Annotated in this window: 52 protein-coding genes and 1 other RNA gene (1 of these 53 only partly in view); 23 read left to right on the forward strand and 30 right to left on the reverse strand. The window is 56.6% G+C overall.

All coding sequences use genetic code 11. From position 1 onward, the window contains the following. Window positions 1-283: 283 nt before the first annotated feature. From DDZ13_RS02525 to DDZ13_RS02535, 3 genes are all read right to left on the reverse strand, one after another. Entirely contained in the window at window positions 284-2689 is a 2406-nt protein-coding gene (locus DDZ13_RS02525) for a hypothetical protein (RefSeq protein WP_110129861.1), read from the reverse strand. Between the two features lie 258 nt (window positions 2690-2947). After that, a complete protein-coding gene (locus tag DDZ13_RS02530) occupies window positions 2948-3181 on the reverse strand; it encodes an alpha-L-fucosidase (RefSeq protein WP_110129862.1) in 234 nt (77 codons plus the stop codon). Window positions 3182-3205: 24 nt separating this feature from the next. Further along, a complete protein-coding gene (locus DDZ13_RS02535) occupies window positions 3206-5884 on the reverse strand; it encodes a DUF6288 domain-containing protein (protein WP_110129863.1) in 2679 nt (892 codons plus the stop codon). Window positions 5885-6130: 246 nt separating this feature from the next. Here DDZ13_RS02535 and DDZ13_RS02540 point away from each other — a divergent pair, with 246 nt between their 5' ends. After that, window positions 6131-7195, forward strand: a complete 1065-nt coding sequence (locus tag DDZ13_RS02540; protein ID WP_158279754.1) for a substrate-binding domain-containing protein — start codon at window positions 6131-6133, stop codon at window positions 7193-7195. 194 nt (window positions 7196-7389) lie between these two features. On the opposite strand, the gene ssrA is transcribed toward DDZ13_RS02540, so the two are convergent. The 5 genes from ssrA to DDZ13_RS02565 all read right to left on the reverse strand — a co-directional run bounded on the left by ssrA (window position 7390) and on the right by DDZ13_RS02565 (window position 11756). Continuing rightward, window positions 7390-7736: a transfer-messenger RNA gene (gene ssrA, locus DDZ13_RS02545) on the reverse strand. 134 nt (window positions 7737-7870) lie between these two features. Continuing rightward, entirely contained in the window at window positions 7871-8350 is a 480-nt protein-coding gene (locus tag DDZ13_RS02550; protein WP_110129865.1) for a type II secretion system protein, read from the reverse strand. A gap of 143 nt (window positions 8351-8493) precedes the next feature. Then, on the reverse strand, window positions 8494-9453 hold the full coding sequence (locus DDZ13_RS02555; RefSeq protein ID WP_110129866.1) for a hypothetical protein: 960 nt from the start codon (window positions 9451-9453) through the stop codon (window positions 8494-8496). A 161-nt stretch (window positions 9454-9614) separates the two neighbouring features. Beyond that, entirely contained in the window at window positions 9615-10598 is a 984-nt protein-coding gene (locus DDZ13_RS02560; RefSeq protein ID WP_110129867.1) for a malate dehydrogenase, read from the reverse strand. 105 nt (window positions 10599-10703) lie between these two features. Beyond that, window positions 10704-11756, reverse strand: a complete 1053-nt coding sequence (locus DDZ13_RS02565; protein ID WP_110129868.1) for a 3-deoxy-7-phosphoheptulonate synthase — start codon at window positions 11754-11756, stop codon at window positions 10704-10706. Between the two features lie 96 nt (window positions 11757-11852). Here DDZ13_RS02565 and ygfZ point away from each other — a divergent pair, with 96 nt between their 5' ends. From ygfZ to DDZ13_RS02605, 8 genes are all read left to right on the forward strand, one after another. After that, window positions 11853-12725, forward strand: a complete 873-nt coding sequence (ygfZ, locus tag DDZ13_RS02570; RefSeq protein ID WP_110129869.1) for a CAF17-like 4Fe-4S cluster assembly/insertion protein YgfZ — start codon at window positions 11853-11855, stop codon at window positions 12723-12725. Between the two features lies 1 nt (window position 12726). After that, entirely contained in the window at window positions 12727-12927 is a 201-nt protein-coding gene (locus DDZ13_RS02575; RefSeq protein WP_110129870.1) for a hypothetical protein, read from the forward strand. 154 nt (window positions 12928-13081) lie between these two features. Next, on the forward strand, window positions 13082-13357 hold the full coding sequence (locus tag DDZ13_RS02580; RefSeq protein WP_110129871.1) for an HU family DNA-binding protein: 276 nt from the start codon (window positions 13082-13084) through the stop codon (window positions 13355-13357). Between the two features lie 149 nt (window positions 13358-13506). After that, window positions 13507-14934 carry a 3-isopropylmalate dehydratase large subunit gene (gene leuC, locus DDZ13_RS02585; protein ID WP_110129872.1) on the forward strand — a complete coding sequence of 476 codons (1428 nt, stop codon included), beginning with the start codon at window positions 13507-13509 and terminating at the stop codon, window positions 14932-14934. A gap of 32 nt (window positions 14935-14966) precedes the next feature. Beyond that, window positions 14967-15569, forward strand: a complete 603-nt coding sequence (gene leuD, locus DDZ13_RS02590) for a 3-isopropylmalate dehydratase small subunit (protein WP_110129873.1) — start codon at window positions 14967-14969, stop codon at window positions 15567-15569. 66 nt (window positions 15570-15635) lie between these two features. Continuing rightward, window positions 15636-15794 (forward strand): YqaE/Pmp3 family membrane protein, encoded by a 159-nt coding sequence (locus tag DDZ13_RS02595; RefSeq protein ID WP_110129874.1) that lies wholly within the window; start codon window positions 15636-15638, stop codon window positions 15792-15794. Window positions 15795-15876: 82 nt separating this feature from the next. Next, the gene (locus DDZ13_RS02600) at window positions 15877-16452 is read left to right on the forward strand and encodes a MotA/TolQ/ExbB proton channel family protein (protein ID WP_146209209.1); all 576 of its coding nucleotides are present in this window, start codon (window positions 15877-15879) and stop codon (window positions 16450-16452) included. A 7-nt stretch (window positions 16453-16459) separates the two neighbouring features. Beyond that, window positions 16460-16864: an ExbD/TolR family protein gene (locus DDZ13_RS02605; protein WP_110129876.1), complete on the forward strand. Its 405-nt coding sequence runs from the start codon at window positions 16460-16462 to the stop codon at window positions 16862-16864. Between the two features lie 152 nt (window positions 16865-17016). Here DDZ13_RS02605 and DDZ13_RS02610 read toward each other — a convergent pair whose 3' ends face one another. Continuing rightward, window positions 17017-17430, reverse strand: a complete 414-nt coding sequence (locus tag DDZ13_RS02610; RefSeq protein ID WP_110129877.1) for a DoxX family protein — start codon at window positions 17428-17430, stop codon at window positions 17017-17019. 31 nt (window positions 17431-17461) lie between these two features. Beyond that, complete coding sequence (locus tag DDZ13_RS02615) at window positions 17462-18187, reverse strand: sugar isomerase domain-containing protein (RefSeq protein ID WP_110129878.1); 726 nt, start codon at window positions 18185-18187, stop codon at window positions 17462-17464. 146 nt (window positions 18188-18333) lie between these two features. Between DDZ13_RS02615 and DDZ13_RS02620 the strand changes: the two genes are divergently transcribed. Next, window positions 18334-19764 (forward strand): nitronate monooxygenase, encoded by a 1431-nt coding sequence (locus DDZ13_RS02620; protein WP_110129879.1) that lies wholly within the window; start codon window positions 18334-18336, stop codon window positions 19762-19764. Here the strand turns inward: DDZ13_RS02620 and DDZ13_RS02625 are convergent. From DDZ13_RS02625 to DDZ13_RS02635, 3 genes are all read right to left on the reverse strand, one after another. After that, window positions 19730-20683: an AEC family transporter gene (locus tag DDZ13_RS02625; protein WP_110129880.1), complete on the reverse strand. Its 954-nt coding sequence runs from the start codon at window positions 20681-20683 to the stop codon at window positions 19730-19732. The two genes, DDZ13_RS02620 and DDZ13_RS02625, sit on opposite strands and share 35 nt — an antisense overlap. Before the next feature lie 220 nt (window positions 20684-20903). Further along, window positions 20904-22457, reverse strand: coding sequence for a pyridoxal-phosphate dependent enzyme (locus DDZ13_RS02630; RefSeq protein WP_233246062.1), 1554 nt, complete (start codon window positions 22455-22457; stop codon window positions 20904-20906). Window positions 22458-22660: 203 nt separating this feature from the next. After that, window positions 22661-23323 (reverse strand): PEP-CTERM sorting domain-containing protein, encoded by a 663-nt coding sequence (locus tag DDZ13_RS02635; RefSeq protein WP_110129881.1) that lies wholly within the window; start codon window positions 23321-23323, stop codon window positions 22661-22663. Window positions 23324-23630: 307 nt separating this feature from the next. On the opposite strand from DDZ13_RS02635, the gene DDZ13_RS02640 reads away from it, so the two are divergent. Further along, a complete protein-coding gene (locus DDZ13_RS02640) occupies window positions 23631-23819 on the forward strand; it encodes a DEAD/DEAH box helicase family protein (protein ID WP_146209210.1) in 189 nt (62 codons plus the stop codon). Here the strand turns inward: DDZ13_RS02640 and DDZ13_RS02645 are convergent. Beyond that, window positions 23816-24082 carry a hypothetical protein gene (locus DDZ13_RS02645; protein WP_110129883.1) on the reverse strand — a complete coding sequence of 89 codons (267 nt, stop codon included), beginning with the start codon at window positions 24080-24082 and terminating at the stop codon, window positions 23816-23818. The genes DDZ13_RS02640 and DDZ13_RS02645 overlap by 4 nt on opposite strands. Before the next feature lie 41 nt (window positions 24083-24123). On the opposite strand from DDZ13_RS02645, the gene DDZ13_RS02650 reads away from it, so the two are divergent. The 3 genes from DDZ13_RS02650 (at window position 24124) to DDZ13_RS02660 (ending at window position 27748) form a co-directional block, all read left to right on the forward strand. Then, window positions 24124-26751, forward strand: a complete 2628-nt coding sequence (locus tag DDZ13_RS02650) for an ATP-dependent RNA helicase (protein WP_110130262.1) — start codon at window positions 24124-24126, stop codon at window positions 26749-26751. 152 nt (window positions 26752-26903) lie between these two features. Further along, window positions 26904-27185: a hypothetical protein gene (locus DDZ13_RS02655; protein WP_110129884.1), complete on the forward strand. Its 282-nt coding sequence runs from the start codon at window positions 26904-26906 to the stop codon at window positions 27183-27185. A 20-nt stretch (window positions 27186-27205) separates the two neighbouring features. Then, window positions 27206-27748 (forward strand): hypothetical protein, encoded by a 543-nt coding sequence (locus tag DDZ13_RS02660; protein ID WP_146209211.1) that lies wholly within the window; start codon window positions 27206-27208, stop codon window positions 27746-27748. A gap of 153 nt (window positions 27749-27901) precedes the next feature. On the opposite strand, the gene DDZ13_RS02665 is transcribed toward DDZ13_RS02660, so the two are convergent. The 3 genes from DDZ13_RS02665 to DDZ13_RS02680 all read right to left on the reverse strand — a co-directional run bounded on the left by DDZ13_RS02665 (window position 27902) and on the right by DDZ13_RS02680 (window position 32922). Continuing rightward, window positions 27902-28936: a DUF481 domain-containing protein gene (locus DDZ13_RS02665; RefSeq protein WP_110129886.1), complete on the reverse strand. Its 1035-nt coding sequence runs from the start codon at window positions 28934-28936 to the stop codon at window positions 27902-27904. Window positions 28937-29006: 70 nt separating this feature from the next. Beyond that, window positions 29007-30788 carry a biosynthetic-type acetolactate synthase large subunit gene (gene ilvB / locus DDZ13_RS02670; protein ID WP_110129887.1) on the reverse strand — a complete coding sequence of 594 codons (1782 nt, stop codon included), beginning with the start codon at window positions 30786-30788 and terminating at the stop codon, window positions 29007-29009. Window positions 30789-31086: 298 nt separating this feature from the next. Then, window positions 31087-32922: a heparinase II/III domain-containing protein gene (locus tag DDZ13_RS02680; RefSeq protein ID WP_158279755.1), complete on the reverse strand. Its 1836-nt coding sequence runs from the start codon at window positions 32920-32922 to the stop codon at window positions 31087-31089. A 233-nt stretch (window positions 32923-33155) separates the two neighbouring features. Between DDZ13_RS02680 and DDZ13_RS02685 the strand changes: the two genes are divergently transcribed. After that, entirely contained in the window at window positions 33156-34040 is an 885-nt protein-coding gene (locus tag DDZ13_RS02685; protein WP_110130263.1) for a metallophosphoesterase family protein, read from the forward strand. A 127-nt stretch (window positions 34041-34167) separates the two neighbouring features. On the opposite strand, the gene DDZ13_RS02690 is transcribed toward DDZ13_RS02685, so the two are convergent. The 9 genes from DDZ13_RS02690 to DDZ13_RS02730 all read right to left on the reverse strand — a co-directional run bounded on the left by DDZ13_RS02690 (window position 34168) and on the right by DDZ13_RS02730 (window position 46122). Then, entirely contained in the window at window positions 34168-34722 is a 555-nt protein-coding gene (locus tag DDZ13_RS02690; RefSeq protein ID WP_110129890.1) for an REP-associated tyrosine transposase, read from the reverse strand. Window positions 34723-34831: 109 nt separating this feature from the next. Next, window positions 34832-35794 (reverse strand): alpha/beta hydrolase, encoded by a 963-nt coding sequence (locus tag DDZ13_RS02695; RefSeq protein WP_110129891.1) that lies wholly within the window; start codon window positions 35792-35794, stop codon window positions 34832-34834. 337 nt (window positions 35795-36131) lie between these two features. Beyond that, window positions 36132-36977 (reverse strand): PEP-CTERM sorting domain-containing protein, encoded by an 846-nt coding sequence (locus DDZ13_RS02700; RefSeq protein WP_110129892.1) that lies wholly within the window; start codon window positions 36975-36977, stop codon window positions 36132-36134. 619 nt (window positions 36978-37596) lie between these two features. Continuing rightward, a complete protein-coding gene (locus DDZ13_RS02705) occupies window positions 37597-39168 on the reverse strand; it encodes an arylsulfatase (RefSeq protein WP_110129893.1) in 1572 nt (523 codons plus the stop codon). A 190-nt stretch (window positions 39169-39358) separates the two neighbouring features. Further along, entirely contained in the window at window positions 39359-40747 is a 1389-nt protein-coding gene (locus tag DDZ13_RS02710; protein WP_158279756.1) for an alpha-L-fucosidase, read from the reverse strand. A 43-nt stretch (window positions 40748-40790) separates the two neighbouring features. Then, the gene (locus DDZ13_RS02715; protein WP_110129895.1) at window positions 40791-42251 is read right to left on the reverse strand and encodes a sulfatase; all 1461 of its coding nucleotides are present in this window, start codon (window positions 42249-42251) and stop codon (window positions 40791-40793) included. Between the two features lie 3 nt (window positions 42252-42254). Further along, complete coding sequence (locus DDZ13_RS02720; protein ID WP_110129896.1) at window positions 42255-43709, reverse strand: arylsulfatase; 1455 nt, start codon at window positions 43707-43709, stop codon at window positions 42255-42257. Between the two features lie 9 nt (window positions 43710-43718). Continuing rightward, window positions 43719-45119, reverse strand: a complete 1401-nt coding sequence (locus tag DDZ13_RS02725; protein ID WP_110129897.1) for a sulfatase family protein — start codon at window positions 45117-45119, stop codon at window positions 43719-43721. A 61-nt stretch (window positions 45120-45180) separates the two neighbouring features. Further along, window positions 45181-46122, reverse strand: a complete 942-nt coding sequence (locus tag DDZ13_RS02730) for a DUF6807 domain-containing protein (protein ID WP_110129898.1) — start codon at window positions 46120-46122, stop codon at window positions 45181-45183. Between the two features lie 123 nt (window positions 46123-46245). On the opposite strand from DDZ13_RS02730, the gene DDZ13_RS02735 reads away from it, so the two are divergent. Both DDZ13_RS02735 and DDZ13_RS02740 read left to right on the forward strand, forming a co-directional pair. Continuing rightward, entirely contained in the window at window positions 46246-47037 is a 792-nt protein-coding gene (locus tag DDZ13_RS02735) for a TIGR00282 family metallophosphoesterase (RefSeq protein WP_110129899.1), read from the forward strand. Between the two features lie 67 nt (window positions 47038-47104). Continuing rightward, on the forward strand, window positions 47105-47533 hold the full coding sequence (locus tag DDZ13_RS02740; protein ID WP_110129900.1) for a hypothetical protein: 429 nt from the start codon (window positions 47105-47107) through the stop codon (window positions 47531-47533). A gap of 9 nt (window positions 47534-47542) precedes the next feature. On the opposite strand, the gene DDZ13_RS02745 is transcribed toward DDZ13_RS02740, so the two are convergent. After that, window positions 47543-49069: a sodium:solute symporter family transporter gene (locus DDZ13_RS02745; protein ID WP_110129901.1), complete on the reverse strand. Its 1527-nt coding sequence runs from the start codon at window positions 49067-49069 to the stop codon at window positions 47543-47545. Between the two features lie 109 nt (window positions 49070-49178). On the opposite strand from DDZ13_RS02745, the gene DDZ13_RS02750 reads away from it, so the two are divergent. From DDZ13_RS02750 to DDZ13_RS02760, 3 genes are read left to right on the forward strand one after another with little or no spacing between them, the layout of a single operon-like run. Then, complete coding sequence (locus DDZ13_RS02750) at window positions 49179-49562, forward strand: response regulator (RefSeq protein ID WP_110129902.1); 384 nt, start codon at window positions 49179-49181, stop codon at window positions 49560-49562. Window positions 49563-49571: 9 nt separating this feature from the next. Continuing rightward, complete coding sequence (locus DDZ13_RS02755) at window positions 49572-49757, forward strand: hypothetical protein (RefSeq protein ID WP_110129903.1); 186 nt, start codon at window positions 49572-49574, stop codon at window positions 49755-49757. Next, complete coding sequence (locus DDZ13_RS02760) at window positions 49754-51463, forward strand: GspE/PulE family protein (RefSeq protein WP_110129904.1); 1710 nt, start codon at window positions 49754-49756, stop codon at window positions 51461-51463. Before DDZ13_RS02755 ends, DDZ13_RS02760 begins: the two co-directional genes overlap by 4 nt. A 329-nt stretch (window positions 51464-51792) precedes the next feature. Here the strand turns inward: DDZ13_RS02760 and DDZ13_RS02765 are convergent, their stop codons facing one another. Together DDZ13_RS02765 and bcp are read right to left on the reverse strand one after the other, a co-directional pair. Continuing rightward, window positions 51793-52530, reverse strand: a complete 738-nt coding sequence (locus tag DDZ13_RS02765) for a response regulator transcription factor (protein WP_110129905.1) — start codon at window positions 52528-52530, stop codon at window positions 51793-51795. Window position 52531: 1 nt separating this feature from the next. Beyond that, window positions 52532-53008, reverse strand: coding sequence for a thioredoxin-dependent thiol peroxidase (gene bcp, locus DDZ13_RS02770; protein ID WP_110129906.1), 477 nt, complete (start codon window positions 53006-53008; stop codon window positions 52532-52534). Between the two features lie 133 nt (window positions 53009-53141). On the opposite strand from bcp, the gene hisG reads away from it, so the two are divergent. The 3 genes from hisG (at window position 53142) to DDZ13_RS02785 (ending at window position 56128) form a co-directional block, all read left to right on the forward strand. Continuing rightward, the gene (hisG, locus tag DDZ13_RS02775) at window positions 53142-54023 is read left to right on the forward strand and encodes an ATP phosphoribosyltransferase (protein ID WP_110129907.1); all 882 of its coding nucleotides are present in this window, start codon (window positions 53142-53144) and stop codon (window positions 54021-54023) included. Next, window positions 54024-54920, forward strand: coding sequence for a carbon-nitrogen hydrolase (locus tag DDZ13_RS02780; protein WP_110129908.1), 897 nt, complete (start codon window positions 54024-54026; stop codon window positions 54918-54920). A 161-nt stretch (window positions 54921-55081) separates the two neighbouring features. Next, on the forward strand, window positions 55082-56128 hold the full coding sequence (locus tag DDZ13_RS02785) for an agmatine deiminase family protein (RefSeq protein ID WP_158279757.1): 1047 nt from the start codon (window positions 55082-55084) through the stop codon (window positions 56126-56128). A 17-nt stretch (window positions 56129-56145) separates the two neighbouring features. Here DDZ13_RS02785 and DDZ13_RS02790 read toward each other — a convergent pair whose 3' ends face one another. After that, window positions 56146-56811, reverse strand: the 3' portion of a protein-coding gene (locus tag DDZ13_RS02790; protein ID WP_110129910.1) for a hypothetical protein. 372 nt of this gene lie beyond the right edge of the window; only the last 666 of its 1038 coding nucleotides appear in the window; the start codon falls outside the window, past its right edge — the gene reads right to left on this strand; it ends in the stop codon at window positions 56146-56148.

A 56811-nucleotide genomic window follows, 5' to 3' on the forward strand; every position in this document is an offset into this window, starting at 1 on the left:
GCCCCGCAGCAAGGACACTCCTTCGGCTCCTCGCGCAAACGAACCCGCAACTCGTAAACATCAGCCTTGCTAGAGACCTCGATCACTTCGTATCCTGCTAGACCTATCTTGTTAATCATCGGGGACATGGTAGCTTAATTGCTCCATGTCCCCAATCTTTGATGGAGAGCGTGAAAAACAGGTCAGGGGGATCTGTGATCGGTAATTGCCGGTGGTGCCCGGAACGCAAAATTTAAAGAAGCGACCGATTGTAATTTATCCCAGGGCCTACGAGTAGCCGTTTTCAGGGAGTGACCTCTAATTCGGCGTGGCTCCCCATGTAACCGTAGCCGTAGCTGCAGTGGATGCGGTCGCCGGGTTGGGCGCCCAGGTCCGAGAGCCGGATGCGGCCGACGTGAATATCCGAGTCCGGGTCCTTCTCGACCAGCGTAACCATCGCCGCCTTCGGGCCTTTTAAGGTAAGGGTGATTGGCTCTTCCTTGCTGATGTCGAAATTGACTGGGGCGCGCAACCCGACGAGGATGGAGTCACCTTCCTGGATCAGTTTAAGCTCTGTTTCCGCCCGCGCCATGTAGGCGAGACTCAGGTTGAAGGCGGTGTTGAAGGCAACCCAGCCTTCAGTGTAACCTTTATTTCCGACTTCCGGATGGTAGGGGTAGTGGAAAGTCTTGGGTGAACCGTCGAGGACAAAGCGGGCTTCCTCCAACTGGCCGATCCCGCCACGGTAAAAGGTGTACCATCCGTGTTCGACGCCTTCCACCTCGCGGGGCGCATCATAGGAGAAGTGACGACCGGTGGGGTTGCGCCCGAAGCAGTTGTCCAGATGGCTCCAGGCCAACTCATGTAATCGTTCGCGGACTTCCGGGGCGGTGACATAGGTAGAAGCCGCCAGTGCGATCGCGGGAAAGCCGACCACGTTACCTGGTTCGTTCCACTTGTGCCTGTGAGAATAATCCATGGGTGTCCAATCTCCGTCATCGGTGTATTTACGGAAGTCCCACATGTTTTCCGAACGGCGCACCATAATGCGGGCCCACTCGTTGATCTTTTCACGCAGTCCATCCGGAGCCTTGCCCGGATGCAGTTGCAGGCAAGCGGCGAGTCCTGTGATGGTGACGTGCTCGCTCATCCGCTGACCCTTTGTCGTCTGCGGGGCTTCCCAGTCCAGTTCGTCGATGATCCATCGGGTCTGGGCGAAAGCGGCCTCTAGATATTTGTCCGCATTGGGAAGTCCGTCGCGGACGGCCACCTCGTGCATGAGCAGATTGGGTAGGACGCTAAAGCCGGGAGGAAGTTCGCCTTTGGTGCTGCCGACCACAGTTTTCAGGGCGAACAAGTTGTGATCGGAGGAGGCATCGTAGGGGTATTTGATATCGATGTCGGACTGTCCCCATTTTGCTTCAACAAACTGGCGAACGGCATCGTAGTTCTGCTGAGGAAGCCATTGTTTCATGGTTGGCCAGGCGTAGAGGAAAAAGGCCAGATCTGACTTCATGCATTCGTGTTTAACGTCTTGGGTCAGGATGACATCCGCACCCCAGTGAATCATTTTGACGATATCCGGTGCACTTTCGTCATAAGGTTCAAGCGCTCCCCAGAGACCAGGCTTCGGCTCGTCGTAGGTGATCTGTTGCGGCAGATGCTCGTAGGCGGCCGGGTTGGAAAGATACTGGGGGACCAGCGTGTAGAGTGTCCAGGAGAAGTGGTGGTCATCGCGCCAGCCGAAGGAACCCCGGCACCTCCGTTTGTAGTTGCCCACGTAGTGACGGGTGTCGACCATGAAGTCGATGGCTGCCGGATAGCTGATCCGCTCGAACTGCCAGAGCCCGATGGTAAAGGGGACGGAGGTTTCGCTACCCGCCGTGACTACAAATTCCCCGGAGCTTGCCGGGTTGAATGCCGTGAAGTCGCCAATGTGCCCCTCAATCGTGCCCGTGTATAAAGCGTTGCCTCCTTTGGCGGGCTTGATTTGGAAAGCCGTGCCGTCGTCCAGGGTGGGGGCGGTGAAGCGCTTGAGCTCTCCGAAATTGAAGCCGCTTTGATTCAGATAGATGCGCGGGATGTCGCCATCCTTCGAATGAACTATGGGCTTGGGTGCCTTCGGCATTTTGACTCCGGTCCCCAATTCAGGGAGCTCCTTGCCCAAAGGCCAGAGGGTGATCTCGCGGATGCGGGCGATCTTATCCGGGGTTTGGGTGACGACGAGGCGGATGGAATCAGTGACGATCGCTTCGCCGGGATCAAAGGGAACCGCGAGCGCGGTCTCCTTGTTGCCGAAGATCTCGGTGCCCTGTATCAATGTCCAATCACCGCTCGGGTTTTTGTGTTCCAGGTAAAAGTCTTTGAACGCTGATTCATTCCTGTATCCGCTGTAGATGTGGGCCGCGCCAATTGTTTGTATTGAGGGTAACTGCAGCTCGAGGCGGATCTTTCCGTCTGCATCCGGGCCGCCGAGCCAACGGGAGTCGTCCGAACTGATGCCGTCGGTCACACTCGAGGCTTTGCTGTTCTTAAGTTCGGAAACTGCCTTGGCAGTCAGTGGCCCGAGAGGTTTGATCTCTTCTGCCGACGCTGGATGGATCAAAGTTCCCAGCAGAAAAAGAAACAGTGCCGACAAGCGGATGACTGGACGCTGCAATGAACGGTAAGGGGTGAATGGCCGGAGATAGATGCCGGTTCTTGGCTTCATCGAGTCAGTCATAGTTCTTAAAGTCTCACTCAAAGCACAGCACATGTCAGTCTAATTGGCTTGTCGGATGAGAACAAAAACTTAACTCTCATTACCATACTAATTGCCTGCATTTTCCTATCCATGCGCTATCGGGACTAGCTCAATCTGAACGCGCCCTAGGACTTTCGGTTGCGAAAGGCTTGAGATAAGTGGGTTGATCGTAGAATAAGACCCAAAATCAGCTTGCCCGATTCTGTTTGTTGCAGATGGAAGACTCTACGGGCCAACATGGTTTAAGCCCAGTAAGCTGTCGATTTCTTTCAGGCGGGTGACGCTGTCTTCCAGAATACGTCCTGAACGATCGGGAGCGACGTTCAGCAGATAGTTGGTTTTGCGGCTGTTGCATAAACGCAGCATGTCCACCACCTCAGGAGCATCCTTGGGTTGCCACTTCCTATCGGGCGTCCAGAACCAAACGGGGGTCAATTTGTCGCAGACCTCGGCAGCAATAGCGTTGTCCTCGGGGGGTAGGGCTTACTCTACTTTGACGTAGGTTTTATATTTCGCCTTGAAACCCGGATCAGGTTCTGAGTCGAAGCCAAGTTCGAAGAGCAGGAAGTCCCGACCTCCAAGGCTGATGACTTCGTAATGATAGGCCTTGTCGTCATAGGTGCTGAAGGCCATGTTACCTGAATAGCGCATGGGGAATTCATAGGCCCGCTTAGTCAAACTAACCGGTTCAACCTGACCCTTGGCATCGACCTTGAATCCGTAATTGACGCCTCTACTCTTAAATTCGGTCGGCACCTTGTTTTGTGTCAGGCGCTTTTTTAAAAAGTTCTCGGCCTCTGCTCTATTCTCGAATTGATCGTGGTCCACAAGGCACCAGGCTCCCACAAAGGCAGGATTGGGTTGGAATCGGCCGCTGTAGATAAAGCGGTCGGAATCGCGCCCGCTCACTTTCCACTCGGAGGTGACCTTGGGCAGGGAGTTCAGGAATCCCCTGCCTTCGTCCGAGAATCCTATCACTTGCCCGACCATTTTACGTTTGTAGCCTCCGCCCTGTCCGATCACATTGCGCCCGTTCTCACTCATCATGTCATCGGGTAGGATTTTATAGACCTTCTTCATGATGTTCAGCCCATACTCCTGGATCTCCGGATCGGCTTTATCTAAGTTTTGAGTAATTTGGCGGGCACTTGAAATCATAGAAAATGAAGTCGACTCGGAAATCGCCCGGGCGATTGGGGGGAAGAGTTCCTTGTAACTCTCCGGGTCACTGAGCAAAGGTATGCTGGCACTGATGGCTCCACCATGGCCGCTATCATTAATTATTTTGAGGAGCACATCCTTGTAGTTGCGCAGTTCATCAATATCCAAGTGCCTGAGGAGTCCGAGGGCCCAACCCCTGACGTATTCAGATCGGTGCGGCTCGCGGATGATCTTCTCAACTTGCGCCCACATCTCAGGGGTCACCATGCCGGGGTCCATGTTGGATTTTGACCAGGTGCCCAACAAATCATGCAGCGCCATTACGCCCATATGCTGTAAGCGAGGATCGGAGGAGAGGAGGAGACCACGAACGATATCGTTTTTCCTTAGTCGAACCACCGCCTGCTTGGCTTCGAAACGGTGGGTTATCTCCGGGTGATGCAGGTAGGTGACGAGATCCCGGTCGGAAACTTTATCGCTGCGAAGAATCTCATAGACAGGATCGCCGATGTGCTTTTCCAGCTTTTCCTTATGCACATCGCCTCGCGTCCAGGGACCGCCCGGGACGGGGTAGGGCGAACTGAAGGCGTCGTCGGCCGGAGTGCCCCAAGGACGTAATGGAAGTTGATACGACTTGGCATAGGGGCTGGGTGCTCCGTAGAGGAAGAGCTTTTTCCGCGGCAGAGTATAATTGAGGGCAAAGAAGGTGCCCCATGCGATGTTGTGCTCGCCCACGGCTCTATCATAGTTGTCATCCTTACCTCCGGCAATGCCGATGCCTCCGTCATGACGCCGCGACAGTTCAAGGGCCCAACGTCGCGCATCCATGTATTGTCGGTATTGATCCGGACGTTCATCAGCCAGCAGTGCCATGGCGGTCGACTTCCAGATCTCCCCAATGCCCCCACCGGTGTGACCAATGTGGTAAACATTGATCCCATAGTAATCCTTAATCGCGCTCACATGGGCTGCTTGCGCATAAATCGAGTTGTCTCCGTCGGGCGTCAATCGTCTTGCCGCAGCCATCGCCATGGCCAGTCCCCCTGTCTTTCCGTTGCAATCTCTGAAGCCGGGCTTCGAGGTGAAGTCGCCATAAGGCACACTTCCACGCCCGGAATAGCGGTAGAAATGACGCAGGCTGCTCTGTAGGGTGAATTCATCGACATTCACCCCGCAGGCCTTGGCCAGAAGCAAAAAAGTCAGGCAATGGACGCCCGAGGCATTCACATGGCCTCCGTTTTGATAAAGAAAATTTCCCGAAGCGCGCCCGGCCCAGGCCCCATTGTAGATATGGTCCCTGAGGTGATCGGCACCTTTTTGGATGGTGGGGAGTACTGACTGGTCTCCAGTGCGAAGGTAGTATTCGCAGAAGGCCATGCCCGACATGCCGATGGACCAGTTGATGCCGCCAACGCTGGCGCCGTTTTGTATCCATTCACGAACTACAGCGAGATCTTTTTCCTCGCCGGTCGAAAGCAAAAAAAGCATGCCGCTCCAATCGTTTTTCCCGTGCTCGGCGATACGGTCAGCCAGGTTGCGCACAATCTTATCCGACTTCGGGCAATTGAGCGGCCAGGTTGGACTGTAGCTGCCGAGAACTGGAATCGTTACGGTCACATCACCCTGGCCCTGTATATCGAGCGTGATTCGACCATCACTGGCTTCGGCATTGGTGATCAGTTGTCCCAGCACAATGCGCGGATCGTAATCGTCTTTCAGTCGGACGCCATTAATGCTTTTAATGACCTGGCCTTTTTGTAGCTGGCCTGTTTTCGCAGCAGGGGAACCGGCTTCGACATTGTTGATCTTCATTACAAAGCCCTGCTCCAAGTCGATGCCGATACCTACGGGCCCGAAGTTCTGGATCGTCCAACCCTTCGGGTCGTTGGCCTTCGGTGCCGGGTTGAAAGCGATGTTCGTTTGCGCGCTCAAGTCGGCCGTACCCATTAACGAGGCAGGAATAATCAGTGTAAGCAGGCGGATGTAATCTGGAATTGTCATTGGTGAAAGTTGCTTTGCGAGCCTGGAGGCAGGCTAATCTTCGATTTCAATCTGACGGTAGCCTAAGGATGGTCTTGTTCTCTTACCTCACAACTTGCTCGACGCTTCTTCCACATGATCGAGCTTCCAGTATCGGTAGTCTTCAAATATCCTCTGGCCACGAACATGGCGAATGTATGTATCAACCACCCCGAAACTAGAATATTTACATTGTTTAACTGTAACTATTTTATCTAAGTTATGGTCATGAAAAAGCAGCCGATCAAAACTGCTTCCGAACAAGTGGCGGATCTGTTGCACGAGCAAATCATGCGACGAACATGGACCGAGACGATGCCGGGAGTGCAATGTCTGGTTAAAGAGCTTCAAGTCGGCTTTCAAACTGTGAAATCCGCCCTCGGCCAACTGGAAAACGAAGGCCTGCTGGTCCCTCAGGGGCAGGGCAAACGACGCAGGATCGTCTTGCCGGATGCCGACCGCCCGCTGGAGACTTTCCGCATTCGAATCCTCCCCTATGCAAAAGAGGACCGTAAATCGCCCGACAATGCCGAAATCCTGATCCGCTTGCTGGAGGCCGGGGTCAACATCGCCTATGCGGAGAAATCGATGCAGGATTTCGGCATGCGGGTCGACCGGGTGGCTCGATATGTAAAGAGCCATCCCGCGGATGCCTGGATCACCTCTGCCGCCTCGCGGGAGATCAACCAGTGGTTTTCGGAACAAGCTTTCCCGGCACTTGCCATTAATGGAAGAACGAGTGGCCTGTCGATCGCATCCGCGCATAATGTATTCATTCCTTCCCTGAGAGAGGCCATCAAGGTGCTCATTGCCCGGGGCCACAAACGGATCGTCATGTTTGCCCGCAGGGAGCGTCGCAAGCCCGTTCCCTCAAAGCCGGAGCAAGCCTTTCTGGATGAACTGAAGGCGGCGGGAATTCAAACCGGAGAGTACAATCTCCCCGAATGGGTCGAAACCCGAGAGGGACTGCATCGCCTACTCAATGAATTGTTTCGCCTCAGTTCACCGACGGCACTCATCTTTCAGGAAACTGCCATCTTCACTGCGGCCCGGGCGCACATTTCCAAACTTGGATATCATGCACCCCACGATATCTCGCTTTTGGTCGGCGAATCTGATCCAAGCTTCGCCTGGTGCGATCCCGCCCCCGCACATTTCCATTTGGATTACGATCCTCTGGTGCGCCGGGCGGTCCGTTGGGCAAGGAACGTAGCCAGCGGGAAAAATGACCTGCGACAAGTGGGGTTCAAGGCAAAATTTTTCGAGGGCGGCACGATCGGGCCGGTCCGTTAAAATGGGATTCATCAGCGCCCCCTCTATGACAAGAAGTTGGTCGCGCAGTCGTGTCCCTGCTGCGCAGTTCCGTTGTGCTGGCAGAGACTGACGACGTTCGTGCGGCGTAGGGAACGCCTGTACATGTTGGATCCGGCTCCTTCTCAATACGCCGGGACAGGCTTCGATCGTCGAAACAAGTTTCGGACGAAGCTTGGTGGAGGTGGCGGGAGTCGAACCCGCGTCCCCTGTGCTTTCACAAGCGGCATCTACATGCTTAGCTTCGTGTTTATTGTCGTCATGGCATCGCGACCAAGCGCGCTATGCCACTTCCAGGTTTTCTAAAATACGGTGGGCAATCGAAAACCAATTTACCCACTATACCTGCTAGTCGTCGCTTCCAGTCCATAGCAGGCGTCTGGGTGGAAACGTGGTGCAACTTAGGCAGCCATAGCGAATTGTTCTTCGCCAATTAATTTTTGAGATGGATTGATACGGAGCCTCCATCATCTCCGACATGCAACCGCCAGCTAGGACACAGGGTCGAATCCGGAACACCCCCTCAAAAGTGAAAGTGAGAGTCAGCGTGAAAGTGGGCTGGCCACTTCCGGAAAAGAACCTGTTGCTGGCGCAACGGTCTTTTCAAAGAACACCCATATAAGGTTACACCAAGTTCGGTAAAAGCAAGCCGGATCGCTATGCATTCTCAGCATCCGGTGTGGTGGGCGGAATGTATCTGAAGAGATATATGAGGCCGCTTCCGTTGTAGGCGACGCGGACATCACCGGTCGCAATGTTGCCGTCATCCAGAATGCTGTCGAGGCGCACGGCCTGCTCGGCGGTAAAGTTTAGATTGTAAAGATAGACGTAAGTGTAGCTGGCAGAATTCACATAAAACCAGCTGTGGGAGCCGTTTTTCCAGACCGGTGGGAGATAGTCACCGATATCGCCCGGCATATTGGTGTAGGTCATGAAGTCGGGGTAGCCGCCTTCGGCCGTACTGTAAAATTCGACGGCTTCGGTGAAGACCCGAACATCGTTGGCAGTCGCAGTCGCTTCAGTGCGTTCACGGGCCATTCGGATCCCCGGCATGCCCAGCAGCGCAAGAATACCGATAGTTGTGACAACAACCATCAGCTCAACTATGGTAAAACCTGCCTTGCGCTGCGTTTTCATTGATCTTTACGAACCTAGGGTATACTGCCCATTAAAATTTTTTTGTCAATCACAGGTTATGGGCTGAAATGACGTAGATTAATGATAGCCAGGCACTTGTTGTAAAATCTGGCATCATTATAGCTAAGGCACCCGATTTGAATTTAGAAATTTATAAGTTGCTCGTAATAAGCTTTTTGTGTTTTTAAGTCGTAGACGGCAACATCGTCTTGCTTGCCTCTGGCGATCATGCCGGAATTGACGGTGATGCTGATCTGGTCCTGCCAGTCCTGAAATTGTTCCATGCTGACTTGGCCCTGCGGGACAGCCGGTTCGCTGGATTCGGCCTCTGGGGTTGGGATGTAGGCCTTATAGCGGCTGAGGATTTCCGGAGTGGTCACGCGCTGTACATCCATTCCGTTTTGACCGGCCCAGGTTTTGAAGTCTTCTGCCTTGATATCGAACTCATAAACGCGGACCTGGTTGGAGCGATAGAAGGATACATTGGATGCGTAGTTGGGCAACCAGCTCACGCGGGCCACATTCTCCCCGTAATCCGGGCCGCTGCTGGCGTAGAAGTAGATGGCAATCGGCAAGAGGAGCACCAGGACGATGAATGCGTAGAGGGCGCGGACATCACGTCTGGTCTTGGGCTTGAAGGACTCCAGGGCGTCTTCATAAAAGCGCAGGGTGATATTGGCCCGGGCTTTGTCGGCACCCTCGGATGCGACCAGGCTTTGGTAGGAAACCAAGCGCCAACGCTTTTGCAGTTTAGCGTAGAGTTCGAGGGCCTCTTTCTCAAACCGCTTCTCTTCTTCGTAGGTGACGTCAATCCTCAGGACGCTGACGTAGCCCTCTTGTGTCACCCAGTTCCAGGCCTCGCCCTCACTCTTAAAGTAGCCGCCGAGTTGAAAGCGATCCATGTTCCAGCGGCGGTGGCCGGCATAGATCACCTCAATATCCTCATCGAACGGACCGTTGTAGAAATCGAGCCGAACCTGATTGTCTTCGAGACCAGTCTCTTTCTGGTAGGTTGACAGTTTTTCCTTCGATGTGAAGGCGCCCATCGCATGCAGCGATCCATCATCTTCCACACGGATCAGGATATGTAAGTATGGCAGCATAAATTGGGCTTAACCGTCAGTGGTGGAAATGACGTTCTCTATTATGGAGTCTAATAATCTCCCGTTATTGTAAAGCCCTTACTGAAAAAGCAGTCGGCACAAAAAAGCCCAGCCATGCGGCCGGGCTTTGTTTGAGAGGCATTCGTCAATACCTGTAAGCTTTAGATCAGGTCTTTGACAGCATCGCGTTCCTCCGCGAGTTCTTTCACCGAAGCGTCGAATTTCTCACGGCTGAAGTCGTTGAGCTCGACGTCCTGAACGATCTCGATCTCGCTGCCGTTGCTACGGCAGGGGAAGGAAATGATCAGGCCCTCGGGGGTGTCGTAGCTGCCGTCGGAGCAGAGGCACATGCTAAAGGTGTCACCTGCCGGCGTCGGTGTGGTGAGCCTGCGCACGGAATCGACGATGCCATTGGCGGCGGAGGCGGCAGAGGAGGCCCCGCGCGCCTTGATGATTGCCGCGCCACGCTTCTGCACGGTAGGGATGAAGGTCTCCTTCAGCCAGCTCTCGTCTCCGATGACATCGGCAGCTGACTTGCCGCCGATCTGAGCGGAGTAGAAGTCCGGATACTGCGTGGCGGAGTGGTTGCCCCAGATGGTCATATTGGTGACTTCGGTCACATCGACGCCGGCCTTTTGGGCGAGCTGCGTCTTGGCCCGATTTTCGTCCAGCATGGTCATGGCGAAGAAGCGGTCATTGGGCACGCCTTCGGCATTGTTCATGGCGATCAGGCAGTTGGTGTTGCAGGGATTGCCCACGACGAGCACACGTACATCGGAGGCGGCGTTGGCCGCGATCGCCTTGCCTTGTCCGGTGAAGACCTTGCCGTTGATCCCAAGGAGGTCGGCGCGTTCCATACCGTCTTTGCGGGGAACAGATCCAACCAGAAGTGCCCAGTTAACGTCCTTGAAGCCCTCGTCGAGGTCTGTGGTTGCCACAACGTCCTTGAGCAGGGGGAAGGCGCAATCGTCGAGCTCCATGCAGACGCCTTTCAGGGCGTCCAGCGCGGGCGGAATCTCGATCAGATTTAAGGCGACCGGTTGGTCGGGGCCAAACATGGCACCGGACGCGATGCGGAAGAGTAGGGCATAGCCGATGTTGCCGGCTGCGCCGGTGACGGCGACGCGGATAGGTTCTTTGCTCATGATAGAATTCGTATTTGGTTGAGTCGTTGAGTTGTGCGTAGGCTTTTTCGAAGGTAAAGTCGCTTTTACAAGGATGGATGATTAAAACCTACCGTTATAGGGCAGTTAAGAAAACAAAGGTGCGAGGTCGGCATGGGCTTTAAGCAGCATCGCCTCGGTGGTGGCCCAGTCAATGCAGGCATCGGTAATGGAGACACCATACTCGAGATCTTCGACCGGCTGCGGGAAGGTCTGGCTGCCGTGGTTTAAATTACTTTCCACCATGGCACCAATCACACTCGGATCGGTCAGGCTCTGGCGGACGATTTCTTCAAAGATCGCGGGTTGCTTGCTCGGATCTTTTCCACTGTTGGCATGGTTGCAGTCGGTCATGATAGCGGGTGTCAGCCCGGCTGCTTCGAGCTGTTCCCGGGCTTGTGCGACATCGTCGGCCCCGTAGTTCGGTCCTTTCGAGCCGCCGCGCAGGACGATGTGGCAGCTGGGATTGCCGCTCGTGGTGAGTGCATTGGCGCGTCCTTCGTTGTCGACGCCGAGGAAAGTCTGAGGCTGGCTCGCCGCTTTGATGGCATTGATCGCGACATCCAGTCCGCCGTCGGTTCCGTTTTTGAAGCCCAGCGGCATGGAAAGGCCGGAAGCCATCTGGCGGTGGGTCTGGCTTTCGGTGGTGCGTGCGCCGATCGCCGACCAGCAGACCAGATCGGCAATATATTGGGGCGTGATCGGATCGAGCAGTTCGGTGGCCGTGGGCACGCCCATCTCAATCACTTCGCGGAGGAAGCGGCGGGCGATGCGTAGTCCTTCCGGGATGTCGCTGGTGCCGTCGAGCTTTGGGTCCATGATCAAACCTTTCCAGCCGACCGTGGTGCGGGGTTTCTCAAAGTAGACGCGCATAACAGGAAGGATGCGGTCGCTCACTTTTTTAGAGAGCTCGGCCAGCTTGCGCGCATATTCACGCCCAGCCTCCAGGTCATGGATGGAGCAGGGGCCGACGACGACAAGCAGCCGGCGGTCATCACCGAAAATAATCCGGTTGATGGCTTCCCGGCTGTCCGCGACGAATTGCTCGGCAGCTTCAGATTTGGTGATCTCGCCGCACAGCTCCAGTGGAGACGGTAGCAAGGTCTTGGAAGTAATATTGATATCCGTGACGTTTTTCACAAGGCGTGGAGGTGTAAAGTAGCGCTTCGTGGGGAACAAGTCCCAATTCTGAATTGCTGGTTGAAAGTTCCGCCAAGCTTCGCATTGCTGTATGGCATGGTCTTATATGCATATCCCTACGAATTGGCTGCGCACCTGATTGTGAGCGACGAGGATGCGGCGGATTTCCTCCAGAGCCAGTTCAGCAATGACCTCCGCCCTTTCTCGCCGGGGCAGTGTACCTACGGACTTTGGTTGGACGTAAAGGGTAAGATCTTGGCGGATAGCTGGGTGCTTTGTGAAGATGAGGAACGGTTCCGGATTTTCAGTGAACACTGCGATGAGCAATCCATCCGCGAAAAGCTCGAACATCACATTATCGCGGATGACGTCGAAATCGAGTCGGGTGAAAAAATGGCAGCGCTGGCCGCGGTGGGAGAAGAGGAAGGCGACCTGGTCGCACCATTGGATGATGTTCTCTTCTCATTTCCCGGCAGGCGCTCAAATCGTCCGTCTTACGAGTTGTTGTTTTCCGATGCGGCAGCACGCAGCAAGTGGGTGGAGCAAAACGCTTGTGAAATCGTATCAAAAGAATGGATACAAAAAGAGCGAATGGAGTCCGGTCTTGCATCTGTAGGGTTCGAGGTGTTGTCGGGCGACTTGCCGGGCGAGGCGGGGTTGGTCGATAGTGCGGTCTCCCTGACCAAGGGGTGTTTCCTCGGGCAGGAAGTGGTTGCCCGCATGCACAATGTCGGCCGCCCGCAACGGGGATTGTACACGATTGCCGGTTTCGGGGCTCCGCCTGAGGCGCCATGCCCGGCCGCGAATGCCGAGGGCAAGGCGCTTGGAGAGCTGCGTACGATCGTTCCCGCGGCATCCGGATGGACCGGCGTTGCCATGCTCAAATCACGATTTGTGGAATGCGGTATGGAGCTTGCGCTGGGTGAAGGTCGAGCAACTGTCGAGGCGAACTACGTAAGCAGAAGCTAGCATGGATAGTCCCGATGAGAAGAAACTGGATCAGGTTGCCTCGCTTTTTTTGCGTTTGGGAGCGGATCGTTCCCAGGCGGATTTGATGGCCCGGCAACTGTTGAAACGGGCAAAACAAATTGCCGACGAGCGTGAAATTACAGAATTGGAGGCCTTGGAAAACCTTTTAAAACAGGTGATTGAGGCGCGTCAGGGCTCGTAATCCCTTTAAAATAAAGGGTTTAGGCGGGGCGCCTGCTCTGAAACCCTAAAAATAAGGGGTTTGAGCGGATTTGTAGTTGACGGAAATTGCTCTCGAGGCAGATAGTTGTTCCGGCTAATTCGCCAAATAACCTCAATAAAACAATACTATACATATGAATAAAGCAGAACTTGTTGCAGAAGTCCAAAAGTCCCTCGGTTCCGATACCTCAAAAGCCGCCGCAGAGCGTGCTGTTGAAGCTGTTCTCGAAGGCGTGAAGAAGGGCGTCAAGAAGGATAAGAGCGTTCAGCTTATCGGTTTCGGCACATTCTCCGTGACGAAACGCGCTGCCCGCCAAGGCATCAACCCACAGACCGGTGAGAAGATCCAAATCAAGGCTTCCAAGGCTGTGAAGTTCAAGGCTGGTGCCGGCCTGAAGGCAGCACTCTAAGCGCTACCCCACGCTAAGTGTTATCAGTTTCAAAACCCGCAGCTTCGGCTGCGGGTTTTTTGTTTTTTTGGCCTTTGCAGTTGCCAGATGGCATGAACCTATCCTTATTGAGACGCTTTTGAGAATAAAACCTTCTTCAGGAACGTAATATGGGACAAAGTTTATTTGAAAAAGTATGGAACGCGCATGCTGTCCGTGAGCTTGGCAACGGTCAGACACAACTGCTCATTGGCACGCACCTTATCCACGAGGTGACGAGTCCGCAGGCTTTTGGCATGCTTCGCGACCGGGGGCTACCGGTCAAATATCCGGAGCGGACCTTTGCGACGGTCGACCACATTGTGCCGACCAACGAAGCGGTTGAGCCATACAGTGATGCCCTGGCCCAGGGCATGATCGAGGAGCTCCGGAAGAATTGTGCGGAGAACAAGGTGAAGTTTTTCGATACCAATACCGGGAAGCAGGGGATTGTTCACATCGTCGGTCCGGAGCAGGGGATTACGCAGCCCGGTACCACGATCGCCTGCGGCGACTCCCATACCTCCACGCACGGCGCGTTTGGAGCCATTGCCTTTGGTATCGGTACCAGTCAGGTGCGGGATGTTTTGGCAACGCAAACCATTGCCCTGAACAAACTTAAGGTTCGTCGCATCAACGTGGACGGCGAGCTGCGCCCCGGCGTCTATTCCAAGGACGTGATCCTTCATATTATTCGCCTGCTCGGCACGCAGGGTGGCACCGGCTTTGCTTACGAATACGGCGGTTCCACTTTCGACAACTTCACTATGGAAGAGCGGATGACCGTCTGCAATATGTCGATTGAAGGCGGTGCGCGCGTTGGCTATGTCAATCCGGACGAGACCACTTTTGAATATCTCAAGGGTCGTCCTTATTCGCCACAGGGGGATGCTTGGGACGCGGCGGTTGAGAACTGGAAGTCCTTCGCTTCCGATCCCGATTGCCACTACGACGATGTGGTGAACATCAACGCTGCGGATATCGAGCCGACCGTGACTTGGGGGATCACCCCCGGACAGGGCGTGGGAATTAACGAAAATATTCCCGCCTCAAGCGACGGGGAAACCCAGTCGGACCGGGAGTCCATTTCCGAAGCTCTTGAACACATGAAGTTTGAGGGTGGTAGCCCGGTAAAGGGGAAGAAAATCGACGTGGCCTTCCTCGGTTCCTGCACGAACGGACGCCTGTCCGACTTGAAGGAAGTGGCGCAGTATATCAAGGGCCGCAAAGTTGCGGACAATGTTCAGGCGATTGTCGTGCCCGGTTCGCAAGTCGTTTCGCAAATCGCGGTCGAGCTCGGCCTCGACAAGATTTACAAAGAGGCTGGCTTCGAGTGGCGTGGCGCCGGTTGCTCCATGTGTCTGGCCATGAACCCGGACAAGTTGGTCGGTGATCAGCTCTGCGCCAGTTCCTCGAACCGTAACTTCAAGGGTCGTCAGGGCTCTCCAACCGGCCGCACCATGCTCATGAGTCCGCTCATGGTAGCTGCCGCCGCCATTACCGGTGAAATTTCCGACGCGCGCGAGGTCTTCGGCGTGGGTGAGCCGGTAAACGCTTAATTAATATCTTTAACTTCAAACAAGGATTCATCATGGCTTCCGAACCAATTAAACAAGTCGCCGGCACGGGTGTTTACGTGCCGGGTGACGATATCGATACCGACCGCATCATCCCCGCCCGCTTCATGAAGTGCATCACCTTCGACGGTCTAGGCGACTACCTCTTCTATGACGTGCGCAAGACCGAGGACGGCGAAGACAAGAAGCACAACCTGAACGACCCGCGCTTCGCCGGGGCTTCAATCATCGTAAGCGGCAACAATTTCGGCTGCGGCAGCTCCCGCGAGCACGCACCCCAGTCGATCATGCGCGCCGGCTTCAAGGCGGTGATCGCCGGCAGCTTCGCGGAGATTTTCTACGGCAACTCCACGAACCTCGGCATCGTTTGTGTGACAGCGACCAGCCTGGACCGTGAAGTCCTGGCCAAGGCGATCGAAGCCAATCCCGAGCTTGAAATCACCATCGATGTGAATGAGCACAAGATCTGGTTCGGTGATCAGTATATCACCTGCGATATGCGTCCGGGCGCGCGCGACAGCCTGTTGCGCGGTACTTACGACCCGCTGGATGAGTTGCTTGAGGGAGCGGATGCGGTTGGCGAGACGGCAGACAAGTTGCCCTACATGCGGGCGTGACAATGCGCGGTAAATGGTTAGCTTATGATTGCCTGAATCGGCGATCTCTAACGAACTCAGCATACCATGGACAATAAAATCGTTCTCATCATCCTCGCGATCATTCTTCCACCTGTGGCAGTCGCTCTAAAATGCGGTGCAGGAAAATCGCTGCTCATCAACATTATCCTCACAATCTTCTTTTACGTTCCCGGCCTGATTCACGCACTGATTCTTGTGCTCTAGCCAGGGAACAGACTTCCTGAAACTTTGACAAAAGGCGCAGCGACGGTTGCGCCTTTTTTCTTTTCTTTCCAATCTCTCCGTCATGGATCTCTTTGCTAATACCGGGATTTTTATCTACCCGCTCGCGGTTTGTTCATTTATCGCGGTCTTTATTACAGCAGAGCGGCTTATTGCTCTGCGTAACTCGCAGATCATCCCGCGGGCCACAGTCGATGCCTTCGTCGCAGGTGAGGTCGAAAAAATAGAGCCGGACCAGCGTTCTGTTGTTGGCCGAATCGTGGGCTTCTATCGTGAGCGCGGGCCCGACCCCGAGGGGTTGAAAGCCTTTGCCCGGTTGGAAGTGAGTCGGATGGAACGGGGGGTCTTTCTTCTGGAGGTTGTGATCGGGGCCGCGCCGCTCCTCGGTTTGCTCGGTACGGTTACCGGCTTGACCCAGGTTTTTGGGGGCTTCTCCGCCGAAACGGGACTCCCCGAGCCGGAAGCGTTCATCACCGGTATCGCTCTTGCCTTGAATACGACGATCCTCGGTTTGGCGATCGCCATTCCTGTGCTGGCTGCCCATTCTTATCTGCTGCGCCGTGTCGAAGCTCTGGCGGCACGCATTAGCGTGGGTGTCGAATGCCTGATCGAACATCGAACATCGAACGCTGAACGCTGAACGTCGAATGTCTGAGCTGCATCTCATTCGCCGCCGGCGACGCACGCCATCGATCAACATCGTTCCCCTGGTCGATGTCCTCACCGTGCTGCTTTTCTTTTTTCTCGTGACCATGCAATTCAAGCAGGTGAGTTCGCTGAACATCACCGTGCCCAAGATCGAAACCGCCGGTGAAAATGAAATCGCCGAGCAGATTGTCATTGCCGTGAGTCCGGAGGGAAAATTTTACCTAAACGATCGAGCCCTCGAGAAAGAGAAACTAAAGGAAGCCATTAAGTTGGCCGGGGAGTTGACGCCTGAAATGCCGGTCCTTCTCATTGCTGACGAAGATACGCCGCTCAAAAACGTAACCGAGGTGATGGATATTTGCCGCTCGAACCAACTGAACAAGATTCGTCTGCAGTCGAGGTAGGTGGAGCCGGATATGGGATGCGGGATCTGGGATCTGGGATGGGGGATGCGTCTATACTAATGCCGGATTTATTTGCATCGTGCGTGGTAGAAATGGCCCTTGAGGTATCCGCAAGCGGAGCCTCGACGGGGTAAAATCTTTACAAATTGTGCTTACCGCTTGCCGACAACATAGCGGCCCGGGCCGGTGAAGAAGAGCGCGATAAACACGACCATCAGTTCCAGCGGCCAGCCTGCGGTTTTGGCAAAGTCGCCGAAGCCGGTCACATCGCCGATTTTTGTGGTAAACGCGACGAACATGACGCCGGCAAGCGCGGCACAGACGAGGCGGTGGAATTTGCCTAGAGCGAGCAGGATGCCGCCACCCAGCTCGGTGGCCATGGCGGCGAAACCGAAAGCGACGGAAACAATGCCTTCCGGCAGGAAGGGCAGGCCGAATTGCGCCAGGCCTTCCCAGCCACCGGGGCCGCCTAGCAATTTCGGAATGCCGTGGAGGATGAACATCGCGCCGATGCCGATACGAAGGATGAGGAGGCCGAGGTCTTTGGAGTAAGCAGGTGTTTTCATAGAGGTTATTTAGTCGGGATTGTCGCGAGAATCAAATCGGGCGGCGAATGCGGTGGCGGTACTTTTGGGCGAGCGCTTCGTTATGTTCCGCGCCGCCGTCGGCGTTTTGGCTGACGTAGGTCGGCGGCGTGACCCCCATCCCGATCAAGTTTTCAATGATCTCCATCGTGAGCAGATTGAGGATGAGTGCGCCGCTCATCGTCGAGGTGGGGCCCACTTTGTGAGCGAATCCCGGCGCCTCGATCGCGGCATCGCCGGGAGTGCCGCAGTTGTCCAGGACATGGTCGCCGAGTTCATAAAGTTTTTTCCCGGAGGGATGGCGTGATGTCGAGGCCTTCGACATTTCGAGTGAGGTTAGGACGATGACCCGGAGTCCGTGGGCTTGGGCTTCCATGGCCACTTCAATCGGACTGGCGTTGCGGCCGGAATTGGAAATGACGAGGACCCAGTCGCCGGGCCGGACCGCGTATTGATAGGCATACCTTTGAAAGAGGCGCTTGCCGTATCCGACAATTTGCTCCGGCCAGCCGTCGGCGGGGTCGTGAATACTGCTTACGGGAACAAGCCCCCCGGCGCGGCGTTCGATCTCGGCGGCCAGGATCTGTGAGTGTCCGCTGCCAAAGGTGTGCAGAATCCCGTCGGCCGCGATGGACTCGGCAATTTGCTGACCGGCTGCTTTCAGGGTCGATTCGTTTTTTGCCAGAACATTGGCCTGAAGCTGCAGGCTGGTTTTATAAAAATCCTCGGAAAGAGACATGTCTCGAGGCTGGCTCTTTTCCGTTCCGCGGCAAGGCCTACCCGTCAGTTTCCGGATTTAATGGGACATAGTATGATCCGTAATAACACGACCTGCCGGTCGATTAGCATCGAAAATTTCAAGTTTGTTTATCATTAAATAAACTTATGGAAGATCGTTTTAAAGCACCGACTGCATCTCATTGGCCCAGCATCATTCAAGGTGGCATGGGGGCGGGCGTCTCGGACTGGCGCCTGGCGCGTGCGGTCGCGAAGGCCGGGCAGATGGGAGTCATTTCCGGCACGGCGCTCGATACGATTCTGATCCGCCGCTTGCAGGACGGAGATCCCGACGGGGCAATGCGACGCGCGCTGGGCGCGTTTCCCTATCGTGAGATGGCGGAGCGGATACTCAATGAATGGTACACGGAGGGTGGAAAAGCGCCGGATGCTCCTTACCGCTTGAAACCGCTCCCCGAAGTGGAGATGGGCCGGCTTGACGAGGAACTGATGATCGTGGCGAATTTCGCCGAGGTGTACTTGGCGAAGGAGGGGCACGATGGCTGGGTCGGTATCAATCTGCTTGAGAAGATCCAGCTTCCCACGCTGCCGTCCCTCTTCGGCGCGATGCTGGCGGGCGTGGACGTCGTCATTATGGGCGGCGGGATTCCGTTGGCGATCCCGGGGGTGCTCGATGAAATGGCGCAATTGCGGCCGGTTGCATTAAAACTGCATGTCGTGGGAGCCGATCGTTCACACGAGCACAAGGTCGAGTTTCATCCCGGCACCCACGTGCCCGCCTCGCAGGATCGGCTCAAACGTCCCTGCTTTTTTCCGGTGGTCTCTTCCGAAACCCTGGCAAAGACGCTGGTGCGCAAAGCCAGCGGCCGTGTCGACGGCCTGATCGTCGAGCACTATTCGGCGGGGGGACACAACGCACCACCGCGGCGAGACGGGGCTTATTCCGACCGGGATGTCTGTTCACTGGAGAAGATAGCCGCCCTGTCCCTGCCCTTCTGGCTGGCGGGTGGTTGTGCCTCGCCCGAGAGTTTGCAGGCGGCCCGATCCACGGGAGCGGAGGGCGTCCAGGTCGGCTCGGCCTTCGCTTGTTCCAAAGAGTCAGGCATCGCCACGTCGATCAAAAACGAGATTATCGAGCAGTACCGTAGTGGCAGAATCAAAGTGATCACAGACTTCCGCGCCTCGCCGACCGATTATCCTTTCAAACGTTTGGAACTCAAAGCCAACAAGGGCGCGGATGCCTGCCGCGTCTGTGATTTGGGCTACCTTCGGCATATCTTCGAAAAGGAGGATGGTACGCTCGGCTACCGCTGTCCTGCCGCTCCGAAAAAGAACTATGTGCTGAAAGGCGGCCGGCCGGAGGACTGTGAAGGGCGGCGTTGTCTTTGTAACGGTCTGCTTGCCACCATCGGCCTGGGGCAGATCCGCCGTGGGCGTTCGGTCCTGCCACTGGTCACCATCGGTGACGACCTGAGTTTTCTCGATAGACTCGGAGGCGGTGCTTCCGCGCTCCCGACGGCCGGGGACGTGATCGAATACCTGCTCAGTTCACCGGAATCAGGGCGAGCCCCAAACTGATCCAGATTGGAATGGTGATAAGGCTGACCACTGTGGTGCTGAGTACGACCTTGAATGCGACCTCCGGGGATCCGTCAAAATGCCGGGCGAGAACAATCGGAAAGACGGCACAGGGCATCGCGGCCTGAATGATCAAAACCCGTTTGAGTTCGACCGGCAGCGGAAAGAGAAAGGCGAACAGAATGAAGATGACGGGAAAGACCCCGAGTCGTAGCGCGCAAGCGGCGACCGGAACACGAATGCCTTCCCGAAGTTTGGCGCCTTTGGCCAAGTCGGCGAAGGTGGCCCCGATTAAAATGAGTCCCAGCGGGATGGCGCATTGACCAAACAGGTCGATGGTTTCCAAAACAAAATTGGGGACATGTTGGTCGGCCCGCATGAGATTGAGCGGGGCGCCGATCAAGATGGCGATGACCGGTCCGCTTAAGATGCGCCGCCAAATCGATTTTGGGTCGTTCGCCGAGAGTATAAAGCCGACCCCGAGGGCCCACATGGCGAATTCGACGCCCAGATTGTGGACAAGCAGGACTCCGGTGGTTTCCCGGTCGAAGAGCAGGGCGATGATCGGTATCGGGAAGTAGCCGTAATTATACATCCCGGAACTGAAGGCAAAGGTCCGGCATTCGCGCTGGTTGCCCAGATTGATTCGACGTGCGACGAGCATGCTTATGCCGAAGCCCGCGACGATCGTGGTCATGCCGATCAACGGAGGCAGGATGAGGTTGGACGGGTGCCTCAGGGCATCATTGCCCAGGATGAAGGAGAGGATCATCGCCGGGTAGAGGAGATTGACGACCACCCGCATCAGGCTGTGGTCGGCCTCTTCGCTCAGCCACCCGAGTCGTCTGACGAGGAAGCCGCTGCCGATAATGAGAAAGATCGGCAGCATGGCGGTGAAGACGAGTGAGGTGGTGTCCATCGGTGATGATCTTTATGACAGGAAGCACAAGATGAACAGAATGAAAATTGGCTTTTAAGCTGTGTTGGTGGGGACGGTTGGGAACCACCCCGCCGCCGTGCGGCACTCCTCCTTGGCAAGGAGGGGAGTTTTAAGAGTAGTTTGCTGCGCGGCACCCCTCCTTCTCAAGGAGGGGAGTTTGTCTGCAAGCTCTTCCCCCGGAAAAGGGTAGGTCACCGGCTCAGACCATGCGGTCGAGAGTGTCCTTGCTGACAATTTTATAGTCGCGGTAGGCGTCGGCCTTATCGAGGTGGTCGGTGAATTCGTCGTGTTCCTGTCGGCTGCTGAATTCGAAGCCCAGCAGGGCGCGGCCCACGCGCTCGCCGGAGTAAACGTAGTTGAAGTAACAGAGGTTGGCGTGCGGGCTCACCTCGCGAAGGAAGTCGGCCAGAGCCCCCGGGCGTTCGTGGAATTCAAGGGTGATAAATCTCGGATAGGCGAAAAGTTTCGGATCGTAGTGAATCATCCGGAAGTTGACATCGATATCCGAGGTCACTTCGGAAATCTCATAGCCTCCGTCGCGCAGTGCTTTTTTCAACCCGTCGAATTCCAAGGGATTGAGGTCAAATCCGATGACCGGGGCGGCTTCATGCTGATCAATTTTGCCGTATTGGAAATCGACGATGTTGACGGTGTCCGGCAATGCGTTGAGCAGGCTGTACATGGCACCGCTCTTTTCCGGAATGCCGATCTTGAGGTAGCGGCGGTGCAACGCGCCGACCGCCGCGCGCCGTGCCACTGAAGCGAGTTGTTCAAAATCCATGTTGGCGCCGCAGAGGATGGTAAGCGCCCGCTTCCCCTTGAGCTTATCCTTTGTTTTGAGAGCGGCGGCCATGCCCATCGCGCCGGAGGGTTCCGGCACGCAACGAAGCTGCTCCCAGTGGAACTGGATGGCGGCGGCGACTTCGTCGTTGCTGACGGTCATCCATTCATCGATGACCTCCGCGCAGATCTCGCGTGTCAGCGTGCCGGCCTTCCGGACGGCGGTGCCGTCGCAAAAGATATCCAGCTTGTCCAGAGCCACCGGTTTTCCGGCTTGGACCGCCGCCGCCATCGAGGCCTGACCCTCGCCCTCGACCCCGATAATTTTGATATCGGGGTAGTGCACCTTCAGCCAGGCGGCGGTCGCTCCCGCCATGCCGCCCCCGCCGACTTGGAGGAAGGCCACATCGAAGGGGCCATGCCCGGACATGACGATCTCGTCGGCGAGGGTGCCCTGGCCGGCCATGACGGCCAGATCGTCGTAGGCGTGAATATAGCTGAGCCCGTCTTGCTTGGCGGCCTGGTGGGCGGCTTTGCTGGCGGCATCGTAGGTGTCACCAAGCAGGCGGATCTCGACGGACTCGCCCCCGTGACGCCGGACGGCCAGCTGTTTCATGCGGGGGGTCGACAGCGGCATGAAAATCGTGGCCTTGGTATCCAGCTTGCAGGCGGCCAGGGCCACGCCCTGGGCATGGTTACCCGCCGATGCCGTCACCACCCCGCGCTTGAGTTCGTCGGCACTGAGCTGCGCCATCTTGTTGTAGGCCCCGCGCCATTTATAGGCATGGATCGGGGAGAGGTCCTCGCGTTTGACCCACAGATCGATGTCGTTCTCCAAGCGGATCGACTGCAGGGGCGTCGCGTCGCCGACTTCGTAAACCCGCCGACGGGCAAAAAGGATCTCCTGCTGAAGCTGCTGCAATCGGGTCTCACCATCCATGTCACGATGCGAACGCTTTTTCGCCGGGGGCACAACACAGAAGCGATGTGTTTTTGGGGTGTCGTTGCGCTTGTTGCTTTGTGGCGTGCCCGCTTGTCGGGGGCCGGCTGGGATGACGTCGGAGGTTCGATCGGGACGGGGCGCCCGCGAGCGGACACGCCACGAGACTGAACCCAAAAAAACGCCCAGAGAGGCGAACTCCTCGGCGTTTGGAAAGTTTTTGCTCGCGGGTCCGCTTAACGGCGTCGCACCATAATCCAAGTCAGGCCGAGGCACCCGGCGAGGAGGGCGAACGCGGAGGGTTCGGGGACGGCCTGCAATTCGACGTTATCGAGGTAGAGTTCGTTGCCCGGACTTCCGCCAGTCGTAAAGAATTGAAGCCTAAAAGTTGTGGTGGTGGCCTGGTTCGCCAAGCTACTGAGATCAGTGCTGAAGGATCCCCAAGAGCCAGTGTCTGAAATTGTATAGCTATCAATAGCCGTGGCATAGCTGTCTACGGACCAAAAAAGGTCAATTTCGATGTCTGCACCTCCGGAGTTCTTTTGAAAGTCAAAAGAGAAAGAAGTGAAGTCCAATGAAGAACTAGGGGTCACACTAAATTCAGCCGCGTCAGTATCACCCGCTACGTCATCATCACCCTGGTCATTGATATTTCCCATATAAAAAACATAGGCAGGCGCAAGTTGGCCGACGCTTCCATCGATTCCAGGTTGAAGGCTCACTCCTGCAGTTTCTCCTGAAATTCCTGGAAATGTGATATCGCTGGCCGTCGAATTCGTATCTGCATCGCTTGATGCGAACGAGTTGGAACTAAAGGTATATTCAGCGACAATAGTTTGAGCTTGCCCACTAGCTGCTGCAAGCAGGGAAATTATGGTTAGTGTCAGGTCGTATCTCATAGGCTTTCGTGTGGAATGAGAATTAGTTGAGCTTTGTTAAGAACTTTTTAAGCTCTCATAGTATGTAAAATTTTTTTTTCGCCAACGCAATGGTTTTCCGAGCTGTATCCCAGATTAAATTACCAATCTATAACAACTTGTGATTTTTTGAGTCATTCGAGTTACAGTTTCCGAGAGACCTGCCTCGTAAAAAGATGCGATATTTTTGTTGTAGTTCGCCGCACCAAGAGTGTTCCTGCGTCTGTGGAGTACGGATGATGCTTGGCGGAAATCCACGGCGATGATGTCAATGTGCAACAATTCTATCTTGCCGACGTCGTCCCCCGACCGGGCCGGGATTGAGGGCGAGGTGGTAGTTTTGCAACCACCTCGTCTGGCCGCTCGGCTCTTGGCCAAGCGGGTCGCAGTGGAACGTGGTGTGCAACTGGGGGAAGAGGTCGGCTACCAAATTCGTTTTGAGAACCGCAAGCGAAGGTACAAGGTTCAAGCGTATTAATTCTCTGCCACCTCAATGTGGACAAAGAGGCGGTCCAACGCGGTTCCGCTGACTGTAGCCGTGACGGTGACCATTCCATTTGCTGGCGGATCCTGGGTAAAGCTCACGGTGCTGCCTGCACTCTCATAGCCGTCGGCATGGAAGCTCACCAGATCTTTTGACCAGCGGTAGGACGCAGTGAGATTGGACGCAGGGGTGTCGTTCAGGGTTGTTTCGCTGCGCTCTAACGGCTTGTTGTCTATAGTGGGCCGATTGCAATGCATAAGTCATTGACCGAAACACAGCCGCTTTCCATCTCTTGTGGGTGCTCGAGCAGAATCCACCACTTCCGATCTACGAAGTCGCCGACCCACTGGTCGAGGGCTTGCGGGCGCACGGTCGCCTCGTTCTGAGTGCCCCGACTGGCTCGGGCAAATCCACCCAAGTGCCGCAGATCCTGATCGACCGGGCCGGGATTGAGGGCGAGGTGGTGGTTTTGCAACCGCGTCGTCTGGCCGCTCGGCTCTTGGCCAAGCGGGTCGCAGCGGAGCGCGGGGTGCAACTGGGGGAAGAGGTCGGTTACCAAATCCGTTTTGAGAACCGGGTGAGCGCGCGGACCCGCATCCGCTTTGTGACGGAAGCGATCCTGCTTCGACAGATTTTGCAGGATCCCTCGCTGAAGGGCGTGGGCGCGGTGGTCTTCGATGAATTTCACGAGCGGCATCTGACCAGTGACCTGAGTCTGGCCTGCGCCCTGCAAAGCGTGCAGCGGCAGCGGCCCGATCTGAAACTGGTGGTGATGTCGGCCACGCTCGACATCGAGCAGATGGAGGATTTTTTGCAGCCCTGCGCGCGGATTGAGGCCGGTGGCCGACTCTATCCCGTCGAGGTCGATTACGCCGGGGCTTCGCTCGGTCGTGAGGCCGCCCCCGTCTGGGAGCGGGCCGCGCGGGCCTTCAAGCAGTTGCAACGGGACGGCCTGCGCGGCGATGCGCTGGTTTTCATGCCGGGTGCCTTTGAGATCCGGAAGACGATTGCCGCGATCGAGGCCCTGCCGGAGTCGCGCGGTTTCGAGGTGCTGCCGCTGTACGGGGAGCTGCCGCCCGAGGCGCAAGACCGGGCCGTGCGTACGGGCGACGGGCCGAAGGTGATCGTTTCGACCAACGTGGCCGAGACCTCGATCACGATCGAGGGCGTGCGCGCGGTGATCGACGGCGGTTTGGCGCGGATCGCCCGCTACGATGCGCGGCGGGGGATAAACTCGATCCTGATTGAGCAGATCAGTCAGGCCTCGGCCGAGCAACGCAAGGGACGGGCCGGGCGCACGGGGCCGGGGCGTTGTATCCGGCTCTGGAGTGAAGCCGAGCACGAGGCGCGGCCCGGCCACGAGACCCCGGAAGTGAAGCGAGTGGATCTGGCCGAAACACTGCTCATGCTGTCGGTCGCTGGGGTGACGGATGTGGATGCCTTCCCCTGGTTTGAATCGCCGGAGACGACCGCGCTGCAACGGGGGAAGCACCTTTTGCACGACCTTGGCGCGGTGGATTCAATGGGTGCTGTCACGGACATGGGGCGCAGGATGTCGGTCTTTCCCCTGCATCCCCGCTATGCCCGGATGCTGATCGAAGCCGAACGTCTGGGTGTGTTGCCGGACGCGGCGCTGGTGGCCGGAATCAGTCAGGGGCGGCCGTTTTACCGCGCGTCCCGCGAGGATCTGGTTCGCCGCGAGCAGATCCGTCAGGTCGAGGACCAGGTCGACGAGCGCTCGGACTATTTCCTTTTGCTGCGCGCCTTTGAGTTGGCCCGGGCTGCAAAGTTCAAGCCGCCCGCCTGCAGCGAACTGGGCATCCACGGCGTGGCGGCCCGCCAGGCGGGGGAGAGCGCCCGGCAAATCCTGCAGCTGGCTCCGCGGGAGGGACGCGCCCGGTCTTCTTCGCGAGAGCACGAAGAAGAAGGTTGCCCACCCGCACGGCCCGGACAGAGCCCGGCCCTCCCCAAAGAGGGAAAGACCGCTTCGGCGGCCGAGGATGCCCTGTGCCGCTGCCTATTTCTGGCTTTTGCCGACCACCTCTGCTTGCGCATTGACAAGGGGACCCGGCGCTGCAAGATGGTGCACGGGCGAAGCGGTGAGTTGAGACGCGAAAGCTTGGTGGAAAGTCCTCTCTTTGTCGCGGCCGAACTGGAGGAGCGTGAGCTGCGCGGGGAGGTCACGGTTCTCCTGGGCCTGGCGACCGCGGTCGAGCCGGAGTGGTTGAGCGAGTATTTTCCCGAGGACATGTCGGAGGGCTGTTTGACCGAATATGATCCTTCGACCCGCCGCGTGAGCACGAAGCGGCAGACGCGTTTCCGCGATCTCGTCCTCGAGGAAAAGGAGGGGGGTGAGGTGGATCCCGGACAAGCGGCGGGCCTTCTGGCGGAAGAAGTGGTGTCCGGTCGTTTGAATTTGAAAAAATGGAATGCCGGCGTGGAGCACTGGATCCAGCGGGTCAATTTCGTGGCCCGGCATTGCCCCGAAACCGAGGTGGCGCCCATCGATGAGGAAGCGCGGCAGCTGCTGATCGAACAGATCTGCCACGGAGCCAGCAGTTACAAGGAGATTAAGGACCGCGAGGTACTGCCCACGGTCAAGGAGTGGATCCTTCCCGAGCAGCATTATTACATTGAGACCTACGCCCCGGAAAATATCGGGCTGCCCCGACGCAACCGCCCTGTCAAATTGCGTTACGAGTCGGATGGGCGGGCTTTCATCGCGTCGAAGCTGCAGGATTTTTACGATGTGAAGGGGGAAACCCTGCGTATCGCCAACGGCAGGGTGCCTCTAGTGATCGAACTTCTGGCCCCGAACGGACGGCCCGCCCATGTGACGGACGATCTCGATGGCTTCTGGGACGGCGCCTACCAGCAAGTGCGCAAGGATCTCGCAGGGCGTTATCCGAAACACGAGTGGCGCTAGGCAGGTAGGGCAGGGCCTCAGCTCGCTTAGGCCGCAAGGTCTGGTCGATGACATTGGCAGCTGGCGGCGTCGAGCAAGCTCGAGCCCTACTTTGGCCCGGTGATTCGGCCGAAAGCTTGCCAAGCGTAAGGAATCAGGTCTCCCTGTCAGGAATGTTGCGTATTTTGAAAGGCGTGCTGCGCTGGTGTTTTACCTGGCTTTATTTCGTCCTGCTGACCTGTTTCGTCGGGGCCGTGCTGGGGGTGTTGTCCCATGTCGTGCTCGGGCCCCTCTTTGTGGATGAACCCGATTTTACTTACCTTTCCGCCTTTGGTTTTATGAACGGTTTGAAATACGGCGGTGTTTGGGCCGGTGGTTTGGCCATCGTGCTTTGCGTCATGCGGGCGCGGAAGGAGTATTTGGTGAATCATGAGGAGGGAGGCGAAAGGCGATGAGGGCGGGCAACAACCGAATCATGGTTTACTTTACCGGCTTCCTGATGGGCCTGATCCTGGTCTCGCTTATTATGAGCCGGCGAGCCGCGCGCGATCAGGCCAAAGTGGACCCTTGGCTGGAGCACAATGCCGCCATGCTGGATGCCGGAGCCGAGCCCCTGCCGAAGAAGGTGCCCGGATCGATCCAAAAGGGTCTCATTATTGATTACGGTGAGTTGCCCGCCGAGGGAGAACCCGTCCATCGGGTCTGGTTACTTCGATTCGAGGGAAGTTACCCGAATGTTCGGATCGTCGAGGACATCGCCAGCGGCGAGCTGCGCTACATGGCCGCCGACCAGATCAAGCTCCGCCTCGCTAAGGATGTCGATGTAACGGAGCTCAAACCGATGCTCGACGAACTTGGGCTGCGCTTACGGATGTTTAACCGCAAAGAGAAGATTGCGGTGCTTGGCGTTTTACACACGGGAATCAGTGCGGTGCCGGACACGATTCAGGCGATTGAGCCCTGGTCGGATTTGATCGAGCGCGTCGAACCGGATTGGATTTTATTCAAGGGAGAATAAGGGTAGTGCGCGTTCGACGAACGCGCACTCTTACAAGCGGAGAAGTTTTGCCGGTAGGTCTAGTGTTATGGTTAATGAATCGAACCGGCGAACGGCGGCCTCGGCGAGGCCGCCCTACCAAAGGAATCGTGACAGCTGGTAGGAGACTGCGCCCTACCGCCAGGAGTAAATCATCCGGGTGTAGTAGCTGGTATCGAGCTTTTCTTCCGCAGCCGGCTGGCTTTCGTATTCGTTCTTGATGCCCATGCGAAGCTTCCAGTTGTCGCTGTTGCCGATGGGGATTTCAATGCCGCTGTCGTGGACGACCCGATAATTACTGAAATCATCGATTGCGGGCACGAAAGTAAGATCGTTTTCCATGACGAACATGTCCTTGTACTCATAGCTGTGGGCCAGCCCGAAGTCGATGGTCGGGCTGGACTCGTCCTCGGTGTCATCGGTGTAGGCCGTGTAGCGGTAACCGAGACCGGAGCGGGCGACCAGGCTTTGCTTGTCCTTGTTGATCAGCCGGTAGGAAAGACCACCCGCTGAGGTCGAGCGGAATTTGACGTTGTCGATCCGGTCGGTCTCAAGCTCGGTGCGGGCGTACCAGCCGAGCACCTTGCTGAAGAACGATTCGTAAGAGGCACCCCCGGCCGCGCGGTCTTCCGTCTTGAGGTCTTCCTCCTCGGCTTGCTCGTATTCCGCGTAAAAGGCGAGGGTGTCGTTTGGCCCCTTCAGCTTGGCTTCAAGCCGGGTGCCGAGGCTGAACTTGTCCGTGTTGCCGTCTTTGCCGGTCATATCCAGACTGGCGTCATAGCGCCACTCGCGCTTGTTGCGGGCAACTTCCGGATCTTCGGCTCCCGGAGTCCAGGATGCGGCAACTTTGGAGGTGTTGGTCGTGAGTACGCCGTCCTCGGAGGTGATCTTCAACTGACCATTACCGGAGGACTGGACCGGGCCGGCCATCAGTGTGCCGCTCTGCAGGCGAACCACCCGCGGCTCGTCCGTGCTGAAGGATGCCACCTGCTCCTGAGAGATTTTCAGCGAACCGGCATAGTTGGTATCGAGGTGGATGGTTCCTTTGTCGATCAAAGTGATGGTGCCGACGAGCCTGGCTCCATCGGTGGTGATCACTTCATCGGCGGAAGAGCTGTGGGCGAACAAGAGCGCAACAAGCGCAAGGATGTTTCCGTATTTCAACTTCATATGACTGCAATTTCTTCAAATAAAAGCGAGCTCCCCGAGAGGGGAGCCCGCTTGTGAAAAATTTCAACCCTTACTCGGATTTAATCAGGATTTCTTTGGCGGAAAGCCCCTGTTTGATCATGGGGAGCACGTGCTCGGTATGCGGAACGATGACTTCAAGGACGTAGGGTCCGTCGAATTCGATCATTTCACGAATGGCGTCACGCAGGTCCTCACGCTTGACGACGCGACGGCCCGCGACACCGAAACCTTCCGAGATTTTGACGAAGTCCGGGTAGATCGCATCCAGATTGTCGGGACTGCCGATGTCGTCCTTGTCGCAAAGGATCGTCTGGCCGCGGACACTCTCATACATGAGGTCTTCCCATTGAACCACCATGCCGAGATGCTGGTTGTTCAGAATGATGGTCTTGGCATGGATGTTTTCAATTTTCGCGGTGGCGAGTTCCTGCACGTTCATGAGGAAACAGCCATCCCCGTCGATATTGATGACAAGCTTGTCCGGGTGGGCGACCTTTGCCCCGATCGCGGCCGGCAGGCCGAAGCCCATGGTGCCGAGGCCCAGCGAACTGATATAGGTGCGCGGTTCGCGGAATTTGTAGAACTGGGCCGTCCACATCTGGTGCTGCCCGACGCCGGTTGTGATGATGGCCTCTCCGTTGGTTTCTTCGTAGAGAGTCTCAATCGCTTCCTGCTGGGTGATGTGTCCGCTCTTGTCGTAGGAGAAAGGGTGCTCTTCCTTCCAGCCGTTGATGGTAGTAAACCATTCTGACAGGTCCGGTTTTTTGAAGTCCTTCCTGGCGAGCTCGCTCAAGCGGCTGAGCGCATACTTGATGTCCGAATGGATCGGGTGCTGCACGCGCTTGTTCTTGTTGTGTTCGGAGACATCGATGTCGATGTGGACGATTTCCGCGTCCGGTGCGAACTTGTCGACCTTGCCAGTGATGCGGTCGTCGAAACGCGCGCCGGCGCAGATCAGCAGGTCGCTGTCACAGACGGCCCAGTTGCCGGCCACCGTGCCGTGCATGCCGAACCAATAAAGTGACTGCGGGTGCTGGGCATCGAATGCCCCGATCCCCATCAGGGTGGAGGCCACCGGCAGACCCGTGAGTTCCGCGAACTCACGCAGTTCGAGGTGAGCCTCGGCGGAGATGATACCGCCACCGGTGTAGAGAACCGGGCGCTTGGCGCCTTCAATCAATCTGAGGACTTCGCTCAGCTCTTCGTCGCTCGCTTCCGGGTGGGTCACGTCCCCCTGGTAACCGGGCAGGTCTATTGAAGCCGGAAAGGTGGGGGCGTAGACGGCCTGTTGGACGTCCTTGGGAATGTCGATCACGACCGGACCGGGGCGGCCGGTTTGTGCGATGTGGAAGGCCTCTTTCACCACCCGCGGCAGGTCATCCTTGTCCAGGACAAGGTAGCTGTGCTTCACTATGGGAAGCGTCATGCCGTAAAAGTCGGTTTCCTGGAAAGCGGCCTTGCCGATAAACTGCTGGTACACTTGCCCGGTGATCGCGACCAGGGGAACGCTGTCCATGAAGGCGTCCGCGATACAGGTGACGAGGTTGGTCGCGCCCGGACCGGAGGTCGCCATGCAAACGCTGGCTTTGCCCGTGGAGCGGGCGTGCCCGTGGGCCATGAAGCCGCCGCCCTGTTCAAAGCGTGGCAGGATGGTCCGGATCTTTTCGCTCTTGGTCAGAGCCTGGTGAAGTTCCATCGAGGCGCCGCCCGGATAGGCATACACCACATCGACTCCCTCGCGCTCAAGTGAGGCGACGAGGACGTCGGCACCCTTCATTTCTGGGCCGATTTCATCCTGCTCGGGGAATTCGATAGCTTTATCTGATTTCATGGTTCTGTGGTGTTATGCGTTGTTTGGATGCTCCGGCTGATAATCTGCCATCGCGAAAAGCGTCGTAAAAAGACAGCAAAGCAGGCCCGAATCAAGCTTGGAAAGTCAGAGGTTTTTCGGGGAAAGAGGGAAAAGGAAAGAGGAGGCAGTTGTCGGTGGGCAGTGGGTCAGCGGATACGCCATACTGGAGTGGTTGTGGTGTGCTCGCTTGTCGAGCGCTCTCTCGAAGTAGAAGTGGTGGAGGATGTCGAGCAGGGGTGGGGCGTCCGACAAGCGGACACGCCACGTCCGCTACCGATCAAAGGTCATTCGGTTTAAATTGCACCTCAATCGTCACGGCGCCCGAGTCCGGCGCGAGTGCGTCGACGATCAGCAGCGACGTGCCCGGATTGGCGGCATTAAAGCCGTCGTCCGGCGGATCTGCGGGGATCACCTTGAGCCGTCCGTCGCTCTGCGAATCCAGGGTCACCTGCATGCGCTTGCCGTCCTGCCGCAGGGTGGCCTGCGCTCCGTCGATCGCGACATCGGCCCGAGTTGCCATGGTCCACCGCACCTTTGCCCCGGGCTCCAGACCCTGGAGATTATCCGTGAGTGTCATGTTGTGACCGGTGATTTCGAAATGTCGCCAGACTTTCTCCGCCTGACCCTTAAAAACGGGGGAAAGGTCGATTTTCGCGGTGCTCTCGTCGATATAGGTAAACCTGGCCCGACCGTCCACCCGGTGTAATTGATCGTTGATGGTCAGTGTGTTGTGGCTCCGGTTGTTCAGCCGGAAAACATCCCAGCGATTGCCGTTCTGGCTGTTGTCCCAGAGTTGGATGCCCTTGCTTTCCAGATCATGATAGCCTTGGTGCCCGAGATCCACCGCCCAGCGCACACCATCGGCCTCCAGCACAAAGGACCCGGCGTCGAGATGCGCGTGCGATTCACTGCCTTTGCCCGCTTTGCAGGCAAGATAGAAGGCATCCGGATCGGACCACGAGCTTCGGAAGACAGCGACGGGGGTATGCCCCTCGCCCAGCCAGGCACGGGGAAGTGAGGCGGGCGCGGCATCGGTCGCTTTGTCCGGCCACCAGATGAGGGGGAGGATGCCGGGCCCCCGGGATCCTTCCCGGCTCAGGCGGCTTTGCAGTAATCCGCGCTGCTGGTAGAGCAGTTCCGGTTCCCCGAGCTCCCGGGCAAACCAAAACATGGCTGCCTGCAGGCTGGGGCCTTCCCGGCCGTCGCTGAAGTTGAAGAAGCGGCCGGTGGGGCCGGTCAATTGCACCTGGGCCCGCCCGCTGGGCAGAAATCCGGGCGTCTTTTCCATGTCCCAACTGGTGCCCAGCCCGGAGCGCACGGCATCGATCATCAGGCATTGATACACGGTGCCGTAGCCCCAATAGCCGGGACCTTCCGGATAGACGCCGTCCGGGGCATACACACTCAGGCCGTTCGGGATGCCCTCGCGGGCCGCCCGCAATATTTTTCGGGCGACCTCGGGCGATTCGTCCGCGACCGCGAGCGCCCCCATGGTCAGGCCGCCGAGGCAAACCTGGTTCCAGTTGATGTCACGGCTGGCCCACCAGGCGTCGTTGCGGATGGCCTGCACGGCCGGCGTCAGGCCGAGGCGGACGATGCCCTTGCGGATGGTTTCCCGCGCCGCTGCATCCAGATCGTTGTAGAGCCAATCGTAGCCGATAGCCAGAGCGGCGGTCATCTCCGCCACGTCGAGAAAGTGGGAGGGATTCCAGTCACTGAACTGAATCAGCTGCCGCATTTCTGCTTCGGCCCGCTCGGCGTAGCGCGGCTCGTCGGCGAGGTGGCGGGCCGTGGCCCAGATTGAGATTCGCCGAAAAGCTTCGCGCGAGACCGAGAGCAGGCGTCGTCCCTGTTTGCGGCGTTCCAGTGGCGGTGCCTCCAGAAGCTGGTCGGCTTCCACCAGCAACTGGGCGATGTATTGCGCGAGCAAGGGGTCGGTCTCCGCCTTGGCTTTCAGGGCCGGCCAATGATGGGCCTCGATCAGGACGCGGGGGTGCGTGGGCTTTAATGTCTTGAGGGGGTCCTCCGCCGGATAAGCGCTCAGACCCGATCCACAAAGGAGGAGCGTCAGCGTAATAATGGGAAATCGTGAAGTCAGTCTGAAAAGTTTCATGCCGTTGATTACAAAGCCGAAAAAAACGGCCTTCTTATCTGTCAGTCGATAGCTGCTTTTGTTTCCTGCAAGACGAAATCCGGCACGATCGGTTCCAGCGTAAACTGGGTGACGGGCGCGGCACTTTGCGCCAGCTTGTGACACCCCGACGGGCGACACCTCATCTCGACGGCCGGCAGGCCCACTCCGAATAAAGATTGCCTCAAACCCGCAAACTTTTTGCATCTGGAGCCATGCGCTCCTCCCGTCGGAAATTCCTCAAAGATTCGGCTCTCCTGACCTCGAGCGGACTACTGGCCGCGCGCTGGGTTCAGGCCGGGGAAGCGCCCGTTGGCCGAAAGCTCAAGCTCCGCTTCGCCATCGCCTCGGACCTGCACTACGGCCAGCAGGGCACCCCCTACGAGAAAATGACGGACGACCTGGTCGACTGGATCAACCTGGAAAAGCAGGGCAGGGGACTCGATCTGCTCTTTCTCAACGGTGACCTGACCAATGATTCCTCCCAGGCCCTGCTCGATTTGCGCGACAAGCATCTTTCCAAGCTCGACCTGCCCTATTACTGCATCAAAGGGAATCACGACTTTGTCGACGAGCAGCCCGGATCCCCCACCGAATCCTGGGAGGCGATTTGGGGCTATCCGTCCAACCATTGCATCACGGTGAACGGTTACACCTTCGTCATGGCCGATACCTCGGCCCCGCATCACGCCGGCACCTACCTGGCGGCCGACCGTCAATGGCTGGCGAAACAATTTGAGCAGCATCGTGACGCCCCGGCCATCTTCGCCCTGATCCATATCCAGCAACGCAAACACGGGGTGCAGGGCTGGCCGCGTCACGGGGTCTATGCCGAGGATCAGGTGGACAAAGCCGAGGCGGTCATGGACCTGCTCGAATCCACCCCGAATCTGCGTGGCGTTTTTCATGGCCACAACCACCTGAAGACCGGGATGTGGGTCTCCGGCGAGCAGCGTTATTTCTTCGACAGCCATGTCGGCGGCAGCTGGGGCGCGGCCAAAGGCTACCGCATCGTCGAGATCGACGAGGACCACCGCATGGGCACCTACCAGGTCAACGCCGAGCAGGGCGGTGAGCTGAACCGTAATTTATTGGTGTAGGGCAGCTTCCTTTGTGGCGTGCCCGCTTGTCGGGCGCCGTTGTGGTATCGAGCTTTTGTGAGCCTGTCGAATTGGTTTGGGGCGTCCGGCGAGCGGACACGCCACAGATTGATAATTCCTCGGAAAGCTAGGCAAGCTCTTCGATTAATTGGGAACAATTTATGGAAGTCGCCACCCATTCTGCGGGTGGGAACTCTCCCTGAACAAGGTGATTGGTAAATTCGGGGCGGTAGTTTTTGTTTCGAATCCAGCCTGGCCAGTTCTGGCGACAAGAGAGCAATTGTTTTCGATACGGGTTGAGGAAAATATATTTCGCGAAAGGTTCGAGTTCCTGCTCAGGTCGAACCCGGTGCTCATGGAAGTTACTTTGCCAGAGTTTGCTTTCTTTCAGCTTTTCCCTGACCTGCCGTTTGATCTTCGAAGCCGTTTGAGAAAGGGTTAGTCGATTTCCTAGCGTGAATAGTAGGTGGCAGTGGTCAGGCATCACGGTGGCGCAGTGCAAGGTGAGGTCTTTCTCCGAATGAGATCGCCTCAATGTCGTCCGAATGGCTTCAACGCTTTTCGTGGTATCAAGAACAGGTGTCCGTTCTCTTGTGCAGATTGTGAGGAAATACCGTGCATTCGGTATCGAGAGGCGTGCTTTTCGCAGCCGATCCGTGCCGACATGGTCCTTCCGACGCATATACCGAATCAATCCGTGGCGTGCTCGCTTGTCGAGCGCCCGTTGCGAAGTAGAAATAGCAGCGGATTTAGAAATGGATAGGGGCGTCCGACAAGCGGACACGCCACCTTTACTCCCAGGGCTTCATCGCCAACCAGCGCTCCAGCAGCTCCGGCCAGTCGGACGCATCGCCCCGTCCGGAGAGCCCGAAGCCGTGGCCGCCCCGGGACACCACCTGCAGCACGGCCGGAACGCCGTTTTCCGCACAGGCGCTGGCAAACGCCAGCGAGTTGCGCACCGGTACGGCCTTGTCGTCGGCCGCGTGGATCAGGAAGCAGGGCGGGGTCTTCTCCGTCACCCGGCGATAGGTGGCCAGCTCTTCGGCCAGGTCATCCGGATTCTCCGGACCGAGCAGGCGCCGCCGCGAGCCGCCGTGGCCCCAGGGCTGATCCATCCCGATGACCGGATACACTAGAATACCGAAGTCCGGACGGCAGGAGATCTTCTGCTCTGCGCCCTCGAGATCAAAGGTCTCGTCAAAAAGCGTCACACACATTGAGGCCAGATGCCCCCCGGCGGAGGAGCCCATCACTCCGATCTTGTCCGGGTCGATATTCCACTCTTTTGCTTTTTCACGGGTCAGGCGGATGGCCCGCCGCGCATCGAGGTAGGGGGCCGGGTAGTGAAAGCCGGCTTCATCCTTCCAACTGACCCGGTATTTCACCACCACGGCGGCGATCCCGCGCGCGTTCAGCCACTCGGCATAGTCATGCCCCTCGTGGCCCATGGCCAGGATGCTGTAGCCCCCGCCCGGAAAAATGACCACGGCCGCACCGTTGGCTTTGTCCGGATCGGCCGGATAGTACCAATAGGCGGGTTCGCTGGTGTCGGTGAAGCGACTCTGCTTCCCATCCGCGTCTTTGAAGGCTTCCCTCGGCCGGTATTCCTTCGCCCCGGCCGGTTTGATTTTTTCCTCGACCACCGGCGGATGCGGTGAGCCCGGCGCGCCGTCCGGCCAGAGCGGTTGCCAATCGGCGTGGGCAAGAAGACAAGAAACGAGGAAAAGACTGAGTGCGCCGCAGATGAATTTCATAAACTTAGCCTGTGTTTCCTCCTTCGCGAATCAAGGCCTATTGAGCGGGTTTGCGAAAAGGGGTAGGGTTTCGTGCTCGGTGAGGCCGCGCAGTCTTGGTGGGAGCGCTTGCCCATTCGCTGGCTGTTGCGACTCTTCGCTCTTAGCTACGCCGGTCGTGCGAAAAAGCCCGACGGGATGATGGCCTGACGTGGTCGGCCTGCCTCCATCCGTTTTTGCAGAAGGCTGTACCAAGACCGTACCAGGACCCTAGCTCAGAAGGTTCAGGGAATTGACACAAAAAAACCGCCCGAGTAGCAGACCCGGACGGCTTTGGGAAATTTTGTTCGATCAGAAACTAGCGGCGACGACGCAGCATGATCCAAGTCAGGCCGAGGAAGCCGGAAAGGAGTGCAAAGGCGGAAGGCTCAGGAACGGGAGCTACGTCGGCATAAGTTGTACCGAACCTTAACTCATCGAAGATCGTACCAGCATTTTGGCGGCTTCCAAGTGAGACGGTAGTCAAGTCTGCATTAGTGAAGGTGCCTGATGCGGTGCTAACTACGGCACCTTCTGTTGATAGATCAGAGCTGCTTGGTTGGTACAATTCCAAAATATCTGTGGCGGTGCCTTCAACGTCAACGTCCCATCTGATTTTGCCTACAATAAATATGGGAGTATCGACTGAAATGTCAGCAGAGTCAGTCCCTGAAACAAAGACGTTACCGTTAGTGCCTCCGGTGTAGGTCCCGGCAGTTCCTGACTTAAGATCAATGCCGAAACCGGTGCCAGAGTTGTTTATAGAACTACCGAACATCGAACCAATGCGATCGTTGGCGAGTGCAAATAGGTATTTCGGGTTTGTGCTCAACGAGTCAGTCTGGAAAGTAAAGCTAAACCACACTTCGGGGCTACCTGTCAAGGAGGCGGATATGGTATTATGGGCTATCGAGTCTGTTGTTGAATCGGTAATAATGGAGTTCCCTGAAGTGGCCAAACTGCCATATCCAAGGCTTCCGCTCTGCATAATATAATCTCCACCAGAATTCGACCAACTTCCCGATAGGCCGATGCCGTTGGTTGAAGTTGTGTCCAAATCATTTCCAACAGGGGTCTGTTCAAACGATTCTTCGACCAAAAGCGTTGCGGCAAGGGGGCTGGTTAAAATACCGAGGCCGATGGTAAGTAAGTAGTGTTTTTTCATGATTTACTTGGTAATGGTAGAGTTAGATAGAATATAATCGACTCCGGGTTTTTTAACCCGAGGAGCGTTTATCTTCCAGCATTAGGAAATGAGATGTTGAGGATGGCAATTAGAAAAAAAGATACGGACCTGTCCTTTTGTGGGTAAGCTCTTGAGAGGAGGTAAAAAGAACAACTGATGGGTTTGGTAGATTAATAAAAAATTTGTTCTATCAGGCAATATAATCAAGTTGTAATGTTTACAGACCTTGGACGCGAACGGCGTTGATCTCGTGGTTGACCGTTTTTATTATCCTCAAAACTCATTCGTCAACGAAGGCGCGCGCTTTTTCTTCGAGCGTTGTCAGTCTCGGGCGTGCGGAAATGCGATGGGTGTTAGAGGCATTCACACGAACAGACTAAATAACCGAGCTTAGGCCCTGCGAATTCTCTGGAGTTGTTTTGTTTAAGGGTCGTCAGCTTGTTCTTAACTATAAGATGAGCTCGCATGGCGGAGACCGTGCGGTCTTTTTTCGAGAGCACCCGCACAAGGCGGCGTCGAGCGAGCTCGAGCCCCACACGGACGATGCTCAACCGGGGTGCGCGCGTCCCAGCTGCTCCGTCTGCATTCGCGCCTCACACTATTCGTCGGCCTTCATTTCCGGGTCCACCAGAAACTTCGACCACTGGGGATGCAGGTGGGGCGGGTCTTTGTCGGCGACCGGCTTGCGTTTCGCCTCGGGCGCCAAAACGACTTTTTCCGCCATACGGTGCCATACGGCGGCCATTTGTGTCACCCTGTCCGGATGCTTGTCGGCGAGGTTCTCGGTCTCGCAGCGGTCTTCCGCGAGGTTATAGAGTTCCCAGGCCTTGGAGCGGAAGCTGACGAGCTTCCAGTCGCCGTCGCGCAGGCCGCGGTCCTTATCGAAGAGCAGGTGGATCGGCGGGCGTGAGGCGACCGCTTTCCCGTCGAGAATCGGTTTGAGGGAAATTCCGGAAACCGGGGTGAGTTCGCGGCCGGGCCAGCTTTTGGGGATCTCGGCACCGGCAATTTCGGCGAGGGTGGGGAGCACGTCGATCAGGTGGGCGGGCGTATCGTCGACGGTGCCCGGTTCCGTGGCGAGGCCGGCCGGCCAGTGGATGATGGCAGGCGTCGAAGCGCCGCCTTCGAATTGGTTTTGCTTGTAGAAGCGGAAGGGGGCGTTGCGGGCCCAGGCCCAGCCGGTGCTGTCGGTCCAGCGGGTGCGCGGGTCCCAGGGCATCAGATCCGGGCGGATATTGTGCCGGTCGTAGGGGCAGGCCCCGTTATCGGAGAAGAAGAGGATGAGCGTGTTGTCGAGTTCGCCGTTGGCCTCGAGGTCGGCCACCACCCGGCCGATTTCCTGGTCGACGCGGTCGATCATGGCGGCGTAGGTGGTCATGCGCTTCTCTTCCCAGTCCCGGATGTCACGGGACAGATTCTCCCAGGCGGGCAAGTGGACGGGGCGTTCGGGGGCCTTGAAGTCCCCGCCGAACAACTGCATTTCCTTCTGACGCGCGACTCGTGCGGCGTAGACTGCATCCCAGCCCTTGGCGTAGCGCCCTTCGTATTTTTTATAATCCTCCTTCAAGGCGTGGAGCGGCGCGTGGGGCGCGTTGAAGGCCATGTAGCAAAGCCAGGGCTGTTGCCGTTCGCGGGCCTCCTCGATGAACTTCAAGGCCCAGTCGGCGTTGGCCACGGTCGTGTAGAAATCCTTTTCCGGCACCTCCCATTTCTCGCCGTTCAGGCGGAAGGTGTCGTCGCCCTTGAAAAAGTGGGTGGCCCCGGAGAGGTGGCCCCAGTAGCGCTGAAAGCCGAAGTCCGTCGGCTCTTTCTTCAGGTGCCACTTCCCGGTCATGGTTGTGAAATAGCCGGCCGGCTGCAGCAGCTCGGGGAGGGTGACCGCCCGGTCCAGGCGCTCGTTTCCGGCCTGGTGGCTGTAGCGTCCGGTCAGCAGGCTGACCCGCGACGAGTGGCACTTGGCGGTGGAGTAGAAGTTGTTGAAGCGCAGGCCGTTTTCCGCCAAGCGGTCCAGCACCGGGGTCTCGATCTCGGAGCCGTAGCAACCGAGGTCCGAATAGCCGAGATCGTCGGTGAGGATCAGCAGGATGTTGGGCTTTTCCGCGCCGGGCAGCGGCAAAATAGAGGCGAAGAGAAAAGCGGCGGCGATAGTCTTCATAGCGGATTTCTGCATCGGAAGTTAAACTGGCCGAATCTTTTGGTAGGCGCAACAGACTTCTCTGAAAGCGACGCCCGTCAAGAGCGCAGCCGATAGCCGGCTTGTGGCGTGCTCGCTTGTCGAGCGCTTAGCGGTATTAACAATCAATCGACTTCTGAACCCGCAAGAGGGCGTCCGGCAAGCGGACACGCCACAAGCCGGCAGCTTATTTGACCTCGATTCGATAAACCAGGCCGAGTTCGTTTGGCACTTGCTTTGGAATGGAGAGCTTGAGCCCGTCCTCGCTATGCTTCCATTCGATCTTCTCCTGCGAGCCCAGTAGCTCGACGGATTCGACACTGACGTTAGGTGCGTTTTCGGCATCGAATGCCTGGAGCACGAGCTGATCCGCCGGCCATTCCGTGCAGATGGCATAGACGTATTCGTCCTTGGCGGTGTAGTAAATACTTTCGCCTTCGCTGTATTGCAACCAGGGCGAGGCGTCGCGGATGGCTTCTTCATTGACATCCATCCACTTGCCGGCTTCGAGCAGGCGGTCGATCGCGGTTTGCTCGAACGTGCCTTTGGGCGTCGGCCCGACGTTGAGCAGGTAGTTGCCGCCCTTGCTGACGATGTCGGCCAGTCGTGCCACGATCTCGCCCGGCTCGACCCAGTTGTGGTCGTTGGGGTTGTAGCCGTAGCTGGTGTTCATCGAGCCCGGGTTCTCCCACTCGAAGTCGATCGAGTTCTTGAGAATCTTGTTATCGCCGGAAGAGATGTAGTCACAGTGGGGCGGAGGCACGACCTTCGGGAAGGCCGGGCTCCAGATGCGGCTGTTGATCAGGGTTTCCGGGCTGTGCTTGCGGATGGTGTTGGCGAGCCGCTCGATCTGTTCCGGACTCTTCATCTCGATGGCGTCGAACCAGATCAGGTCGATGTCGTATTGGGTGATGAGCTCCTTCACCTGGGGGTAGGCGATTTCCTCGAAGTATTTGTCGAAGTCGGCCTGGGTTGAGTCGGGGAAGTCCCAGAGGTTTGTCTGTTTCTTGTAGCGTTCGCTGCCCTGGCCGGTGGGGCGGTACCAGTCGCGGTCCACCGAGTAGTAGACGCCGAATTGGAGGCCGGCCCGGTGGCAGGCTTCCTCCAGTTCCTTGATAACGTCGCGTTTGAAGGGGGTCGCATCCACGATGTCGTAGTCGGTCACCGCAGAGTCGAACATGGCAAAGCCGTCGTGGTGCTTGGCGGTGATGACGACATAGCGCATGCCGGCGCGCTTCGCGATGTCGACCCACTCCTCGGCGTCAAAGTCCACAGGGTTGAACCGCTCGGCGAGCTGCGCGTATTCCTCGCGCGGGATTTTTTCGCTGAACATGATCCACTCGGAGTAGCCGCGCTTGCGAACCGTGTCGCCCCAAGTGCCCCCCGGGATCGCGTAGAGGCCCCAGTGGATGAATAGGCCGTAGCGGGCCTCCTTGAACCAGCCGATGCGCTCCTGCCGTGCCATTTCAATTTGCTCCGGGCTGAGCTCGGACTCGGGCTGGCTCATGTAGGATCGGGTGGTTTTACAGCCGGAAAGCACCATGAGTAAGAGTAAGAATAGGATGGTTTGCTTCATATATGATGTATGCTTTAAGCGGGATATGGGATAAGCCCTTTGATTAAAAGCTCTTTTCAATGGTGCGAATGTCTTTTCGTTCCCAGTACCAGATTCCGTCTTCCTTCCACAGGACGCGACCCCCGGAGCCTTTGACATGCTTGGCTTCATCTTTTGGGAGATATTGGCGGAGCTCGGCGATGCGCGCCTGCTGTCCGGCTTGGGCGGCTAAATTGTGCCATTCGTTGGGGTCTTCCTTAAGATTATAGAGTTCCTCGGACCCATCGGCGTAACGGATGTAGCGCCAGTCTTTCGAGCGCACACTGTGATTGCCGATGTTGTGGGTTGTAATGGCCGGGCGACGGGGGGTATCCGGGCGGTCGAGTTGCGGTTTCAGCGACAGGCCTTCCAAAGAGGAAACTGCTTCAATCCCGCAAAGCTCCAAGAGAGTCGGGTAGATGTCGAGCAGTTCGGCGGGCTGTTCGACATCCTGGGACTTCGGCAAGTCGGGCCCCGCAATAATGAGCGGAACACGGGTCGACCGCTCCCAAAGCGTATTCTTCCCGGTAATTCCCTTTTCACCCAGATGCCAACCGTGGTCGGAGAAGAGCACCACGATGGTATTGTCCGCATGTGGGGAATTTTCGAGTGCATCCAATACGCGGCCGACCTGCGAATCGACAAAGGAAACAGATGCCAGATAAGCGCGCACCAACGGCAGCCATTGATGGTTTTCCTGCACCCATTTCAGGCGTGGCTCGGGCAAGCGCCAGTTCAGGTACCAGGCAAACTCGGGAACATCGTCGCGGTCATTGAATAAGACCGGTGGCATCTTCAGGGTTTCTTCCGGGTACAGGTCGAACCATTCCCGGGAAGCGAAAAGAGGGACGTGTGGGCGCCCGAATCCGACTCCGAGGAAGAAGGGCTTCTCGTCGCTTTCGGCCTGCTGAATGAAGTCCACCGCCCAGCTGGCGATTTCGTAATCGTTCTGTTGCTCGTCTTTTTCCGGGAAGACGCCCCAGTCGACCAGTTTGTGCGGGAGTTCCTTGACGAATTTTTTCTCAGGAATCGGTCCGAAATTGCAGGGGGGGCCGTATTGTTCAAACTCCGCCGCCCGGTCTTTTCTGTTTGGTGGGTAGGTGTGGAAGATCTTGCCGGTCAGGGCGGTGCGGTAGCCGTTCTTCCGGAAGGCCTGGGGCAGCGAGGTCAGATCTTTCAGCTCGTCGACGGAGCGAAACCAAGGGGACAAGCCGTAGACCCCGGTGGTGGTCGGGCGCAGTCCGGTGACCAATGAAGTCCTGGAGGGATTGCACACCGGCGCCTGGCAGTGCGCATTGCTGAAAAGCGTGCCTTCGGCTGCCAAGCGGTCGATGTTCGGCGTCTGCACCTGCGGGTGTCCATCAAGGCAGCCGACCCAATCGTTCAGATCGTCGATACCGATGAGGATGACGTTTTTCGCCGGTGCGGCCAACAAAGCCGTTTGGCCAAAGAGCAGAGCAAGGAGGACGTGCCGGATACGATGCATTGCTTAATGATTTAAATACTCCGCAAGGGGGATCGCGCCCTCGGGGACATAGCCCTCCCTGTCGCGCTTGCGTTTGATGGGCCAGGCCTTGGAACTGGCTTCTTTCTTGAGGTGACTGGTCCGGTCCAGTGGCCAGACGGGATGCGGTGTGTGTGCGTCTGCGAAAATCGCCTTAGCCTTTTTGACCAGGTCGGGTCGTTGGTCGGCGAGGTTGTTGGTCTCGGCGGCGTCCTTGGCCAGATCGTAGATCTCGATTTCACCCATGGGCTTTGGCATCACCGTTTTCCAGTCGTCCCAACGGGCGGCGCGTACCGCACCTGCGGGCCTACCCTCATGCAGTTCCCAGTAGAAGTAGTCGCGTTCCGGTGCCTCGCCACCTTTGAGAAAAAAGAGCAGTGAGAAGCCATCAGTTTCGTAGCCCTCGGGTGGTTCGACGCCGGTCATCTCGACAAAAGTGGGCATGAGGTCCCAGTAAGCCCAGGGCTCGTCGGTCACACGTCCGGCGGGGACGGTGCCGGGCCACCAGGCGAAGGAGGCCTGGCGCAGCGCGCCCTCATACATGCCCCGCTTGTAGCCGCGCAGCTTGCCGTCCATGGTCTGATTAAAGAGTTTACCAATATCACTTTTGGGGTCGAATGAGGATCCATTGTCGCCACCAAAAACAATCAGCGTGTTTTTCTCCACGCCCAGTGCCTTAAGGGTGTCGACCAGTTCTTTTACATCCGAATCGATGCGGGTGACCATGGCGGCGTAGGCCTTCTGTTTGTCGCTCCACGGCCTGTCGGCGTAGATCCCGTAGTCATCGATTTCAAAACGGCCGTGCGGCAGGGTAATGGCGTAGAATAGGAAGAAGGGATCCTTCCCGTTTTTCTTGAGCCAGCGGATCATATCGCGCTGGATGAGCTCCTGCGCGTAGGTCTCGCCGACATCACGCCCGTTGTTCCCCGGCAGGGCGATGGGCTGATCGTTGCTGTAGAGGTAGGTAGGGAAGTAGGAATGCGCGTGGCGCTGGCAGTTGTAGCCAAAGAAATAGTCCATGCCCTGCTTCTGCGGAGCGCCCTCGGTGTCGAAAAAGCCCATGCCCCACTTGCCGAATGTGGCGGTGTGGTAGCCGGCGTTCCGGGCAATCTCACCGACGGTCACGATCTCTGCGTCAATGGGATATTGACCTTCGGGAACCCATTCGAAGTTCCCGCGCACCGGGCTGTTGCCCGAATGCAGGCCAGTATAGAAGACCGAGCGGCATGGAGCGCAGACAGAGGTGCCGGTGTAGGCCTGATTGAAGAGAGTGCCCTCGTTGGCAAGGCGGTCGAGGGTAGGCGTCTGAATCAGTTCTTGGCCATAGACGCCCATATCGCCCTGAGCGATATCATCGGAGAGGATGAAGATGAAGTTGGGTTTCTCCGCCGCCGAGGCAACTGAGGCGAGAACCAGTAAGAGCGTGTATGCTAATTTCATAGGATCATTCTAGGGATTATAATTTCCTCTGGGGCGAATGTTTTGAGTGATTTCATCATCCAGGGCTTTCATTTGCTGGCGCATCGAATCCACCCGTTTCGGGAATTGCTCCGCGAGGTTTTCAGACTCCCCCATGTCTTCGGCAAGATTGTAGAGTTCGACGCTGGGAGTCTTATCCGGATTCTTCTTCCTTTGCGTCGTCATACGCAGTTTCCAGTTGCCCTGGCGAATGGCATCCAGCTTGCCGCCCCTGCTGTAAAAGAGGAACTCATTACGGGGGGATTGGTCGTCTCCGTGAATCAGCCCACTAATGTCCATGCCGTCGATGGGTCCGCGGGTATTGAGCGGCAGGTCCGCAATGCTGGCGATGCTGGGCAGCAGATCGATGGTGCCGGCAATCTCATTGGTTTCGGTTCCCGCAGGAATGCGACCGGGCCCCCACATAATGGTTGGCACGCGTTGGCCGCCCTCGTAGGTCGTGCCTTTGCCGTCGCGGAGCGGGTCTGCGCTGCCAGCGTGGCTCTTGTAGTTGCCCCATGTCCCGCTCCAAGGACCGTTGTCGCTAGTGAAAATGATGTATGTGTTCTCGCTCAGGCCGAGTTCACGCACGGTATCGAGTAGTCGGCCAGTTTCCGCATCGATGTGCTCGATGACCGCCTTGTAGGCATTCTGCGGGTCCGGGTCGTAGGCGTCCTCGGGCACAAAGAGGGGCACATGGGGCATGCTGTGGGGGAGATAGAGAAAAAAAGGCTTCTCTTGGTTGGCTGTGATGAACTCGATCGCCTTATCTGTGTAGCGGCGGGTGATGGTACGCTGGTTGACCGGCAGCTCGATAATTTCCTCGTCCTGCATGAGCGGGGTCTTCCATGCCCGCCAGGCTTCTTCCTGATTGAGCCAGCTCTTGTTGCGGCGCGGGATGCCCTTTCTCCCCGAATTGTCGGGATGGTTCATGTCGTTGGAGTAGGGGATCCCGTAGTAGGTGTCAAAACCCTGGCTGGTCGGGAGGAAGGGCTCGCGGTGGCCCAGATGCCACTTGCCGATGCAGGCGGTGGCGTAGCCGGCACTCTTAAGCATGTCGGCAATCGTGACCTCGTCGGTGTGCAGACCATGGTTGTTGCCGGGGAAAACAACGCCTTTTGCCATACCGATACGCTTGGGGTAGCACCCCGTAAGTAGAGCAGCGCGCGACGGTGTGCAGACCGAACTGGCGACGTAGAAGGAGGTGAGCCTTCGCCCCTCGCGGGCCATCTGATCGAGATGAGGTGTCTTGATTGTCTCCGAACCAAAGCAACCAAGGTCATTGTAGCCCTGGTCGTCGGTGAAGATAATAATGAAGTTCGGCTTATCGGTCGTCGCTTGTAGGCTGGATGCCAATGAGAGTAATACGATAGATGCGATGAAGCGAATCATACATGAGGGTGGTTGGATCTAAACAAGACGAGAGCCTGTAAAGAGATGGTGGACGGTATGATTACTTCAGTGAGGCCGACTTACAGCAAGAACCGGTGGCGGCGTAAGTTTGCCAGAGTTGTTCGGCGGCTTCAGTGGAGAGCGTGCCGTCGTAGATAAAGAGACGATAATTACGCGTGTAGGTTTCACCCGGTTCGAAGGTCCAGGACTCACCCATCACCGGATTGAAGTTCACAAAAATCGCCCCATTGTAGTGCTTGTTCCAGGTGCGCAGTCTTTCCGGATGGTTGTGATTGCTGGGATCCCCCATCAGCAGGACGCCGGCCGTGCCGCCTTCACCATTAGCGCCTTCCACGCGTATCCAGCGGGCGGACTTTCCGTTCGCGTTTTCGCGGCTCGCGCCTTCGCTGGATAAAATAGTACTGTTCTCAATGTTCCAGAGCGCCGTGCCCCGGAGCCCGAGACCGCTGTAGCGGTACTTGGTGATCGTAATCGGATCCTCCCCCACAACCTGGTGGCTGATTTTAAGATCAAGATGGTAGCCCCGTGCCGGAGCATCCACAATGTCCGACGCACTGATTTCGGTGATCTCTTTGAGCCTGACCTGGGGGCCGCCGGGTGCCTTACGGTCGATATAGACGCTTTCGGAGATCAGGGCGTCAGGCGTCGAAATATGGTTCCGGGCCTCAACCACTCCTTCTCCCTGCTGGAGCTCCCAGCAGAGGATCTTACGCTCTCCGTGTTCGATGAATTTCCAGGGCCACCAGAGACCGAAGTGATGGAGGTGGTCTTTGGGTTGGCTGTCTGTGACCGTGAACCCTGAGGGGGTCTTAAGGGGATGAATGAAGTTGCTTCCTTTGAACGACTCACCTCCTGCAGGATTCGCCAAAGGTGCGGCTTGATAAGTGATCAGATCTTTGCCTTCGACTGGTACGGAGGCCTGATTTGCCCCGAAGCAGTGACAGGAAAGGAAGAATAGCGAAAAAGAGCTTAAATAACGCATAGTGCCAAGTTGTTAGAATGAAGACCCGTCGCAACCTACAAATGTTCAGGTTTCTTTCATTTCCTTTTGTCGGGGCTGTAAGTAACTTGCGGCGGACTGAAATAAAGGTCTTAAATATCACTCATGCCAAAAATTTTATTCCTAGGTGACATCGTGGGTCGACCGGGCCGCAACTTTGTGATGGAGCGTATCGCCGACCTTCGCGAGGAGTTGAACGCGGATTTTGTGATCGCCAATGCGGAGAACGCCGCTGGCGGTGCCGGTATTACCAAAAAGATTGCGGAGCAGCTCATCGCCTCCGGAATCGATGCGATCACACTGGGCGACCATGTCTGGGACCAGAAGAATTTCGAGAATGAGATCAACGAACTCGAAGCGGTGTGTCGCCCCAGTAATCTCCCCGACAACAATCCCGGTCGCCGGCATTTGATTGTGGAAAAAGACGGGTTTCGGCTCGGGATTTTTACCGTGCTCGGCCGGAATTATCTCGCGCTCAAGGCGAGCTGCCCCTTTCAGGCGACCGACCAGAAACTGAAGGAGCTGGCGGGAGAATGTGATGCATTTTTTGTCGAGGCCCATATGGAAGCGACATCTGAAAAAATCGCGCTCGGTTGGCATCTCGAAGGTCGGGCCTGCGCGGTTATTGGCACCCATACCCATGTCGCGACGGCCGATGGGCGGGTCCTGCCCGGTGGCACGGCCTATCAGAGCGATGCAGGCATGTGTGGTCCGCACGATTCCGTGCTTGGGCGCGATAAAAAAGAAGTGATTGCCACTTTCCTCGACGGGATGAAGCGACGCTTTCCTGTGGCGGACAATGATGTCTGGATCAACGGCTGTCTGATTGAAGTGGCTGCGGAGGACGGATGCGCGCTCGATTGGCAGCGTATCTTTGTTGCTAAAACCCTGGAATAAGTCCTTATTGCAAAGACTCTATCACAACGAATCAAATCGTTCACAAAGAGATAACCAAAAACTACCTATGAAAAAAATACTACTTCCATTCTGTTTCCTCCTGACCGCAGTGGCAGCCTACGCGCACTGTGGTGCCTGTGGTTCCGACCACAGCCATGATAAAGCCAAGGCTGAAAAGTCCTGCTGCGGTGAAGACGGGAAGTGCTGCAAAGAAAAGAAAAGCTGCGACAAGAAGGGTAAATCCTGCGACGCCAAGAAGTCTTGCTGTAAAGAAGGCAAGTCCTGCTGCGGTAAATGCGGTGGCGATAAGCAATGCGCTAAGGATAAAAAGTCCTGCGACAAAGAAGGTAAATCCTGCTGCGGCAAATGCGGTGGGGACAAGAAATGCTCCAAGGACAAAAAGTCCTGCGATTCCGATAAAAAATGCGCCAAGAAGTCTTCCGGCGAAAAAGAAGGCAAGTCCTGCTGTGGTTCAGGCGGGAAGTGCTGCAAATAATCGGGTTAATTAACTGACACTCTCCTGCCCCGGCGCTTTCGAGCCCGGGGCTTTTTCATGCCAGAGCGCCCCGATCCCGAAGGTCCAGGTTGTGCCGATCAGGATGAGCCAGGACCAACCGAGTTGTAGATATTCCAGTTTGATCAGCGTGAGCAGGGTGACGCAAATGGCCGCGGCAGTGAGCATGGCGATCCAGTTACCGCGGTCCGACCCCCGCTTGGTTAGCGTGCCTAGGAGGAACACGCCGAGTAGTGCTCCATAAGTGACACTGGCAATTTGAAATGTGAGCCAAAGGAACCCCTCGGCATCTTTGAGGGCATAAGCGATCGATGCGAGAATCAGTCCGAAGGTGCAGACCAGAACCCTTGAAACAATCAGACCCTGTTGTTCACTGATCTCCTTGTTCAGCAGTGGCCGATAGAGGTCCACAAGGGCGGAGGAACTCAGTGCGCCCATGGTCGAGTCGAGGCTCGACATGGCCGCGGCCAGAACACCCACCAGTAGGAGGCCGCGAAGTCCGTTGGGCAACTCGCTTGCTATGAAGTGGGGGAACACCTTGTCGGCGATCACTTCGCGGCTACCATCAGCCAGCACACTGCTCGGCAGGGTGGCCTCACCAGATACCTGATAGTAGGCAAACAGGGCGATGCCGACGAAGAGAAAGAGCGCGGCGATCGGGATGGAGATAAACCCGCTCAGGATTACACTGCGGCGGGCCGCCTTCACATCGCGGCAAGTCAGGATGCGCTGTGTCATGTCCTGATCCGTACCGAAGGCGGCTGCCGTGCTCAGAAAACCGAACATAACGGCGACCCAAAAAAATTTCGATTCGTTCAACCAGGCCCAGCTGTCCGCACTTTCCGGTTGAAAACGAAAGACTTCAAAACGTCCGTGCTCGGCCCCGATTTCAAAGATTTCCGCCCAGCCGATCGCGTAGCCCACGTAGCCGACCAATACGATGCCGCAGGAAATAAAGATGATCGCCTGCAGGACATCGGTCCAGATGATGCCCTTGATCCCGCCGCTGCCCGAGTAAATGATGGCGACAAGGGTAAACACCGAGAGGCAGATCCAGAATGGCGCGTTCAGAATGAGGCTGATGCCGGTCACTGCGATCATGAGTCGGACCGCGGAGGCCAGGAGGCGTGTTACGATAAAGAAAGCGGTTGCGGTATAGCGCGTGCCGCCGCCGAAGCGCTTGGAAAGATAATCGTAGATAGTCAGGCTGTTGACGGCATAAAACGCACCGACGAAAACGAAGGCGATCAATAGCCGGGCCAGCAGCGAGCCGATACCGAACTGCAGATAGTTCATGTTCTCCGCATAGCCGACACCCGGTGTGGCCAGAAAGGTGGCGGCACTGACCTCAGTTGCCACGATCGAGCCGAGTACGGCCAGCCATGGCATGGTCCGGTTCGCGCTGATGAATTCCCTGACGTTGCGGTTGCTTTTCGAGTGATAGACGCCGATTGCCAGGACGGCACCCATGTAGAGCAGGACAATACAGCCGTCAAACAAGCTCAGGTTGGCAAACACAGTAATAACAAATTCAAAAGGACGCAGCCTTGCTGCGCATGCGAGGTTGCGGGAAAACTGCTTTTATTCTTCTCGACACGCGGGGATGCAAACTGAAAATATATGAGCTATGGCTAGGCCGGAGACTGCACTAATTGTTGATGATGAAGCGCATTTGCGCACTTACCTCAAATTAATCCTCAAGCAGATTGGTTTTACTGTTTTTCACGAAGCTGTGAACGGTCAGGAGGGGATTGATTTTTACAAAGAGCATTCGCCTGACATTGTTTTGATGGATGTGAATATGCCGGTGAAAGAAGGCCTGGAGGCCTTGAAAGAAATTATTGATTACGACGAGGAGGCCGTGGTGGTCATGACGACATCGGTCGCGTCAAGGCAGGCAGTCGAGACCAGCGTCGAACTGGGTGCTTCGCATTATATCCGCAAGGATATGAAAAAAGACGAGGTGGCTGAAGTGATCAATAATCTCATCGATGAAATCTGGGAGGATTAAATTTTACCAATGAGCGACGAAACCATGCCAACCGCCAAGCCGCCTGCGGGAGAATACAGGTTCTCTTTGCGCGAAATGCTCCACGAGGTTAAGGTAGAACGACGTGATTCCCAGTTTGGTCGCCAGTTGGTCGATGCCACCGAGATCGATAAGATGTTCAGCAAGAGCAAGCGTAAGAAAAAGAAAGCCAGATGAGTGCGACCATACGCGAAGAACTTCTTTCTGAGTTCGGAATCAACCTTTCCAGCGAAGTCTATGACAGGGCCTTGTTGTCTGCGGATGAATCTTCCCTGGAACTCGTCGAACATATGATCGATGACGGGATCATTCCGAAAGAGGTGGGGTGCCGTCTTTGGAGCACGCGCATCAACTCTGCTTATGTCGATCCGCTCTCGACCATGATCAGTGATTCCGCCATCGCTGCGGTGCCTCAGGAAATCGCACGGAAGGGGAATCTGATGCCACTGTACGAAGTGGAGGACGCCTTGACCGTTGCCATGCCGGATCCGCACAACGAGGCGCTTATTTCCCGACTCTCTGCCATCACCGGGAAGCAAATCAGCCCGGTGTTCTGCCTGACCAACGAGGTTCAGGATTCGATCGAGCTGTATTACAGCTCGGACGAAAGTGTCGAGGAGTTGATTGAGCAACTCGAGCGCAGCCAGGGAGCGCTGCTCAAACAGCTGTCTCCCGAGGAGCTGGCCAATATGGCCGAGTCCAAATCGGTGATCGGGCTTTGCGACGCTTTGCTCTACCTTGCCATCAAAGAGCGTGCCTCCGATATTCACATCGAGCCGCGGATGAATAATACCAAGATCCGCTTCCGTATCGACGGACGCTTGCAGGACACCTTCACGATCGCATCGGCACTGCATCCGGCTCTGCGCTCGCGTGTTAAGATTCTCTGTAATCTCAACATCGCGGAAGCCCGTTTCCCCCAGGATGGCCGGTTCTCCATCCCACTTGGCACCCAGCACGTAAATTTCCGCGTGTCGATCATGCCGACGATTTACGGCGAGAAACTGGTTCTTCGCCTCCTTGCTTTGACCGGGAAGAAAGATTTTCGGACGCTCGATCAGATGCTGATCTCCCAGAAAATCAGCAAACCCCTTAAACATATCATCCACAGTCCGAATGGTATGATTTTTGTGACAGGCCCAACCGGTTCGGGTAAATCGACGACTCTCTATGCTGCTCTGCACGAGATAAACACGGTCGACGTTAATATTTGTACCATTGAGGATCCCGTGGAAACACGGATGGAAGGGATCACCCAGACGCAGGTGAATAATAATATCGATCTCCGGTTTTCCACGATTCTGCGGTCTTTGCTCCGGCAGGACCCGGATGTCATCCTGGTGGGCGAGATTCGCGACTTGGAAACCGCCAAAATTTCAACGGAAGCGGCCCTGACCGGGCACCTGGTCTTTTCGACGCTGCATACGAATAACGCGATTCAGGCAGTCGTCCGCTTAATTGAACTCGGGATTGAGCCCTACATGGTGGCTCCGTCCATTCTGGCGGTTTTGGCCCAGCGTCTGGCCGCACGCATCTGTGAGCACTGCAAGCGCTCCTACACGCCCGACAAGGAAATCTTGCGGAAATTCTTCTACGATTGGAAGGAAGTGGAAGCGCCCGTTTTTTATGAGGGTGAGGGCTGCCCCTATTGCCGGAATACGGGATATCACGGGCGTATCGCCTTCCATGAGCTCGCCATGATTACGGATGAGATGCGGACTATCATCTCCAACGCGGGGAGCGAAGAAGCGCTGAAGGCGGCTGCGGGCAAGGCAGGTTATAAACCCCTGAGCTATGATGGCCTGAAGAAGGTGATGCTCGGCTTTACCACGATCGAGGAATTGCAGGCACACGCGTCCTTCGATTTTATTTCCGATTCGTGAGTCTGCCTCCCCGGCTGAAGACACAATAGGCCTTCGAACAGAAACTTGAAAGTAGCCGAAGCCCTTAGGCTTGGTCGGTGGGCCTTGCGGTTAAAGAGTGATCGAGACCAAACGCTAAGGCGTTCGGCTACGAAACTAGAGTATGGACCAAACGCTGAGGCGTTCGGCTTAGGAGCTGGGGAAGCAAACGCTAAGGTTAATTGATCAGAAGCTTGAAAGTAGCCGAAGCCCTTAGGCTTTGGTCAGTGGGCCTTGCGGTTAAAGAGTGATCGAGACAAAGCAGGAGTGCGTTGGGAGCAGCTCGCCTTTGGCTCCCCCATCCGCCTAGTTTACTCAGGCTCTTTGACGTCGTAAATGTAGCCGACGCCGTGAACGGTGCGGAAAGCGTCGAGACTCAAGCCGTGGCGCTTGTAGAGGTCACGGATTTTTACGATGTACTGATCGATGGATCGACTGCGCACATCCGCGTGGATACCCCAGACAGAGTGGATTAGATTCTTCCGGGTCAGCACGGAGTTTGGATGCTCCGCGAGATAGACAAAAATGCCGAGTTCCTTCCGGCCCACACTTTCCACTTCGCCGTCGGGGAAGGTGACTTCCAGTCGTTGCGGGTTCACTTCGGCGCCACAGAAGTCAAAGGGCTTATTGCTGACCGTGGCGTTTTCGGTGACATTGCTGTCGTGGGCGGTTTCCGCGCGGCGGAGCACGGCTTTGATCCGAGCGATCAGTTCGGGAAAGCCAAATGGCTTGGTAATGTAGTCATCGCCACCCATTTCCAGGGCTTTCACTTTTTGCACTTCCGTGTTCTCCCCGGTGAGGAAGATGACCGGAGTCGTGTTGCCGCCCTTGCGTAGATCATCCATCAGTGTGAATCCCGACTCATCCGGCAGGTGCACATCCAGGAGGAGTAGATTGGCGAAGTTGTTTTTCAGGAAGCGTTCGACATGGCTGGCCTGATGGCAGGTCTGGCTCTGCATCCCGGCAATGTCGAGCTGGGTAGCGATCAAAGTGGCGAGATCTTTATCGTCTTCGGCGATGACGATGAGTGGCTTGGGTGATTGTTCCATCTTAGGCAGTCAGTTGAGTGTAGTCCTCGAGCACGGTTTCAGCGTGTTCGTTTGGTTTTACTTTTGGATAGGTTTTTAAGATTTTTCCATCCTCGGCAATAAGGAAGGACATACGGTGGATGCCATCAAAGGTTTTTCCCATGAACTTTTTTTCGCCGTAAACCCCGAATGCTTTGGCCAGTTCAAGTTCCGTATCGGCGATCAGGGGGAAGGGGAGGCTGTATTTTTCGGCAAACTTCCGGTGTGAGGCGTCGTTGTCCTTGCTCACGCCCACGACCCGGATCCCGGCGTTTTGGAACTTTTTCCAGGCATCGCGAATGCCGCAGGCCTGCTTGGTACAGCCGGGCGTATCGTCTTTCGGGTAGAAGTAGAGCAGGCAAGGGCCATCAAGTGTCGCGCTGCTTACCTTCTCCCCCGCCTCCATAAATGAAAAGGAGGGAGCTTTGCTGCCGGCTTCGAGTGGTATGGGTTTAGGCATAATCTTTTGGTAGAGCAGCTACTATTTTTGACCTTAATAAAAACTTTACAATTCCTTATTTCACCGGAGTTGAGGGAGGTCGAAAAAATTTATACTTGTGCCTATCGCTGTCTGGATCAAGTTGTGCCGCCCTATGGAAAATGCACCTTTACTCATGCTTGGTCTTCCCAAGGGCAGTCTTGAAGAGCCTACGATTAACCTTTTTGGCAAAGCAGGCTTCAGGATTTCCAAGAGTTCGCGTTCCTACCGCCCGTCGATTGACGACGAGCAGTTGGATGGCCGCTTCGTGCGAGCTCAGGAAGTGAGCCGTTACGTGGAAAACGGCTATTTTGACTGTGGTCTGACCGGACAGGACTGGGTGCGTGAAAATGATTCGGAAATCGTTGAAGTCTGCGACCTGATCTACAGCCGTGCCTCAAATCGTCGCTCCAAGTGGGTGATCGCGGTTCCCGAGGCATCGCCGATCAAGACGGTCAAGGACCTTGAGGGTAAGCGTATCTCGACCGAGGTGGTCAACATCACCAAGCAATATTTAGCCGATCACGGGGTGAACGCCGAGGTGGAGTTCTCCTGGGGCGCGACCGAAGTGAAGGTGCCCGATCTGGTCGACGCCATTGTCGATCTTACGGAAACGGGGAACTCGTTGCGGGCCAACAAACTTCGCATCGTCGACACGCTGCTCCACACCAATACAGTGCTCATCGCCAACAAGGATGCCTGGAATGACCGGAACAAGCGTCGGAAGATCGAGAGTATCGCCATGCTTCTTCAGGCTGCACTCGAGGCCAACAACAAAGTCGGCCTGAAGCTGAATATCGAAAAATCGAAGCTCGATACGATCCTCGAGGACCTCGCTTCGCTGCGTAATCCCACCATCAATCAGCTCGCGGATGATAATTGGGTGGCGCTCGAGACGATCCTCGACGAGAAAGTGGTCCGTGAAATTATTCCTGAGCTGAAGCTACGCGGGGCGGAGGGAATTGTTGAATACCCGCTGAACAAGGTTGTTTTTTAAATGACGCAAGACCGCCATTCGGCAGGGCATAAGGCAGGCACTGTCCGTATCGCGTTGCTTCAAGGGCGGGACCAAGGCTCGCTCGAGTCCAATCTTGAGCGGACGGAGGGTGCCATTCGTGAGGCAGCCAAGGGCGGGGCGCAAATCGTCTGCACGCAGGAGCTTTTCAATCTGCCCTACTTTTGCCGCGAGCAGGATCCGCAGCTTTTTGATCTGGCCGAGCCGGTGCCGGGCCCCACGACGGAGGCCCTATCGAGCCTGGCCGGCGAGCTGGGCATTGTCATCGTGGCCGCCGTGTTTGAGCGCCGCGCCGCCGGAGTTTACCACAACACGGCAGCCGTGATGGATGCCGATGGCGCTTACCTTGGCAAATACCGCAAGATGCACATCCCCCAGGACCCTGGCTTTGAGGAGAAGTTCTACTTCACTCCTGGAGATCTGGGCTACAAAGTCTGGGAGACGAAGTTCGGCAAGATCGGAGTCCTGATTTGCTGGGACCAGTGGTATCCGGAAGCCGCCCGGATGGCAGCGCTCTCGGGCGCCGAGATTCTTTTTTATCCGACCGCGATCGGCTGGCTGCCCAAGGAAAAAGCAGATTTGGGCGAGGCCCAACACAATGCCTGGGAGACAGTTCAGCGTGGGCATGCGGTGGCGAACGGATGCTATGTCGCCGCGGTCAACCGCACCGGCACCGAAGGCGAGACCGAGTTTTGGGGCCAATCCTTTGTATCCGACTTTTACGGCCAAGTTGTGGCCCGGGCTTCTATTGCGGAAGAAGAGGTCTTGTTTGCCGACTGTGACCTAAAGGCCCTCGAAGACACCCGCCGTATCTGGCCTTTCTTTCGTGATCGGCGCACCGACAGCTTTGACGGGCTTAGTCGGCGGATGCTGGATTGAGGTGTTGCTTGAGGAAACAGGCGGGACGCCTGTTCTACTTAGCACAGGCGTCCCGCCTGTATTTCTGTGGGCGCGTAGGTTTGCGTCTCAGCCCCCGCTATCCGGTCATTATTCACTTTCGATGTTGAGCGTTCGATGTTCCGTGTTCATTGCTTATGGGTATGGCGCGACTGACCACACCGAAAGGACTTGGCTACCGGCTTCCCGCAGAGTGGGAACCTCAGGAGGCGGTCTGGTTCGCCTGGCCCTCCAGGGACGATCTCTGGCCCGGCCGTTTGGAGCGGGTCAAAGAACAACTGGCTGCGCTCTATTTGCTCGCCGCCAAGTATCAGACTGTCCGTGTGCTCTGCGCCGAGGCGGACCGCGAGCACTTGCTCGGCTTGCTCGATTCTTCCGGGGAGGCGAAAGACATCGAACTTTACGATTATACGACCGACGATATCTGGATACGTGATTTTGGTCCGCTCTTTCTCATCAATGAGGACGGCAGCAAACTTTGCATTGCTGACTGGCGCTACAATGCCTGGGGCAACAAGTTTCCCGAACAGCAAAAGGACGATCGCGCTTCGGCCTGGATCGCGGATCAGCTCGGCTTGCGGCGCTTCATCTTCGATACCGTGCTTGAGGGAGGTGCGATTGAAAGCAACGGGGACGGTCAGCTCATGACGACGGAAGCCGTTCTGCTGAACGAAAATCGCAACGGCGAAACATCGACGCATCAGATGGAGCAAAAACTTTGCTCCGGGCTGGGCGTGGATTCCGTTCTCTGGTTTAAAGACGGCCTCGCCGGTGACGATACCGACGGGCATATCGACAACCTGGCCCGCTTCTTCAAGAGCGATGGGATTTTGATTGCCGATACCACCGACAGTAAGAATCCGAATGTCGACGCTTTGCAGGAAAATATCACGCGGTTGCAGAACTTCCGCACACCGCAGGGTGATCCCTTCGCCTCCGTCCAGCTGCCGCTGCCCGAGGTGTCGGGTCAGAATGGCGAGCCGCTGGCCGCCAGTTACCTAAACTATCTTGTGCTCAACGGCGCTGTGCTCGTACCCACTTACGGGCAATCCGAGTTGGATCAGGACGCCCTCGAGATCATCGGTGATTGCTTCCCCGAGCGCGAGGTCGTCGGATTCGACTGCTCGGACCTGATCCATGAGGGTGGGGCACTTCACTGTATGAGTCAGAATCAGCCGAAGCTCAGATAATCGACAGTTGTAAGGCTTTACACTGCTTCGTTTGTCGTGGTGTCGGGACCTGATGCGGTGGGAATGCAGTAACCTTCGCCGACCTTTGCTTGTTGCCGGTTGCGAATCCCTTGAATCGCTTCTTTGGGGAATATGCCCTTGCGGGCGACATAATGGGATTTGGCCGCATCAAGCAGATGAATGATGCCAAGGAATATCAAAGTGCTTATCCAGACAGCCGCAGGCTCTTCACCTTCACGGATCAATTCGATGCTTCCGAATATATTGCCAGTCCATAAAAATAACATGAACGCCGCTTCCAGGTAGCCGAGGGCAGAGCCCAGGTAAATGTCACCCAATCCAGGTAGTATTAAGGATCTGATGGCAGCTTGCCTGGGCGTGCGGAACCCGCATTGGCAACTCGGGCATTCGGATGCATTCTTGTCGTCGACCTTTTGATAGCATGCCGGACACAGGTCCTGAATCATCGGTGCCTGTTTGTCCACTGTGGCTGCGCTGTTTTCAACCAGAGGTACCAGAAATTCCTTGATGAACTTTCGGTCCTGACCGGCGACGCGGGTGAAGAGTACCTGCTTTTTGTTTCTGAACTTTATCCTGAGACTACCGGTGAAGCTCGTCTTAACCTTGAGGAGGTCCTCATATCTAATCGCCCCCACAAACTTACCCAACTTCGTCTTTTTAAT

This window comes from Coraliomargarita sinensis (assembly GCF_003185655.1).
GTDB lineage: Bacteria > Verrucomicrobiota > Verrucomicrobiia > Opitutales > Coraliomargaritaceae > Coraliomargarita_B > Coraliomargarita_B sinensis.

Coding starts and splice junctions, on each gene's coding strand:
- DDZ13_RS02525 (WP_110129861.1), bottom strand. CDS start 2,689: ATGAAGCCAAGAACCGGCATCTATCTCCGGCCATTCACCCCTTACCGT.
- DDZ13_RS02535 (WP_110129863.1), bottom strand. CDS start 5,884: ATGACAATTCCAGATTACATCCGCCTGCTTACACTGATTATTCCTGCC.
- DDZ13_RS02540 (WP_158279754.1), top strand. CDS start 6,131: ATGAAAAAGCAGCCGATCAAAACTGCTTCCGAACAAGTGGCGGATCTG.
- DDZ13_RS02550 (WP_110129865.1), bottom strand. CDS start 8,350: ATGAAAACGCAGCGCAAGGCAGGTTTTACCATAGTTGAGCTGATGGTT.
- DDZ13_RS02555 (WP_110129866.1), bottom strand. CDS start 9,453: ATGCTGCCATACTTACATATCCTGATCCGTGTGGAAGATGATGGATCG.
- DDZ13_RS02560 (WP_110129867.1), bottom strand. CDS start 10,598: ATGAGCAAAGAACCTATCCGCGTCGCCGTCACCGGCGCAGCCGGCAAC.
- ygfZ (WP_110129869.1), top strand. CDS start 11,853: ATGGTCTTATATGCATATCCCTACGAATTGGCTGCGCACCTGATTGTG.
- DDZ13_RS02575 (WP_110129870.1), top strand. CDS start 12,727: ATGGATAGTCCCGATGAGAAGAAACTGGATCAGGTTGCCTCGCTTTTT.
- DDZ13_RS02580 (WP_110129871.1), top strand. CDS start 13,082: ATGAATAAAGCAGAACTTGTTGCAGAAGTCCAAAAGTCCCTCGGTTCC.
- leuC (WP_110129872.1), top strand. CDS start 13,507: ATGGGACAAAGTTTATTTGAAAAAGTATGGAACGCGCATGCTGTCCGT.
- leuD (WP_110129873.1), top strand. CDS start 14,967: ATGGCTTCCGAACCAATTAAACAAGTCGCCGGCACGGGTGTTTACGTG.
- DDZ13_RS02595 (WP_110129874.1), top strand. CDS start 15,636: ATGGACAATAAAATCGTTCTCATCATCCTCGCGATCATTCTTCCACCT.
- DDZ13_RS02600 (WP_146209209.1), top strand. CDS start 15,877: ATGGATCTCTTTGCTAATACCGGGATTTTTATCTACCCGCTCGCGGTT.
- DDZ13_RS02605 (WP_110129876.1), top strand. CDS start 16,460: ATGTCTGAGCTGCATCTCATTCGCCGCCGGCGACGCACGCCATCGATC.
- DDZ13_RS02610 (WP_110129877.1), bottom strand. CDS start 17,430: ATGAAAACACCTGCTTACTCCAAAGACCTCGGCCTCCTCATCCTTCGT.
- DDZ13_RS02615 (WP_110129878.1), bottom strand. CDS start 18,187: ATGTCTCTTTCCGAGGATTTTTATAAAACCAGCCTGCAGCTTCAGGCC.
- DDZ13_RS02620 (WP_110129879.1), top strand. CDS start 18,334: ATGGAAGATCGTTTTAAAGCACCGACTGCATCTCATTGGCCCAGCATC.
- DDZ13_RS02625 (WP_110129880.1), bottom strand. CDS start 20,683: ATGGACACCACCTCACTCGTCTTCACCGCCATGCTGCCGATCTTTCTC.
- DDZ13_RS02635 (WP_110129881.1), bottom strand. CDS start 23,323: ATGAGATACGACCTGACACTAACCATAATTTCCCTGCTTGCAGCAGCT.
- DDZ13_RS02645 (WP_110129883.1), bottom strand. CDS start 24,082: ATGCATTGCAATCGGCCCACTATAGACAACAAGCCGTTAGAGCGCAGC.
- DDZ13_RS02655 (WP_110129884.1), top strand. CDS start 26,904: ATGTTGCGTATTTTGAAAGGCGTGCTGCGCTGGTGTTTTACCTGGCTT.
- DDZ13_RS02660 (WP_146209211.1), top strand. CDS start 27,206: ATGGTTTACTTTACCGGCTTCCTGATGGGCCTGATCCTGGTCTCGCTT.
- DDZ13_RS02665 (WP_110129886.1), bottom strand. CDS start 28,936: ATGAAGTTGAAATACGGAAACATCCTTGCGCTTGTTGCGCTCTTGTTC.
- ilvB (WP_110129887.1), bottom strand. CDS start 30,788: ATGAAATCAGATAAAGCTATCGAATTCCCCGAGCAGGATGAAATCGGC.
- DDZ13_RS02680 (WP_158279755.1), bottom strand. CDS start 32,922: ATGAAACTTTTCAGACTGACTTCACGATTTCCCATTATTACGCTGACG.
- DDZ13_RS02685 (WP_110130263.1), top strand. CDS start 33,156: ATGCGCTCCTCCCGTCGGAAATTCCTCAAAGATTCGGCTCTCCTGACC.
- DDZ13_RS02690 (WP_110129890.1), bottom strand. CDS start 34,722: ATGCGTCGGAAGGACCATGTCGGCACGGATCGGCTGCGAAAAGCACGC.
- DDZ13_RS02695 (WP_110129891.1), bottom strand. CDS start 35,794: ATGAAATTCATCTGCGGCGCACTCAGTCTTTTCCTCGTTTCTTGTCTT.
- DDZ13_RS02700 (WP_110129892.1), bottom strand. CDS start 36,977: ATGAAAAAACACTACTTACTTACCATCGGCCTCGGTATTTTAACCAGC.
- DDZ13_RS02705 (WP_110129893.1), bottom strand. CDS start 39,168: ATGCAGAAATCCGCTATGAAGACTATCGCCGCCGCTTTTCTCTTCGCC.
- DDZ13_RS02710 (WP_158279756.1), bottom strand. CDS start 40,747: ATGAAGCAAACCATCCTATTCTTACTCTTACTCATGGTGCTTTCCGGC.
- DDZ13_RS02715 (WP_110129895.1), bottom strand. CDS start 42,251: ATGCATCGTATCCGGCACGTCCTCCTTGCTCTGCTCTTTGGCCAAACG.
- DDZ13_RS02720 (WP_110129896.1), bottom strand. CDS start 43,709: ATGAAATTAGCATACACGCTCTTACTGGTTCTCGCCTCAGTTGCCTCG.
- DDZ13_RS02725 (WP_110129897.1), bottom strand. CDS start 45,119: ATGATTCGCTTCATCGCATCTATCGTATTACTCTCATTGGCATCCAGC.
- DDZ13_RS02730 (WP_110129898.1), bottom strand. CDS start 46,122: ATGCGTTATTTAAGCTCTTTTTCGCTATTCTTCCTTTCCTGTCACTGC.
- DDZ13_RS02735 (WP_110129899.1), top strand. CDS start 46,246: ATGCCAAAAATTTTATTCCTAGGTGACATCGTGGGTCGACCGGGCCGC.
- DDZ13_RS02740 (WP_110129900.1), top strand. CDS start 47,105: ATGAAAAAAATACTACTTCCATTCTGTTTCCTCCTGACCGCAGTGGCA.
- DDZ13_RS02750 (WP_110129902.1), top strand. CDS start 49,179: ATGGCTAGGCCGGAGACTGCACTAATTGTTGATGATGAAGCGCATTTG.
- DDZ13_RS02755 (WP_110129903.1), top strand. CDS start 49,572: ATGAGCGACGAAACCATGCCAACCGCCAAGCCGCCTGCGGGAGAATAC.
- DDZ13_RS02760 (WP_110129904.1), top strand. CDS start 49,754: ATGAGTGCGACCATACGCGAAGAACTTCTTTCTGAGTTCGGAATCAAC.
- DDZ13_RS02765 (WP_110129905.1), bottom strand. CDS start 52,530: ATGGAACAATCACCCAAGCCACTCATCGTCATCGCCGAAGACGATAAA.
- bcp (WP_110129906.1), bottom strand. CDS start 53,008: ATGCCTAAACCCATACCACTCGAAGCCGGCAGCAAAGCTCCCTCCTTT.
- hisG (WP_110129907.1), top strand. CDS start 53,142: ATGGAAAATGCACCTTTACTCATGCTTGGTCTTCCCAAGGGCAGTCTT.
- DDZ13_RS02780 (WP_110129908.1), top strand. CDS start 54,024: ATGACGCAAGACCGCCATTCGGCAGGGCATAAGGCAGGCACTGTCCGT.
- DDZ13_RS02785 (WP_158279757.1), top strand. CDS start 55,082: ATGGCGCGACTGACCACACCGAAAGGACTTGGCTACCGGCTTCCCGCA.